The sequence below is a fragment of the Cytobacillus sp. SAFR-174 genome (assembly GCF_051964675.1).
Lineage (GTDB): Bacteria > Bacillota > Bacilli > Bacillales > Cytobacillaceae > Cytobacillus.
This window is the reverse complement of sequence record NZ_JBQCMZ010000005.1, coordinates 1-57,671: the sequence shown is the minus strand read 5'-3', so window position 1 is coordinate 57,671 and position 57,671 is coordinate 1. Positions and strand designations below refer to the sequence as shown.

55 protein-coding genes and 1 pseudogene (1 of these 56 running past the window's edge) are annotated in these 57,671 nt (G+C 41.9%); 18 read left to right on the top strand and 38 right to left on the bottom strand.

Annotated elements, in window-relative coordinates; genetic code table 11:
- The 5 genes from ACTHRG_RS06960 to ACTHRG_RS06940 form a co-directional block, all read left to right on the top strand.
- A protein-coding gene (locus tag ACTHRG_RS06960) for an ABC transporter ATP-binding protein (RefSeq protein ID WP_440230900.1) crosses the window boundary here: on the top strand, nucleotides 1-56 show its 3' end. Its footprint begins 979 nt before the window's first position; 56 of the gene's 1,035 nt are visible here — the last part of the coding sequence; its start codon lies off the left edge, out of view; the stop codon is at nucleotides 54-56.
- On the top strand, nucleotides 37-1,032 hold the full coding sequence (locus ACTHRG_RS06955) for an ABC transporter ATP-binding protein (RefSeq protein ID WP_440230899.1): 996 nt from the start codon (nucleotides 37-39) through the stop codon (nucleotides 1,030-1,032). The genes ACTHRG_RS06960 and ACTHRG_RS06955 overlap by 20 nt, the downstream gene beginning before the upstream one ends.
- Before the next feature lie 420 nt (nucleotides 1,033-1,452).
- The gene (locus tag ACTHRG_RS06950; RefSeq protein WP_440230898.1) at nucleotides 1,453-2,220 is read left to right on the top strand and encodes a sensor histidine kinase; all 768 of its coding nucleotides are present in this window, start codon (nucleotides 1,453-1,455) and stop codon (nucleotides 2,218-2,220) included.
- Nucleotides 2,217-2,909: a response regulator transcription factor gene (locus tag ACTHRG_RS06945; RefSeq protein WP_440230897.1), complete on the top strand. Its 693-nt coding sequence runs from the start codon at nucleotides 2,217-2,219 to the stop codon at nucleotides 2,907-2,909. Before ACTHRG_RS06950 ends, ACTHRG_RS06945 begins: the two co-directional genes overlap by 4 nt.
- The gene (locus tag ACTHRG_RS06940) at nucleotides 2,909-4,168 is read left to right on the top strand and encodes a hypothetical protein (protein ID WP_440230896.1); all 1,260 of its coding nucleotides are present in this window, start codon (nucleotides 2,909-2,911) and stop codon (nucleotides 4,166-4,168) included. Before ACTHRG_RS06945 ends, ACTHRG_RS06940 begins: the two co-directional genes overlap by 1 nt.
- A 13-nt stretch (nucleotides 4,169-4,181) precedes the next feature.
- On the opposite strand, the gene ACTHRG_RS06935 is transcribed toward ACTHRG_RS06940, so the two are convergent.
- A complete protein-coding gene (locus ACTHRG_RS06935) occupies nucleotides 4,182-5,162 on the bottom strand; it encodes an HD-GYP domain-containing protein (RefSeq protein WP_440230895.1) in 981 nt (326 codons plus the stop codon).
- Nucleotides 5,163-5,601: 439 nt separating this feature from the next.
- On the opposite strand from ACTHRG_RS06935, the gene ACTHRG_RS06930 reads away from it, so the two are divergent.
- The 5 genes from ACTHRG_RS06930 (at nucleotide 5,602) to ACTHRG_RS06910 (ending at nucleotide 9,803) form a co-directional block, all read left to right on the top strand.
- The gene (locus ACTHRG_RS06930) at nucleotides 5,602-5,736 is read left to right on the top strand and encodes an FbpB family small basic protein (RefSeq protein ID WP_139325604.1); all 135 of its coding nucleotides are present in this window, start codon (nucleotides 5,602-5,604) and stop codon (nucleotides 5,734-5,736) included.
- A 378-nt stretch (nucleotides 5,737-6,114) separates the two neighbouring features.
- Nucleotides 6,115-6,504, top strand: coding sequence for a sporulation protein (locus ACTHRG_RS06925; RefSeq protein ID WP_263599358.1), 390 nt, complete (start codon nucleotides 6,115-6,117; stop codon nucleotides 6,502-6,504).
- Between the two features lie 235 nt (nucleotides 6,505-6,739).
- Nucleotides 6,740-7,018, top strand: coding sequence for a YkvA family protein (locus ACTHRG_RS06920; protein ID WP_076257521.1), 279 nt, complete (start codon nucleotides 6,740-6,742; stop codon nucleotides 7,016-7,018).
- 135 nt (nucleotides 7,019-7,153) lie between these two features.
- On the top strand, nucleotides 7,154-8,128 hold the full coding sequence (locus ACTHRG_RS06915; RefSeq protein ID WP_440230894.1) for a BMP family ABC transporter substrate-binding protein: 975 nt from the start codon (nucleotides 7,154-7,156) through the stop codon (nucleotides 8,126-8,128).
- 13 nt (nucleotides 8,129-8,141) lie between these two features.
- Nucleotides 8,142-9,803, top strand: coding sequence for a methyl-accepting chemotaxis protein (locus tag ACTHRG_RS06910; RefSeq protein ID WP_440230893.1), 1,662 nt, complete (start codon nucleotides 8,142-8,144; stop codon nucleotides 9,801-9,803).
- Between the two features lie 195 nt (nucleotides 9,804-9,998).
- Here the strand turns inward: ACTHRG_RS06910 and hpf are convergent, their stop codons facing one another.
- From hpf to ACTHRG_RS06800, 22 genes and pseudogenes are all read right to left on the bottom strand, one after another.
- Complete coding sequence (gene hpf, locus ACTHRG_RS06905) at nucleotides 9,999-10,556, bottom strand: ribosome hibernation-promoting factor, HPF/YfiA family (RefSeq protein ID WP_440230892.1); 558 nt, start codon at nucleotides 10,554-10,556, stop codon at nucleotides 9,999-10,001.
- Nucleotides 10,557-10,775: 219 nt separating this feature from the next.
- Nucleotides 10,776-10,976, bottom strand: coding sequence for a YjfB family protein (locus ACTHRG_RS06900; RefSeq protein ID WP_440230890.1), 201 nt, complete (start codon nucleotides 10,974-10,976; stop codon nucleotides 10,776-10,778).
- A 28-nt stretch (nucleotides 10,977-11,004) separates the two neighbouring features.
- Nucleotides 11,005-11,388 carry a hypothetical protein gene (locus ACTHRG_RS06895; protein ID WP_440230889.1) on the bottom strand — a complete coding sequence of 128 codons (384 nt, stop codon included), beginning with the start codon at nucleotides 11,386-11,388 and terminating at the stop codon, nucleotides 11,005-11,007.
- A 13-nt stretch (nucleotides 11,389-11,401) separates the two neighbouring features.
- On the bottom strand, nucleotides 11,402-11,746 hold the full coding sequence (locus tag ACTHRG_RS06890) for a flagellar protein FliT (RefSeq protein WP_440230888.1): 345 nt from the start codon (nucleotides 11,744-11,746) through the stop codon (nucleotides 11,402-11,404).
- A complete protein-coding gene (fliS, locus tag ACTHRG_RS06885) occupies nucleotides 11,746-12,147 on the bottom strand; it encodes a flagellar export chaperone FliS (RefSeq protein ID WP_440230887.1) in 402 nt (133 codons plus the stop codon). The genes ACTHRG_RS06890 and fliS overlap by 1 nt, the downstream gene beginning before the upstream one ends.
- An 18-nt stretch (nucleotides 12,148-12,165) precedes the next feature.
- Nucleotides 12,166-14,223: a flagellar filament capping protein FliD gene (gene fliD, locus ACTHRG_RS06880; RefSeq protein WP_440230886.1), complete on the bottom strand. Its 2,058-nt coding sequence runs from the start codon at nucleotides 14,221-14,223 to the stop codon at nucleotides 12,166-12,168.
- A 15-nt stretch (nucleotides 14,224-14,238) separates the two neighbouring features.
- The gene (flaG, locus tag ACTHRG_RS06875; protein ID WP_440230884.1) at nucleotides 14,239-14,598 is read right to left on the bottom strand and encodes a flagellar protein FlaG; all 360 of its coding nucleotides are present in this window, start codon (nucleotides 14,596-14,598) and stop codon (nucleotides 14,239-14,241) included.
- 183 nt (nucleotides 14,599-14,781) lie between these two features.
- On the bottom strand, nucleotides 14,782-16,392 hold the full coding sequence (locus ACTHRG_RS06870; protein ID WP_440230882.1) for a flagellinolysin: 1,611 nt from the start codon (nucleotides 16,390-16,392) through the stop codon (nucleotides 14,782-14,784).
- A 72-nt stretch (nucleotides 16,393-16,464) separates the two neighbouring features.
- Nucleotides 16,465-17,880 carry a flagellin N-terminal helical domain-containing protein gene (locus tag ACTHRG_RS06865; protein ID WP_440230881.1) on the bottom strand — a complete coding sequence of 472 codons (1,416 nt, stop codon included), beginning with the start codon at nucleotides 17,878-17,880 and terminating at the stop codon, nucleotides 16,465-16,467.
- A gap of 145 nt (nucleotides 17,881-18,025) precedes the next feature.
- A complete protein-coding gene (gene csrA, locus ACTHRG_RS06860; protein ID WP_440230879.1) occupies nucleotides 18,026-18,256 on the bottom strand; it encodes a carbon storage regulator CsrA in 231 nt (76 codons plus the stop codon).
- Nucleotides 18,256-18,696, bottom strand: coding sequence for a flagellar assembly protein FliW (fliW, locus tag ACTHRG_RS06855; protein ID WP_440230878.1), 441 nt, complete (start codon nucleotides 18,694-18,696; stop codon nucleotides 18,256-18,258). The genes csrA and fliW overlap by 1 nt, the downstream gene beginning before the upstream one ends.
- A 16-nt stretch (nucleotides 18,697-18,712) precedes the next feature.
- Nucleotides 18,713-19,276: a DUF6470 family protein gene (locus ACTHRG_RS06850; RefSeq protein ID WP_440230877.1), complete on the bottom strand. Its 564-nt coding sequence runs from the start codon at nucleotides 19,274-19,276 to the stop codon at nucleotides 18,713-18,715.
- A 43-nt stretch (nucleotides 19,277-19,319) separates the two neighbouring features.
- Nucleotides 19,320-20,204 (bottom strand): flagellar hook-associated protein FlgL, encoded by an 885-nt coding sequence (flgL, locus tag ACTHRG_RS06845; protein WP_440230876.1) that lies wholly within the window; start codon nucleotides 20,202-20,204, stop codon nucleotides 19,320-19,322.
- A gap of 17 nt (nucleotides 20,205-20,221) precedes the next feature.
- On the bottom strand, nucleotides 20,222-22,426 hold the full coding sequence (gene flgK, locus ACTHRG_RS06840) for a flagellar hook-associated protein FlgK (protein WP_440230874.1): 2,205 nt from the start codon (nucleotides 22,424-22,426) through the stop codon (nucleotides 20,222-20,224).
- 27 nt (nucleotides 22,427-22,453) lie between these two features.
- Entirely contained in the window at nucleotides 22,454-22,939 is a 486-nt protein-coding gene (locus ACTHRG_RS06835; RefSeq protein ID WP_440230873.1) for a flagellar protein FlgN, read from the bottom strand.
- A gap of 15 nt (nucleotides 22,940-22,954) precedes the next feature.
- Nucleotides 22,955-23,221, bottom strand: a complete 267-nt coding sequence (gene flgM / locus ACTHRG_RS06830) for a flagellar biosynthesis anti-sigma factor FlgM (RefSeq protein WP_440230872.1) — start codon at nucleotides 23,219-23,221, stop codon at nucleotides 22,955-22,957.
- A 143-nt stretch (nucleotides 23,222-23,364) separates the two neighbouring features.
- Nucleotides 23,365-23,796, bottom strand: a complete 432-nt coding sequence (locus ACTHRG_RS06825; protein WP_440230871.1) for a TIGR03826 family flagellar region protein — start codon at nucleotides 23,794-23,796, stop codon at nucleotides 23,365-23,367.
- Between the two features lie 68 nt (nucleotides 23,797-23,864).
- Nucleotides 23,865-26,429, bottom strand: a complete 2,565-nt coding sequence (locus ACTHRG_RS06820; RefSeq protein ID WP_440230870.1) for an EAL domain-containing protein — start codon at nucleotides 26,427-26,429, stop codon at nucleotides 23,865-23,867.
- A gap of 151 nt (nucleotides 26,430-26,580) precedes the next feature.
- Complete coding sequence (locus ACTHRG_RS06815) at nucleotides 26,581-26,958, bottom strand: ComF family protein (protein WP_353615005.1); 378 nt, start codon at nucleotides 26,956-26,958, stop codon at nucleotides 26,581-26,583.
- A gap of 132 nt (nucleotides 26,959-27,090) precedes the next feature.
- Nucleotides 27,091-27,267 (bottom strand): annotated as a pseudogene (locus ACTHRG_RS06810) (double zinc ribbon domain-containing protein); the annotation flags it as partial.
- Nucleotides 27,268-27,274: 7 nt separating this feature from the next.
- A complete protein-coding gene (locus ACTHRG_RS06805; RefSeq protein WP_440230972.1) occupies nucleotides 27,275-28,744 on the bottom strand; it encodes a DEAD/DEAH box helicase in 1,470 nt (489 codons plus the stop codon).
- A 219-nt stretch (nucleotides 28,745-28,963) separates the two neighbouring features.
- Nucleotides 28,964-29,803 (bottom strand): DegV family protein, encoded by an 840-nt coding sequence (locus ACTHRG_RS06800; protein WP_440230869.1) that lies wholly within the window; start codon nucleotides 29,801-29,803, stop codon nucleotides 28,964-28,966.
- A gap of 195 nt (nucleotides 29,804-29,998) precedes the next feature.
- Here ACTHRG_RS06800 and ACTHRG_RS06795 point away from each other — a divergent pair, with 195 nt between their 5' ends.
- Nucleotides 29,999-30,277: a hypothetical protein gene (locus ACTHRG_RS06795; protein WP_076257542.1), complete on the top strand. Its 279-nt coding sequence runs from the start codon at nucleotides 29,999-30,001 to the stop codon at nucleotides 30,275-30,277.
- A 70-nt stretch (nucleotides 30,278-30,347) separates the two neighbouring features.
- Here ACTHRG_RS06795 and ACTHRG_RS06790 read toward each other — a convergent pair whose 3' ends face one another.
- Nucleotides 30,348-31,034 carry a response regulator gene (locus ACTHRG_RS06790; RefSeq protein WP_076257543.1) on the bottom strand — a complete coding sequence of 229 codons (687 nt, stop codon included), beginning with the start codon at nucleotides 31,032-31,034 and terminating at the stop codon, nucleotides 30,348-30,350.
- 51 nt (nucleotides 31,035-31,085) lie between these two features.
- Nucleotides 31,086-32,228 carry a sensor histidine kinase gene (locus ACTHRG_RS06785; RefSeq protein WP_076257544.1) on the bottom strand — a complete coding sequence of 381 codons (1,143 nt, stop codon included), beginning with the start codon at nucleotides 32,226-32,228 and terminating at the stop codon, nucleotides 31,086-31,088.
- A gap of 370 nt (nucleotides 32,229-32,598) precedes the next feature.
- Between ACTHRG_RS06785 and ACTHRG_RS06780 the strand changes: the two genes are divergently transcribed.
- From ACTHRG_RS06780 to ACTHRG_RS06760, 5 genes are all read left to right on the top strand, one after another.
- Entirely contained in the window at nucleotides 32,599-33,231 is a 633-nt protein-coding gene (locus ACTHRG_RS06780; RefSeq protein ID WP_076257545.1) for a YigZ family protein, read from the top strand.
- A 97-nt stretch (nucleotides 33,232-33,328) separates the two neighbouring features.
- A complete protein-coding gene (locus tag ACTHRG_RS06775; protein WP_076257546.1) occupies nucleotides 33,329-34,357 on the top strand; it encodes an LCP family protein in 1,029 nt (342 codons plus the stop codon).
- Nucleotides 34,358-34,515: 158 nt separating this feature from the next.
- Complete coding sequence (locus tag ACTHRG_RS06770) at nucleotides 34,516-36,975, top strand: SH3 domain-containing protein (protein WP_076257547.1); 2,460 nt, start codon at nucleotides 34,516-34,518, stop codon at nucleotides 36,973-36,975.
- A gap of 133 nt (nucleotides 36,976-37,108) precedes the next feature.
- A complete protein-coding gene (locus tag ACTHRG_RS06765; protein ID WP_076257548.1) occupies nucleotides 37,109-37,792 on the top strand; it encodes an SH3 domain-containing protein in 684 nt (227 codons plus the stop codon).
- 2 nt (nucleotides 37,793-37,794) lie between these two features.
- On the top strand, nucleotides 37,795-39,321 hold the full coding sequence (locus ACTHRG_RS06760; protein WP_076257549.1) for a SpoIID/LytB domain-containing protein: 1,527 nt from the start codon (nucleotides 37,795-37,797) through the stop codon (nucleotides 39,319-39,321).
- 23 nt (nucleotides 39,322-39,344) lie between these two features.
- Here the strand turns inward: ACTHRG_RS06760 and ACTHRG_RS06755 are convergent, their stop codons facing one another.
- The 13 genes from ACTHRG_RS06755 to ACTHRG_RS06695 all read right to left on the bottom strand — a co-directional run bounded on the left by ACTHRG_RS06755 (nucleotide 39,345) and on the right by ACTHRG_RS06695 (nucleotide 53,947).
- A complete protein-coding gene (locus tag ACTHRG_RS06755; RefSeq protein WP_076257550.1) occupies nucleotides 39,345-40,589 on the bottom strand; it encodes a glycosyltransferase family 4 protein in 1,245 nt (414 codons plus the stop codon).
- Between the two features lie 13 nt (nucleotides 40,590-40,602).
- On the bottom strand, nucleotides 40,603-41,466 hold the full coding sequence (gene galU / locus ACTHRG_RS06750; RefSeq protein ID WP_076257551.1) for a UTP--glucose-1-phosphate uridylyltransferase GalU: 864 nt from the start codon (nucleotides 41,464-41,466) through the stop codon (nucleotides 40,603-40,605).
- The gene (locus tag ACTHRG_RS06745) at nucleotides 41,463-42,545 is read right to left on the bottom strand and encodes a glycosyltransferase (protein ID WP_440230868.1); all 1,083 of its coding nucleotides are present in this window, start codon (nucleotides 42,543-42,545) and stop codon (nucleotides 41,463-41,465) included. Before ACTHRG_RS06745 ends, galU begins: the two co-directional genes overlap by 4 nt.
- Nucleotides 42,542-43,654 (bottom strand): glycosyltransferase, encoded by a 1,113-nt coding sequence (locus ACTHRG_RS06740; protein ID WP_076257553.1) that lies wholly within the window; start codon nucleotides 43,652-43,654, stop codon nucleotides 42,542-42,544. The genes ACTHRG_RS06745 and ACTHRG_RS06740 overlap by 4 nt, the downstream gene beginning before the upstream one ends.
- An 11-nt stretch (nucleotides 43,655-43,665) precedes the next feature.
- Nucleotides 43,666-45,045: an oligosaccharide repeat unit polymerase gene (locus tag ACTHRG_RS06735; RefSeq protein WP_076257554.1), complete on the bottom strand. Its 1,380-nt coding sequence runs from the start codon at nucleotides 45,043-45,045 to the stop codon at nucleotides 43,666-43,668.
- 12 nt (nucleotides 45,046-45,057) lie between these two features.
- Nucleotides 45,058-46,116: a non-hydrolyzing UDP-N-acetylglucosamine 2-epimerase gene (gene wecB, locus ACTHRG_RS06730; protein WP_076257555.1), complete on the bottom strand. Its 1,059-nt coding sequence runs from the start codon at nucleotides 46,114-46,116 to the stop codon at nucleotides 45,058-45,060.
- Between the two features lie 45 nt (nucleotides 46,117-46,161).
- Complete coding sequence (locus ACTHRG_RS06725) at nucleotides 46,162-47,601, bottom strand: lipopolysaccharide biosynthesis protein (RefSeq protein WP_076257556.1); 1,440 nt, start codon at nucleotides 47,599-47,601, stop codon at nucleotides 46,162-46,164.
- Nucleotides 47,602-48,333, bottom strand: a complete 732-nt coding sequence (locus ACTHRG_RS06720; RefSeq protein WP_076257557.1) for an acyltransferase — start codon at nucleotides 48,331-48,333, stop codon at nucleotides 47,602-47,604. It abuts the gene before it with no gap.
- Between the two features lie 25 nt (nucleotides 48,334-48,358).
- Nucleotides 48,359-49,672 (bottom strand): nucleotide sugar dehydrogenase, encoded by a 1,314-nt coding sequence (locus ACTHRG_RS06715; protein WP_076257558.1) that lies wholly within the window; start codon nucleotides 49,670-49,672, stop codon nucleotides 48,359-48,361.
- Nucleotides 49,673-49,685: 13 nt separating this feature from the next.
- Entirely contained in the window at nucleotides 49,686-50,699 is a 1,014-nt protein-coding gene (locus ACTHRG_RS06710; RefSeq protein WP_076257559.1) for a Gfo/Idh/MocA family protein, read from the bottom strand.
- Entirely contained in the window at nucleotides 50,692-51,429 is a 738-nt protein-coding gene (locus tag ACTHRG_RS06705) for a hypothetical protein (protein WP_076257560.1), read from the bottom strand. Before ACTHRG_RS06705 ends, ACTHRG_RS06710 begins: the two co-directional genes overlap by 8 nt.
- 65 nt (nucleotides 51,430-51,494) lie before the next feature.
- Complete coding sequence (locus tag ACTHRG_RS06700; RefSeq protein WP_076257561.1) at nucleotides 51,495-52,607, bottom strand: DegT/DnrJ/EryC1/StrS family aminotransferase; 1,113 nt, start codon at nucleotides 52,605-52,607, stop codon at nucleotides 51,495-51,497.
- Between the two features lie 269 nt (nucleotides 52,608-52,876).
- Nucleotides 52,877-53,947 (bottom strand): glycosyltransferase family 4 protein, encoded by a 1,071-nt coding sequence (locus ACTHRG_RS06695; protein ID WP_076257562.1) that lies wholly within the window; start codon nucleotides 53,945-53,947, stop codon nucleotides 52,877-52,879.
- Nucleotides 53,948-54,290: 343 nt separating this feature from the next.
- Here ACTHRG_RS06695 and secA2 point away from each other — a divergent pair, with 343 nt between their 5' ends.
- Both secA2 and ACTHRG_RS06685 read left to right on the top strand, forming a co-directional pair.
- Nucleotides 54,291-56,660, top strand: a complete 2,370-nt coding sequence (secA2, locus tag ACTHRG_RS06690; protein WP_076257563.1) for an accessory Sec system translocase SecA2 — start codon at nucleotides 54,291-54,293, stop codon at nucleotides 56,658-56,660.
- A gap of 20 nt (nucleotides 56,661-56,680) precedes the next feature.
- Nucleotides 56,681-57,571, top strand: coding sequence for an accessory Sec system S-layer assembly protein (locus tag ACTHRG_RS06685; protein WP_440230866.1), 891 nt, complete (start codon nucleotides 56,681-56,683; stop codon nucleotides 57,569-57,571).
- Nucleotides 57,572-57,671 lie beyond the last annotated feature (100 nt).

Sequence of the window (57,671 nt, the reverse complement as noted above, 5' to 3'; positions counted from 1 at the left end):
GATGGAACGGACCGGCAGTAAAGGAGGTCGCAGCAGATGTCAGCCACGCTAACTAAAGAAAAGGAAATCCTTCAAGTCAGGGACCTGCAGCAGTACTTTCCGATTAAAGGCGGTGTTTTTGGCCGCACCGTCAATCATGTTAAAGCGGTTGATGGCGTGAACTTTACGATTTATGAAGGGGAGACTGTCAGCATTGTCGGTGAATCCGGATGCGGAAAGTCGACAACAGGACGTGCGATTTTGCGCCTGGATGAGCCGACTGGCGGAGAAGTGATTTTTCAGGGAACGAATTTGCTTTCCAAATCAAAACGGGAGATGCGTTCGATCCGCAAAGACCTGCAGGTCATTTTCCAGGATCCGTTCGCATCTCTTAACCCAAGAAGGTCGGTTGGCCAGACGCTTGAGGAAGCAATGGGAATCCTGAATGTTGTTCCGAAAGCGGATAGGAGGCGCCGGGCAGTTGAACTTTTAGAACAGGTTGGATTAAAGGAAGAACATATTGACCGCTATCCGCACGAATTCAGCGGCGGCCAGCGCCAGCGAATCGGAATTGCCCGAGCATTGGCGGTAGAGCCGAAGCTGATCATCTGTGACGAGGCCGTATCTGCGCTTGATGTATCTGTTCAGGCCCAGGTGCTGAATCTATTAAAAAAATTGCAGAAGGAATATGGCTTAACCTATCTATTTATCTCCCATGACCTTGGGGTCGTTCGCCATATCTCTGACCGGATCATTGTGATGTACCTGGGAAAAGTGGTTGAAATTGCTGAGAAGAAGAGCTTATTCAGCAACCCCCGCCACCCTTATACACAGGCGCTGCTGTCAGCCATTCCTGAGCCTAACCGGAAAAAGAAAAAGGAACGAATTATTCTGAAAGGCGATGTCCCGTCCCCTATCGATCCTCCTGCCGGGTGCCGGTTCCATACAAGGTGCCCGCTTGCAACCGACTTGTGCAGACAGTCCGACCCGGAGCTTAAGAGTCTTGGAGAAGGACATCAGGCTGCCTGCCATTATGCCGAGGCAATCTCTTAATTTATTAGAGTACCAGCCTAGTGCTGATCTCAATATATTGTGTAACCCCCTTTTGGGCGGAGCTTTGCTGCTTCGCTCTTTTTTTATAGTTTGCGTTGGGCTTCATTCAGGGTTTTTTCGCTGGGTTGCTGCCTTTTTGCAGACTTCGAAGCGTCTTTTCTTCTTAAGAATAGCTTAAATTCTGGATTTACCATCTACCCACTCTTCTGGAGTTCGTTTATTTGCAGAAATCAGCTTTCTATTTGCAAGTTTACTATTCTATTAGCAAATAACCTCTTTTTATTTGCAAATTCCTAGATCTATTTGCAAAATTCCCCGTCCTATTTGCATATGCCATTTTATTACGATTCCCAAATTAACTTACTAACCAGTTATCTGACATGTTATACTATTAGAAATTCTTTTAAGGCAGTGAAGATCATGCTAATTACCTACGAGACCTTTTCATTGTTTGCGATTTTTTCGATATTCGTACCGATGGCAGGTGCCATTATTTTAATGATGGTGCTGGCGTTTGAGAAACAAATAGATACTCTTTCCTTTGAGAAACAGCAGGTCGTTCTTGAGAACACGCTGCAGGAAAGCAAATATATGCAGCTGAACCAGCAGATTCATCCCCACTTTTTATTCAATACGATTAATCTGATGCTCGGTCTTGCCCGTTTAAATCGCATAGACACACTGATCAAGGCCATGGAAACACTGTCCCTGTTTTTAAAATTCAAATACCAGATAAAAGAGCAGCTCATTCCATTAAAAAAAGAATGGGAGTATACAAAATATTATCTAAAAATCCAAGAGCTAAGGTTTCATAACCGCCTCACCATTACAGAGGATATAGACGAGGAAGCGTTGAAGCACTATGTGCCTCCTTACCTTCTTCAGACGATTGTGGAAAACTCATTCAAGCACGGACTGGAGAAAAAGCCGGGGCCGCTTTCCCTCACTATTAAAGCTGTCAGCCATGAAGACAGCATCACCTTATATGTGGAGGATAACGGCCTTGGCATCGGTGATTATTCATTTGAGGACATGATAGCTAAAGGGCAGGGTCTTTCTAACGTCAAAAAGCGGCTTGATCTTCTTTTTCAAACCTCTGATTTAGACATATACAAAAATGAACAAGACGGGGCAACTGTGAAAATAACACTTCCCAAGGTCGAATTCCAGAAGGAGGAGCAGGCATGAATGTATTATGCATAGATGATGAACCAATCGTAATTGAACAGCTTGAATATATTCTAAAGCCGGCATTTCCTTTATGGAACTTCCATTTTGCCCATGACAGCAGCCAGGCTCTTGCCCTCAGCAAGGAACATTACTTTCATCTCGCCTTCGTGGACATCGAGATGCCGGGAAAGTCGGGGCTTGAACTGGTAAAAGACTTAAAGGAGATCCAGCCCCATCTGCAGATTATCATTCTATCAGCCCACCAGGACTTTGACTTTGCCAAAAAGTCCATTCAGCTGGGGGTTTCCGAATACCTGACGAAACCAATTATTGAAGAAGAATTAAAAGAGACACTGAGAAAATTCTCCACTCCTATTTTCCAAAAGGAATATTCCAAAATGGTAAATGAGGCTTTAAATCAAATACATGAGTCGTATGAACAGCGGGTTGGCCTTCAGGATATTGCAGCCAGAGTCCATGCAAGCCCAGCCTACTTAAGCCGCAGGTTCAGCGAGGAGGTCGGCACTTCCCTTATTGACTACCTGACTGTTTACAGGCTGGAAAAAGCTAAACATCTTCTGTCCACGACCCTTTACAGCATTTCAGAGATTGCTGAAAAAACCGGTTTTAACAGCCTGCATTACTTCTCAAGCCAATTTAAGAAAAAAGAAAACATCACACCAAAGCAATACAGGGAGCAGTACTGATGAACACAAATCTATCGAAATCAGTTCAATATGGCTTCGGGCTGCTGAGCATCGCCATTATCTCAAGATGGACTTCAGGCAATGCCGTTTTTACAGCACCGGAAGCTTTTTTGCGTTACGGCTTTATCGGGACTGTCAGCTTTTCAGCAGCCGGCGCCCTTGCCTTTCTGGCCCTTATTCCAATTATCACACGGGTACGGTCTTCAGAGGATTCTTCATCCTTTCTCGCTATCATGGCAAGCCGATTGTTCGAACCTGCGTTAAAGTGGATGAAGAGGGTTCTTCTGCTGGCTATTTTTTTCGGCATGGCGGTCATGGGCTTTGCGGCGGGAATCCTTGTCTACCCTTTAGGCACACCGGTTCCTGTCGGGATGAGTTTATTCTTTTTATTCGGGTTTCTGATAGCGATTTTTTTCCGGTTAAAATGGTTTACGCGATTCAGTATGCTCAAGGTCGGCATTCTTTTTTTAATCATGATCATGATTCTTGTACACGCCTATATGCTGGAAGGAATTGAAGTCGTATATGACGGCATCCGCCTGTACCATCCGTATCTGCTTTATGTGGAATGGGATATACTTCCCTTGCTGCTGGCAGCCTTTACGATCGCCATGCTTGGTCATCTGCTGCTGGATCTGAAGATGTGGAATATGCTTCTCAAAAGCAAAAGAGAAAAACTGCGGCTGGGTCTAAGCATGACCGGATTGATCTGGAGCACGATCCCCTTTTCGTTTTCAATGATTGCTTTATCAGCTATTTACAAGGGCGGTTTTCAAAACTTTTACTCAGTCTTTGAAAAGATTTTCCTGAGATACGAGCATTTCACGATTACGATTCTGCTCATTTTTATTCTCATGGTTATCTTCTTTGAAACCTTTTTATCACAGATTCATTCGCTATATGTTCTGTATGATCGGAATGACCTCAAGCTGAATAAGCATATGTGGGGGATTCTGAGCATGTTTGTGGCGGCCATTCCAAGTTGGGCCTACCTATTCTCAATATCTTTGCTGGATTTGTTTTTCATTTCAGGAGTCTTTTTTGCAGCTGCATTGCCGGTTATATTGCAGATATTATGGAGCAGGAAGGAAAAAGGCATGCTGATGCCGGCATCAGTGCTGATTGGGACATTATCCGGGTGGACGGTTTTATTTTTCAGTGAAGGGCCGAACAGTATCCTTGTTGGATGCGCGTCCTCTCTGATTGTATTGCTGATAGGCTGGTTTGCTGTAAATAGAGAAGCAGTACATCATGACTGAGTACTGCTTCCTTTTATCCCACCAATATCCCCTTAATCACAACCGACGGGGTCACAGCCAGATCGATTTCCCGCTGATCTTCCAGCAGGCGGATGACCGGTCTGTGGAAATGCTGTTTAATCTTTGTCACAATGGCCTTCTGCTCGTTATGAAGAATGACTTTCGTTCCCGGGTAGTAGGAAGGAATGCTATTGACAAAAGCTTCAATAACCTTTCCTTTATATTCCGTTTCATATTTGGTCATAATCAATTCCAGCGCTTCATGCGGAAGCATCTTGTCGGTGGAGATCAAATTTTCGTAGAAACTGGCCACTGCACAAACCTGCGGAAGCTCAAGGATGTCATCCCCTGCCAAGCCTCTCGGATAGCCGTTTCCATTCAAAAGCTCATGGTGCTGGTATGCAATATGGGCCGACAGCAAGCTGATTTCCCGTTGTTTCTTAATGATTTCAAAACCGGCCTGCGAATGCTCTTTTTCCTCTTTAGAATCTGCTTTTCCAATATCATGCAGCAGGGAGCCGATGCCGAGGTCCCGAAGCTGTGACTGCGTATATTTCAGTTTTTTGGCCGTCTGGATGGCAAGCAGAGCCACATTGACGGAATGGGCATAGCTTTTTAACTCAGGGGGAACAGATGAGGATGGAACCAGCACGATGGTCTTTCGTTTTGTGACCTCGCCAATCATTTGAGCAACTGCTTTTTGGAGCTCTGCCACGTTTAACATCTGCTTTTTAGCTGCCAGATCAAATGCCTTCTGCACGACTGTGATAGTGTCCATCCAGGTAGGCATATCAATCATTTCGTCCATTGAAATGCCTTCCGATTCCGCATCTTTAACGATTAAAGTAGTGATGCCCATATTCTCGATTCTTTCCAGAATGGCCGGATGAATGGAACGTCCTTCTGCCAGCAAAACTCTCTTCATCCTGTCATATATAGGCCTGGCCAGTTGCATTGTCTCCGGATTGTATTGTGTAATATCGATCATTTGCATCCGTCATCTTCCTTTCTTTCAGCAGCATGTATTAATACTGTACCGATTTCCATCACCATCTGTCTATGGAAGATCAAACAGGATAAGCAGAGTTTAGCACATCTTGCATTCCATATTCGACAGAACAAGCCAAATTCCTGACTTTTAACAACCTCGCAAGAATACAGAATTTCTGCCGCCTTATACTCCTTTTAGTGCTAAAAAAACGCATAACAGGCAGGAATTTCGACATTTGAGGACAACCCCATTGGCAAAAAAGGTCTTTAGGACTATGATAAAAGAAATAGAAAATTATTTTAATTTTCAGATTTAAATTGCTGAAGGAGTCAGCGGCTCCCCCCCTCCCTGATTCCTGATCCCTTTTGGGTGTTCATATATTAACATAGATGCAGCGTTTCTGGTCCCTCTGCCAAAAAAACTGTACATGGAGGAATGGAAAATGAAAAAGAAAATCAGATACTCACTGGATGAACTAATCAAACGCAATAAAGAAGAGCTGCTGCGGGATAAATTAAAGCTGGAGAAGATTGAAGAAAGACTTGACGAACGCCATCTGAAGGCTCATCAGGCATAAAAATGATTGACAGCGGCTTAAGAATCCACTATGATGTAGCTATAAATTAAATAGTTTCTCCTAAAGGGGAGTAGCTTTTACAGCAGAGTCGTCATTACGGAGCAGATGCTCTCGGCTTTGTTGGCAATCTAAACAATTGTTAGCAAGACCTTTACCACATGTGGTAGAGGTCTTTATTTATGGGCCTTTACCACCGCGGTAAAGGCCCTTTTTATATACGAGCCCACACCGCGATACGTTTGACTTTATAAAATGGAGGAATAGGTAGAGTGAAAAACACTTGAAACTTTATCATGATCAGCACGTAAAAAAGGAAACAGCTAAAATGTGGTGTGAGCGAGCAGCTCCCCCTATATAAAATTAGAGGAGAGATCTTTGTTGATTTTACGAAAATACATGTCAATGCTTGGAATAGGCTCTGCGAAAATAGATCTGCAGCTGCCAAAGCTTCAATATACGCCAGGGGAAAATGTGAGCGGAATCTTCCTGATTGAAGGAGGAACGATTGAACAGCAGATTAAGCGTATTGAGTGTGATCTGGTCATGACATCGCCTGAGAATGAGAAGGAGGAAGTGATCGGGACAGCGACCATTCTGTCCACCAAAGTCATTGAATCAGAAGAAACCAACAAAATGGACTTTAACTTCCAGCTGCCTGAAGACATTCCCTGCTCTGCACCTGACCGGATTTTTCAGTTTAAAACAAGATTAATTTTTAACGAAGGCGTCAAAAGCGCCGATCTGGATAAAATCACGATTATTCGATAACCAGTCCTAAGGAGGAAAAAACGAGTGTAGCATATCCCCTCTTACCCTATATAAATTATAAAAAGAGGAGATTCATACCTAATTGAACACGTTGCAAAAGTGGCTAATTGTATTTACTTTTTGAAGCATACTTGAAACAAGCTATCTATCAGCTGCCACGCTTGAGGTGAAAAACCCGCCGCGTATTCAGGTGGCAGCTTCCATTCAGCGAATGAACTAGAAAAAGGTGAACCTAATGAAGTTTCTCAAACGCATCAAATTTGTATTTAAATTTTGGAAGTTCCTGCCCTTTCTGAAAGAATATTTTCTATCACCGGAAGTATCGGCTGGCAAAAAGCTGTTTCCAATTGCGGCCGGACTTCTGTACATCCTTCTGCCGCTCGACCTTGTTCCAGACTTCCTGTCGATCTTCGGCTTTACGGATGATATTGTGATAACATCATTTGTCCTTCAGCAAATGGTGAAGATGGCTCCGGAGTCATTGAAGGAGAAATATAAGGTACTGGAGGAATGATGCTTTTGAAGCCTGTGGATATGCAGGCTTTTTTATTTTGCTAACTTTTCATAGTAAGGTCTGACTTCACACTTAAGACCTCCTTCTTTCTGCCGATATTATGTAAGGCGAAATATTACAACTTGGAGGTTTACCTTGAAAAAACTATTACCCTTCCTGCTGATGTTCAGCTTACTTCTGGCAGCCTGTTCTGCCTCTGAACAAAGCACAAACCAACATAAAGAATATAAAATTGGCATTCTCTTATCGGACACTGGACTTGGAGATGAGTCTTTTAACGACTCTGCATTCCGTGGCCTGGAAAAAGCCCGTGATGAGCTGGGCATTCTGTTTGATTACAAAGAAGCGCCTGACGGCAATTTTGAAAAGCCGCTTGAAGAGCTGGTCAAAGAAGATCATGACCTGATCATCGGACTGGGTTTCACAGCACAAGAAGCACTTGAAAAAACGGCTGAGAAATATCCTGACAAGCAATTTTTGCTGATTGATGCTGTTTCCGAGCTTGATAATGTGGTCTCACTTACGTTTAAGGAGCATGAAGGCAGCTTCCTTGTTGGAATGCTCGCTGCCATGACAAGCAAAACAGGCAAGCTGGCTTTTATTGGCGGTGTTGATGTGCCTGTCATCCACCATTTTGAAAATGGATTTGTACAAGGAGCTAAGCACTTCAATCCGAAAATAGAAGTATTAAGTGAATATGCCGGAGATTTTGGAGACGCCGCTCTCGGTGAAAAAATTGCTGAAAAACAAATTGCTGCAGGTGCCGACTTTATTTACCCTGCTGCCGGATTCACCGGTTTTGGCGCACTGAAGAAAGCCGAAGAAAAAGGTGTGCTTGCCGGCGGTGTCGATTCAGACCAGTACTTTGTTGCAGAAAAAGCTGTTGCCACATCGATGGTCAAAAACATCGATATTGCTGTTTTCAACCTGTCGAAGGAATTGAAGGAAAACGGAAAAATCGAAGCTTCCTCCTATGAATGGGGATTGGCAGAAAACGGTGTCGGCCTTTCTGAGATCCGCGTAATTTCCTTAACAGAGGAACAGAAAGCTGCGTTGAAAAAAGCAACAGAAGACATAATCGATGGGAAAATCACAGTAAAAGCTGAATAAAGGAGCTTCCAAGATGACATTACGAAAACGTCTCATTATTGTCACGCTAATCCCGCTCGCACTCTCGGTCAGCATGATTGGCTTTATCATATACCAGACACTACACATTCAAAGCTCCGCCAAAGATGATGTGGACCTTCTGCTGAAAGTGAAGGACCTGGAGCAAAGCCTGGTGGTGACAAGCCAGTCGCTTGCCAATTACACCTACAATTCAAGTGATGCCAACAAGGACCAGGCACTGACCATGATGACAGAAGTTCAGGAAAACCTGACTTCCCTCTCTTCGGTTGCCACAGTTTCAGAGCACAAAAAAATCATCGGCAGCATTGAAGGAAAGTATGCAGAGCTTTCGAAAGTTTCAACGGAAGCCTTCAACAAGGGAAACAAAGCGGAAATCAAGCGTCAGAGCATACGAATTTCCGGCATTTTAAATGATATGCACCTTTTAAAGAAGCGCACAAATGAATGGTATGAAGGCATACTACAGGAAACCAGCCAGAAAATCGCCTTTATCACGAATTCCTCCCTCATAGGAAGCCTGGTGCTTATTCTTTTATCAGCTGTATTCTCATGGATGGCAGCCCGAGGAATTACAAAGCCACTGAATGCGATTGTGGAAAAAGCAGAGAAAATTTCAGAGGGCGATTTAACAGCAGACTTATCACAGCTCATCTTTAAAGAGAATAGCCGCTATGAAGTGGATAAACTAACGGAAGCCTTCTCAAAAATGGTGTTGAATCTAAAAGGAACCGTGCAATCCATTGAAGAGGTCAGCCAGAATGTAAAAGGATTTGCCGGGGATGTGGCTTCCTATATGCACAGCTTAAATGAAAGCAGCAGCCAGGTGGCCGTTTCAACGGATGAATTGGCGAGAGGCAGCCAGGCCATTTCTGAAGACGTTCAGGCAACCGCTGAATTAATGAGTGTGATGGGTGAGCAGTTTTCAGCTGTCCATCAGTCGAGTGCCGAGAGTGCTGTGCAAAGTACACAGGCATTGGAATCTGTTCACCAAGGACGGGTGTCTTTAGAAAAACAAATGAGGCTTGCTGACGAAATCTCCAGTTCGTCCAACCATATTAGAAGTTCAGTCAGTGAATTCGCCCAGTTCACCAAGGAAATTGAAGGGGCAGCTAACACGGTGAAAGAAATTGCGGATCAAACCAATCTGCTGGCATTAAACGCAGCGATTGAAGCAGCCCGTGCCGGTGAAGCCGGAAAAGGATTTGCGGTTGTGGCAGAAGAAGTACGGAAACTCGCCGATTCTTCTTCCAAAGCAACCGATCTGATCGCCTCAATGGTCAGCAATATTCAAAATGGAATCAGCCATATTTACAATGCCACCGAGCAGGGTCATGCCCTTTCAAAAGAGCAATCCCAATCGATGAATGAGACGGAACAGGTTTTTGAAACCATCTCTGAACATGTATCCGGCATACACAGCCATTTGGAAAAACTAGTTGAAGATATGAAAAGCTCCAGTGATATGAGCCAGCAGGTTATAAGTGCTGTGGAAAACATTTCGGCGGTAACCGAAGAAACGGCTGCCGGGACTGAGGAAATCTCCGCTTCTACGGAGGAGCAGCTTCGTGCGTTTGAGCAGGTTATGGTGAAGGTGGAGCAGTTGAAGGAAATGACTGGTGTGATGGAGAAGGAATTGGAGAAGTTTACGGTTTAGGTGCGGTTTTTGGCAGTGCCGGTTTAGGAGAAGATGTGGACGTTGCAAATAGATCGGGGAAACCTGCAAATTGAAAAGCGATTTTCGCAAATACAGCCTGATATCTGCAAATAGAACGACGAATTTGCAAATAGCCCAACTGCGAACCCGCACCAAACGAAAACCCCGCCTCAGCAGCGGGGTTTTCAAGTTTTATTATTGCGCTTCAATCAGACCATAGCGGCCGTCTTTACGCTTGTACACTACATTTGTTAAATTAGACTCTGCATTTGTGAACACGTAGAAGCTGTGGCCCAGCATATTCATCTGCAGGATCGCCTCTTCACTGTCCATCGGCTTCAGGTCAAAGCTCTTTTGGCGGACAACTTCAAGATCGTTATCCTCCTCATCCAGTTCAGGTGGCTCTGCATCATTTTCCAACGCTGCAAACACAGCTGTCAGATTGCCCTTCTCGCGGAATTTGCGGTTCACTTTTGTTTTATGTTTGCGGATTTGACGCTCCAATTTATCGGTAATCAGATCAATCGCTGCATACATATCATCATGATCTTCCTCTGCACGAAGAACCAGGTTCGGCATCGGAATCGTTACTTCCACTTTAGAACGGTTATTGTTATACGTTTTTAAATTTACATGTACATTTGCATCAGGAGTTTCAGTAAAATACCTTTCTAACTTCGCAATTTTCTTCTCTACGTACTCTCTAATTGCTGGAGTTACCTCAATGTTTTCACCACGAATGTTGTAATTCATACGTGAACTCCTCCTTCTCATTATACAGTGGCGACTTCCTCAGAACGCTTACAAAAACCTTAGCGTCTGTAAAAGAAAGCCTAGTCTTAAAAGTATATTAAGACTATATATTTATATTTCTATTTTACCCCTAAAAACTCCTGCTGAAACTGGTAAAAAGATTGAGAAAATTTGTCGAATTGGTGACTTATATAAAAAATGAGCAGCTGATTTCACTGCTCATCCTTTTATATCAATATGGCCGCCCAAGTGGGGCTGGGCTGCGTGCTGGAGGGCCTGTATCTGAGACCCGCTCATCATCTTATTAATGAATTCTGTATTTCCTGCTGCCTGGTCCATTGCTTTTTTCATAATTGAAATGTTTGCCTGCTGCTTGACCTGGCCTTGGGATAAGGCCATAGACATTAAGGGGATATCCAAGTGAACACCTCCGGGACTGTTACCATATTCATGATTGGATATATGGATTTAACTCCTGATGAATATTTTTATGCCACTCTACAAATGCAGGATAAAGCTTTTTCGAAATGATCTCCTGTCTAACAGGAAGATCGTCAAAGTTCTGAATAAGCAGTTCAGCCTGATCGGCGACTGTACTGATATCAGCGATAGCTTTAAGCATGGGCTGATTGTTTTGAACAAGCTGGCTAAGCTGCTCATGGGCTGAAGCAACTTGAGGAAATGCCTGAAAAATATCACCGAGAAGCCGCTCTCCCTCTGTTTTACTGAAATCGCTGAAGCTCTTTACGATATAATCAAATGCTTCATCTATGGTATATAAAAGATCGCTGTATTCCTTCAGGAAAAGGTATTGCTCTTCGGTCAGAGTCAACAATGTTAGTCACCTATTTTCTTTTATCATAAAACATGCCGTCCGTTGCCATGGATTGATAGGGATTAGCATATTTTCCGGTTGATTCCTTTTTAACGCTCAAGTCTTTGATGTCTTTTTGGATAAAAAGCTTTTCCCTTGTCATCAGCTGGGTGACCTTTGCATTGAGGCTGACCAGCCTGGCTCCCAAGTCCTTTTCGGCGTCTGAATATGGTGGTGCCATGCCAGCCATTGCCTGCTGGCGGTTTTCAAGCAGTATTTCTACTTGATCAATTTTCGCATTACGGTCAAGCTTTACATCCTCAAGAGTGTGGATTAGCTCGTGAGTTAAATCATAAAACCTTTGAACTGAACTCACTACACTGTTCCGCCCTGCGAGAACTGCTTCTGACGATTCAATTGTATAACTTCCTTCCACGTATCCCGGAACTCGGTCACCAGGCCTTCCACCTCAACAAGTATGGAAGCATCATTTTTAATATTAGCTTCCATTAATCTGCTATTCATGAAGTCATACAGAGACATCATATTCTGAGAAACTTCCATGTCCATATTTAATGTAACCATCAGCTCCTGAATAATAGTTTGAGCTTTTTGGATATTGGTGTTTTTCATTTCAATATTCTTTTCTTCAATGCCTTTCTTCGCCAGATGGATAAACTTAAGGCACCCATTATACAGCATTAGTGTCAGCTCTCCCGGAGAGGCGGTATTCACTGAGTTTTGCTGATAGGATTGGTATGGATTACTAATTGCCATTCGTAACACTCCTTTTAATTACATGCCGCCGCTAAATTGGTTCATAAGGAACATGGATTGCTCATTGGAACGCTGAATTGCTTTTTCCATGGCGGTGAATTGGCGCCAGTAGCGGTCTTCAACCTGAATCATCCGCTCTTCAAATCGATCAATTCTGCTGTCTAAGTCAGATAAAGTCCGCCCCAGTGCAAATTGCTGGTTGGTAGAAAAAGAGTTCCCGGCTTTTTCTTTAAGCTTGTCCATCGTCTCATTCACAGAATCATATAAGCGATGGATAATCCCTTTTTCGTTTTCAGCAGCAGATTCACTGCCTCCTCTGAATAAAGCTTCGACCGCATCCGGGTTATTATTAATCGCTTCTTTCAATTTGGCTTCATTAATTTCAAGCTTGCCGCCTTCCAAGTAATTTGAAGTGGTTGTAATTCCAATGGAAGCAAGCTGATTGAACAATGGATTAATGTCATTGTTTGAGACAGGCTGATACATTTTCATACGCATAGAAGACAGGGTACCCGTCAGAATGGAGTCACGGCGCAGCATTCCGCTTTTGGCCTTTTCTTCCCAAAGTTCCTGCTGTTTATCGCTAAGCTGCTCACGCTGTTCATCTGTTAACGGCGTATAGCTTCGATATTTTTCTTCAGAAACCTTGCCATTTATTTTAGAGATTAATTCATTATATTTATCAACAAATGACTTTATATTTTCAAACACCTTGCTGCCATCATTATTAATGGATAATGAAGCTGAAGTTCCGTCATCGAATTCTTTCTTTAGTGTTATATTTACACCGTTTAAATCAAATGTATTGGAATTGCGTGTTGTAGAGAGTCCATTAATGACGAATGCGGCATTTTCCCCGTGCGACTTAGCTGCTCCGGAAAACCCAAGTGATACAGATGCGAAGTCACCACTTACTGAAATATCATACTCTCTATCAGGGGTGTTTGGATCATCATGAAAATCACCCGTTTCTGTTCTCATCATCGATATTTTTCCGGTCGCTGTGTCATAGAACATGGAGACTCCAGCTTTAGACGTATTAACTTTATTAATAACGGAACTCAGAGATTCAGATGACTCTATCAGAAAGTTTTCTTTTACAGGTTCATTACCTGCCCCAGATGTATAGGCAGAGATTGAAAAATCAGCGTATTCCTGCTGATAAACTGCTTTTATCTGAGTATTGGCAGATTGTGCAGCACTAAAGGTTATTTCGCCTGTAGTTAAATTGATGCTTCCAAAGCCGCCGCTGAGCTGTCCGACATTTGTAGCAGGATCGACGGTAGTTATCGAATAATCGGTGCCTCCAACAGTTAATTTGAAACCATCCTCTATAATGTTCTTTTTATTAAGCTGGAATGACCTGGCCTTATCTGTTAATGTACCGGTTTGTACTTCATGATTAGTAATATAATTAACCTTCACTGTTGCCCCGGCTGCCACTGCATTACTGAATGTGAGGCTGCCATTTTCATCAATATGAACTTGGTTTTTGCCTGCTGTAAAGGAGGTACTTGATACGACCTCATAAGCCACTCCATTCACTTTAACAGACATCTTGGATAATTCACTGGTTTTAATGACTTCTCCATCCGCTGCTGCCAAATCCAGCTTCAAGCCGGTAGTTGATCCATTGCCTGCTAAACTGCTGCTTCCTACTGCACCTTTTTGCCATGTTAAGCCTGCGGTGAAATTATTGGTTTGGGAAGCTAAAGATTTAGATGAATCTACTGATCCAATACCTCCGGTCACCCAGTTCTCAGCACTTGCCAATTTTGTTACTTTGGAAATAGAATAAGAGGCTTGAGAAGCGGCACTTCTTGCTGTAGCCGTTATTCTCGATTCATCAGAAGAAGTGACAGTCCTTGCTCTATATTGGGTCGTCAGCTTCATTTGTGTTAATTGGGAGCGGAAATCCAGGAGAAGGGTATTCATCGATCTGTAATCATCCCGCTGCCATTCCAGGACCTGTTTCTTTTGCTTTAATTTATCCAGCGGCATCCGTTCCGCTTTCATTAAATCTTTTACAAGGGAATCAATGTCCATTCCGCTCGCCAAACCACCGATTCTTAACATTTTAAATCAACTCGCTTAAATTTTTTTATCAACCATAAGACCAAGAAATTCTGTCATCGCTGCGTAGACATCCAGGAGCTTTTTTGATGGAATCTCCCTTACCACTTCCTGGGTTACATCATCAACAAGGGTTACATAATACTCATTTAACTCTTCGTGAAGCTCAAATTTTAACGAAGTGTAGGATGCCTGCATGAACTTATTCATGCTTTCGATTACTTCAGAAACCTTTTCTTCTTTATCAGCTTTTGGATGCTGTGTTGAAACAGCAAGGCTGGCCATTTTATCTGTTTTTGTATTTTCATAGTTTTGCTCACTCATGTTAGTAACTCTGGGTGTAAGAGATGTGTGCTGCGATGATAATCGTTCTATCATAATAATCCCCTACCTATGTAAGATAAAATACTATGAGTTTTATATCGGCATTTAATGGAGAATATTAAGAGTCCATACTGGAAAAGAAGTTGTAGTATGGATAAAATAGACAAATTAGCAGATTGTATACGGGGTCCATTATTACAAAAAAGGTCATGGAGTATTCCCCATGACCTCCATATATTAACGCAGGAGCTGTAAAACACCTTGAGGATTCTGATTTGCCTGAGCCAGCATGGCTTGAGCTGCCTGAGAAAGAATCGAATTCTTTGTTTGGTTCATCATTTCTTTAGCCATATCCACATCACGAATACGGGATTCAGCAGCTGTTAAGTTTTCTTCTGAAATAGCCGAAACAGACAAAGCTCTCTCAAGACGGTTCTGATAAGCCCCAAGCCGAGAACGCTCCGACGATACAAAAGTAATAGCTCCGTCAAATATTGATATATTATCATCTGTTTTACTTAGGATGTTAATATGATTAATACCGAGCGAGCTGCTTGTAACATTGACTAAATCCATATTTATCGAAGGACCGACCCTCATCCTGGATCCCCCGGAACTGAAAGCAGGCCATTTTTCCACGAAAGCTGTTAATGGATTTAGCAAATCGGTATTCAAAGTATCTGGAACCGTTGTATCATCATCGCCGCCGCCGATTGCTCCCGCATCAGTATCACTCAAGTCAATATTTGAATTTGCAAGAGTCGCATTGGCTTTAAAATCGGCAAGAAACCCAGCTTCATTTTTTCCTATTAAATCCATTAATGCCTGATCCATTGTCTTCTCTGCTCCGCCAATTTTGATCTCATCAAACAAAGACTTAATGCCTCCAGTAATCTGGGCATCCAGATATTTAACAGCAGCATAAGCTGCTGAATAATCAGCACTTGTACTTTCCCATGAATCAATTTGACTTTTTAGGGATGCAAAGTTTGTTCCGTTGCTGGAATCAGCTTTTAATCGCTCATCCGCACCGGCAATAAACTCAGCTGTTCCTTCTATAAACCAGGTTGGGAGGTCTCTCATATTGGTGGTTCTTCCCATGATCGCATGGGTCATTTCATGAGCAATAATCCGGTCATTCGAGATCCAGGAACCGCCACCGTTTGGCATAGACACTGGAGAAAAATCACTCATATCGAGGACTAGCTTCTGATCAAAATACCTGCCATCTGTTCCTGTTGTGTAATAAGACCCCTGCACCCAGGCCACCCTGCCATCACCAGAGTTTTGTATAAATTGAATCTCAAGAGGAGCATCATCCACACCAGCTTGCAGGCCATAATGCAAAGCTACTAACCCTTCACTATTTTTCAGCCAATACTTCTGTAAAGCCTCTACAGCTTTTTGCTGATCTTGACTGTCAGACGAAGAAGTAACGTTTAACAAATTTATCGTATTAAATTCTGTATTATTAGCAATTCGGTCCACTTCTTTGACAATCTGATTGATTTCGCCTTGAATAGACTCACGATCACTATCTGTAAGTGTATCATTTTTCGACTGGACGGATAGCTCTCTTCCACGCTGCAGCAAGGAGTGGATTTCTTCCATACCTCCTTCTGCAGTCTGAAGCATAGAAATGCTGTCTTGCATATTTCTCTGCTCTTGCCCTAATCCTCTAATCTGTGCCCTCATTTTTTCAGAAATAGCAAGACCCGCAGCATCATCACCTGCTCTATTGATGCGCTGTCCTCTTGACAATTTTTCTGAAGACTTCGCGACCTGACTGGATGCTTGTGAGAACTGATGATATGTATTCAAGGCAGCAATATTATGATTTATTCGCATACTGCCAGCCTCCACATTTTTATAAAAAAAGAGACCTTAGACGACTAAGGTCCCTTTTAGGAACGACTAAAATTAACGAAGTAATTGAAGTACGCCCTGTGGCTGCTGGTTAGCTTGAGCCAGCATAGCTTGAGCTGCTTGGGAAAGAATAGAGTTTTTAGTTTGGTTCATCATCTCTTTTGCCATGTCAACGTCACGTACACGTGATTCTGCAGCTGTTAGGTTTTCAGAAGATGTATTCAAGTTGTTGATTGTGTGTTCTAAACGGTTTTGGAATGCACCAAGTTTAGAACGTTCAGCTGAAACTTTTGTAATAGCATCATTTACAGCTGTAATTGCATTTTCAGCGCCTGCTTGTGAAGTAACATCAATATCTTTGATACCAAGGCTTTGTGTATCCATCTTATTAATATCCACATTCATTGTTTGATTTTCATTAGCACCGATATGCATTGTTAGTGCATTGTTTGTAGTTGTAATTGTTGAACTCGCTGCTGCAGCCAATACAGAATCAACTGATAAATCAAACTCGAGACCGCCTGCTTCAAAACTATTGTCAGTAATTTTCAAGTTAGCTGCACTAGAATATTCAGTACCTGAAGCGGAATTAGTAATTGCAAATGCACCTGCAGCTGCGTAGTTGCCGTTTAGGTTAAAATCTAATTTCCCTTCAGTAACTCCACCTGCTGAAGGGTCAGTTATTGTTAATTTCGTTGCAGTCCCATCGGGTAGGTTTCCAACAATTGTTGCATCTCCTCCCCCAGCAGTCCAACCTGCGAGGCTTCCTACTTCAACACCATCACTATTTTTGAGAGAAATATCAAATGTATTAGCTACACCGGTTGATTTAAACTCAAGGCTATAATCACCAAGTTTTAAACCATCTAAATCTGCATCAGCAAATGAGAAATCTCCAGTTGCTAATCCAGTAGTATTTGTTTTTATATCCATTGCAACTGTACCAGCCGCTCCAGTTGTCACGGTATAAGTGTCAGCTTTTAGATTAGAATCGACTACATTTACACTACCTAAAACATGATTATTAGTTGTGATATTCGCAGAGTTTCCAACACTACCATTTAATAATTTCTTAGTGTTAAATTCAGTATCATTTGAAATACGGTTCACTTCATCTTTTAACTGAGAAATCTCTTTTTGGATTTCTTTACGATCAGCATCAGTATTAGTGTCGTTTGAAGATTGAACTGCTAATTCACGCATACGCTGAAGAATATCATGAGTTTCGTTCAATGCACCTTCAGCAGTTTGGATTAAAGAGATACCATCTTGAGCATTCTTAGATGATTGATCCAATCCGCGAATTTGTCCACGCATTTTTTCAGAGATAGCTAGACCTGCTGCATCGTCTCCTGCACGATTGATACGAAGACCTGAAGACAATTTCTCCATTGATTTTGATTGAGAGCCTGAAGCACTATTCAACTGACGATAAGTATTCAAAGCAGCAATATTATGATTAATTCTCATTGTTATTTTCCTCCTTGAGTATATGTCCCACGTCCATGTGGTTTGTTTTACTGTTCAGCAGAAAAGTCGGCCGCCTTTTGCTGTTCAGCTTTACAATGGTTATATCGACTTATTTTGACAGTGTTTAATAGTTTAATAAAAAATTTTATTTCTTTTTAAAAAAGCTATTGAGATTATTAATAGCGTCAGCCCCTGTTTGTGCTGCTTGGCTATTTTCCTGCTGGATGGATAGGTAGATTTCTTTTCTATGTATATCAATATTTTTTGGTGCGTTTATTCCTATTTTCACTTGGTCCCCTTCAATTGAGAGAACAGAGACTTCAATATCGTCACCAATCATAATGGATTCTTTCAGTTTTCTGGTAAGTACAAGCATTATTTCCCCCCCTGTTTTTGAGGTGTAATGATTTTATGCTTAGTAAGAAAGGAGGTGTTGGCTAGAATAACTTGCTTGCCTGCCCTTTTCTTTTGGTTGATAATCACCGGTGCCTGAAGATTTGCTGTGGTTTCCTCGAATGGCTCCCTTACTGTCAGTATCGTAAAAGCTGCAATATCTTTATCAGATTTTATGTCCAGTTTTTCGAGCACTTCTTCGGTTAAGTCAAATTCATATTGCGGAAGAAGAGTAAATGGATCTGCCAGAATAAAGGCAACTTCGTTTGTGTTAGTTGACTGAAGAACATAGAGTTCTGTCCCTTCTAAAGGGAGGATCAAAAACTCTTTTTCTTCCAGGAATCCCGGGATGCCTGATGGAAACGCTATAATGTCTTCTTCTTTTATTGTTATCTGACCGTGAAATTTTGTTTGAATGTTCATTTGTGTCACCACTTCGTTAGATTGTTAGATTTACAAAATCAATTTTTAAAGCTGGATATTGTTTCATGGATATATTCACTTTTCCTGGCTGATAGTCATGAATTGGCTTTTGCGGACGGGTGTTATTGATGACGGCATTTCTTTTCACTTGAATATCCACTTTCCCAGGTACAAAATTGATCTTTACGCTTCCAGCTGAGGGAATCCACCCGATATTAAATTGCAGCTCTGGCCCTTCGCTGCTGCGCTGTGCCTGGTCAGCAATTGGATTTCCTCCTTTTTCTATCATCATCAGCTCGTCACCTTCCTGTGAACGCCTGGCCATTCCTTCCAATAAATCCTGATATCCCTGCTGGGCTGCTTCTTCTATTCGTTTTGAAATATGTTTTAAATCCACATCTTCCCGTGCTTTCGTCTGGTCAATGGTCAGCTTTGAGGGTGTTCGTTCAATGGTTAATTCTGCAGGCGGCTGCTGGAGATCCAGCTGGGCTTTAGGCTGCTGAATCGATTGAATCGGCTTCTGAGTATTTATCTGGATTTGACCATATGTTGATTGGACCCTTATTTGCGGGATCTGCATGTTCACTCACCTCGAAAAAGAAAGCTATCCCTCAAGGAATAGCTTATCTTAAAAAGTCCATTAATGTTGGCTGTATGATTCGCGATCCCACGCTAAGGGCTGCGCGGTGAACGCTTTCTTGTGTTTTTAAGTCTGTAATGACTCTTTCAATATCAGCATCTTCATTGTCTGAAAGCATGCGATTTGCAATTACTTCCTGTTCATCTATTCTGGCTTCCATCATTTCAATCCGGTTAATTCGTGCTCCTAATTCGGCACGGGCTGACACAATTTTATTAGTATGAGTATCTAAATGACCCAAATAGTCTCCAATGCCATCACCAGTTTCAGATGAGAGGTCGTTTATCAGATTTTCCAGATCGGTAAATAGCCCTTCACCTGGAACAGCACTTCTCGTAAAAACGTCTGAAGGGGTAACATTTACCTTTACTTTAATCCCTTTTGACAATTCAATTTCAACCGGGCTTGAATTAGAGGAAACCGTTCCGCCGCTAACGGGTTGGGATGTCGTATCCGTACCGTTAAAAATATACTTATTGCCCACTTTTGTATTGGCAATTGATTCAAGGTGCTCTTTCAGCTGGCCAATTTCAGCTGCTATGCTTTCTCGCTGGCTCTTTTCATAGGTCCCGTTGCTTGCCTGAACAGTCAGCTCACGAATCCGCTGCAGGACACTTGTCGCTTTGTCCAGCGCAGAATCAGAGTTTTCAATCCAGTTATAGGCTTCTGAGAAATTCCTTTTAAACTGTTCTACTTCTGCAAGGTTTGTCCTGTATTGAATGCCTTTCATGGCTACAACAGGATCGTCAGAAGGCCTGTTTATTTTTTTTCCGGTAGCAAGCTGATCCTGGTATTTACCCATTTTTTCATAACTATTGCTCAGGTTTCTCAGCATACTGCTGGAAAGCATAGATTGTGTAATTCTCATCTATTATTCACCCACTTTTATCGTCCAGCAGTTCCCATGCCATTTATGATTTTATCAAGCAGTTCATCCTGCAGGCTGATCATTCTGGCAGATGCATTGTATGCATGCTGGAATTTAATCATATTTGTCATTTCTTCATCCAGGGAGACTGAGCTGACGGATTGTCTTCTTTCTTCAACAGACTGGCGAAGTACCGACCCATTATTAGCCATTCGATTGGCTTGCTGCGACTGGATCGCCATTTCTCCAATCACACCTTTAAAATAGCTTTCAAAGCTCGCTGTTTCCCCTTCACTATAATTAAGCAGAGCATTTTTGACATCCGCTAACTTAAGTGCGTTCCCCCCATTACCTGCATCCGTATTTAATGATGCAGCAATTTTATCGATATTTTCCAGGATTGGAGAAGCTACCTGCATCCTGCCCGCATACCCTTTTTTAACAATGTCAGAGCTGGCAGGAGGACTCATTACAAATGCTCCAATAGATTCACCTATTACCTGAATTTGTGTTTCCCAGTCAGCTGAGGATAAATTTACTTTCTGCCCGCCTGTTTGGCTAACAAGTTCATTCAGTTCAGCAACATCAGGGTTATCTGTAAAATATACACCATGAACCTGAATTCCCTTAGGGAGGAGCTCCTCTTTTAATAAGTCCTGGAGCTGTGCTTCATCATCAGCATCCTCATCTGTAACGAATACAATATGTTTAAATACATCGTCTGAAGAGGAAGCTCCTGCTGCTGTCTTAATAGCATCCATTAGGTTTTCATTACCTGTTATGCCAGTACTTGTATCTGCCTCTAAACCTTTTAAAGCATTACTTATCTCCGAATAATTAGTTGTAGCCGGCACCTTAATAGCGTTACCATTCTCATAACTGACCAGCCTAAAGGTTATATTCGCCGGGTCTACCCCTTGACTCGTAATACCATCAACAAACTGCGCTAACTTTTCTGCAACCTTATTTTGCTTGTCACTCATGCTCCCGCTGTTATCAACAACAAAAGTGATTTCAGCTTTCTTTTGAAAACCGGAATAATCGTTTGGCCCCACATCAGAGAAGAATGGAATTTTATCTTCTCCGTTTTTCATTTCATAGAGGCTATTACCATCCTCATGCACTTGATTGAATGCTTTTGCAAACGTATAAGCCATATTATCCAGCTCGGCAAGCATCTCAGGATACAAGCCAGCCGCACTGCTTGCAGGAATTTTGTTATCATCATATCCATAGGATTCAATTAATCCTTTAAGTACTCCAGCAGAACCGAAGTGAATCGCACTGACAGCACTTAAAGATTCAAACTGGTCGCCATTATTTTCTCCGCCTGCCGTATAGCCGCCAATCGAAATTGTGCTAACCGAGTTATCTGCACCATCTGTATTAACCTTTATGGCATTGTATTTAAAGTTTTGTCCGTCAACCAGGGACACTTTGTTTCCATTCATGTTAAAGATCGGATTTCCATTTTTGTCGACAATATCAATTGTCAGAGTTCCCTCGGCAATATCAAGGGCATTTCCTCCGCTTTTAACCTGAGTCGTTTTTATATTCACTAGTTCAGAAAGTTCATCAATTAAACGGTCTCGTTCATCGTAAAGATCATTGGGCAAATAGCCATGCGGCTCAATTTCGGAAATTTCAATGTTAATGTCGTTAATCTGATCTGCAAGAGAGTTAATTTTTTTCGCCGTAACTTCAATCTGGCTTTTCAAATCATTCCGTATCCCATTTAAGGAATCAGACAGATAATTAAATGTCTCGGCAACAGCTATTCCACGCTGGCGGACAACCGATCGTGCACCCGAATCCTCTGGATGGACAGCCAAATCCTGAAGAGATTGCCAAAACTGGTCCATTACGCTTGATAAGCCAGTCTCAGAAGGTTCATTCATGACTTCTTCCATGTTTTTCAAGGCATCTGCTCTCGCCTGCCAATATCCTACTTTGTTATTTTCTCCGCGATATTGGACATCAAGAAAGCTTTCACGAATTCTTTGAATGGAACCAGCCTGAACTCCCGTTCCCATTTGCCCTGGAATCTGCGGACGGTTCATTGAAGCAGCAGGATAAGGCTCGGTTTGTACAAAATTTATCCGCTGACGGGTGTAGCCTGGTGTGTTCGCGTTGGCAATATTATGTCCAGTTGTATATAAAGCACCTTGCTGCGTAAACATCCCGCGGCGTGCTGTTTCCAAACCCATAAAGGTTGAACGCATAATTCTCGTTCCTCCAAATTTATTTTTTTATGCCTTCGAATTGAAAATCCCTGTTGAAGTGTTCCCAGGTTTTATTTTCTTATTTGACGGAGGGCCATAATTATAGTTTTGAGGCTGCGGGGATAGCAAACTCATCGAGAAATGAACGAATTGCATGGATTGGTGAAGAAGCTGCTGATTTAATTGGTTTTTATCCTGAATATCCTTAACAGCCTTTATCAATTCATCGCTAAGCCTCGCTATTCTTTCTTTCGATTCCCCTTTAAGTTCTCCAAGGCAATCGGTAATCGTCGGATTATCATTGTATGGGACTATATTTTTAGCATACGTTACCCGATCCTTTTCCAGCTTCCCGATAGCCGCAATATGAGCCTGCTCATCCTTCAGCATCTGATTCAGGGCGTCCATGTCGCCGTTCTTAATCATATCTGTTTTTTTTACTGCAAGTTCATAAAGGCTTTTATGAAGCTTTAGCAGTTTCTCCATTGCTGCCGTAAGAGCTTCGGCTGACATGCCAATCCCTCCTCATTATTTATTCGAATAGAAATTAGCAATGCTTTTTGCGACTTCTTTCGGATTGATTTTATAGGTGCCGTTCTCAACCTGAATTTTGAGCTCTTCTACTTTAGCTTTGCGGTTTTCGCTCAGCTGTGATACCTGCTGCATTACCTTTGCAGTAGAGCTGATTTCGATTTTATCTGATGCCGTTCTGGCTGTTTTCCCTGCATTTTCAAGCTTGTTCATTTGGCGTTTGTATGGGTTCACGCCTGAAGGACCAAAGTTATTGATTTTCATGTGTACCCCTCACTTTCTTTCCGGTCGATTTAACCTAAGTTTATTATCGGCTAATGTGGCGGTATGTTTAAATGTTAATTTACGTTTGGTAAAAAATACATCAAAAAGCCTATAGAAAAAGCTATGTGAATGAGCCACATAGCTTAGAAACGTTTATTTATTTTTTCATTGACGGCAAAATAAGTTCCTTGTTTTTCTCTCTGGGCAGCTTCTTTTCTTCTTTCTTCCTCAGCGGTAAACTGCTGAAGATCTTTTCTCAGTTCTCCTGCACAGCTTTTGCAGACTTTTCCTTCCCGAATGCTGCCACCGCATTTTTCACAAGGATAGCCAAGGTTCGGGAATTGAGCCAGCTTCAATTTTCCCGTACGGATAAACTTCAAAATTAAGTCTTCCTCTACTCCGGTTGCTTCCACAACCTGAATGATGGTCGCAGTCCGATTCTCCCTCTTCCGGATGAACTGATAGACCGTCTCATAAGCCTTCTCTTCTTCCTTCCAGCAATCCTGGCAGACTTCGCGGAATTGGTTTTTGACAAAGATGGCATCACATTTTGGGCAGTTGGATAACTCAGCCATATGATTCTTCCTCTCTCAGTTTATATGAAATATTATAGCTCGAAGAATAGGATAATTATAGAAAAATATTATTCAAAATACAGCTGACTGCTGGCTGTATCGATGAATAGAGATTCGGGAACAGACGGATTTTGCTCCAGCTGTTTTTGCAGACTATCAAGCATCTCCGCCAATTTAGCTCTCGGTCCCTCTTCGATCATAAATTGAAATCCATAATTAGTTAGAGTATCCGATATTTCATCTTTCCGGACAATCGTTCCCGTAAATGCAAGGAACTCTCCTAATAACTTAGTTTCAATCAATAAAATAATATTCTTTCTCACTGGGAGTTTCATTTTGGACACAAATTTTACTCCGCCTGCACTCATATCTTCAATCAAAATTTTCGTGCTGCCCATTTTGACAGGCTTTTTATTAAGCTCTAAGATGGTCATATTTGCTTCAAGCGGGTAGGGAAACTCGACACGCGCATACTTCCGCAAACCTTTAAACACATTGTCTTCTTTGGTATTTTGCGGCTTCAAAATGCCAATTAACAATTTCTGCTCAAAGATGGAAGGCGGAATCGGCTTGCTGAAAAGGTACCCCTGTATTTGGTCACATTCATTTTTCCTTAAAGTGTAGAATTGCTCAAAGGTCTCTACACCTTCCGCTACCACCTTCATATTCAGCCCATGTGCAAGCGAGATCAGGTTGGCGGTAATGATGGCATCTTCCGCATTTTTATCCATTGCCCGGATAAACGTTTTATCAATCTTTAAAACATCGAATTTATATTTCTTTAACTGCGTGATGGAGGAGTAGCCTGTCCCAAAATCGTCCAGCGCAATTTTCACTCCCATCTCACCCAATTCCTTAAGCACCGCTATCACGTTCTCTGAGTAATTGATTAGGGAAGATTCCGTCAATTCAATCTCAAGCAGTGACGCGTCCAGATGATTCTCGTCCAATGCGGTCTTTATCGTGAAAACAAGACAGCTTTTCAAAAAGCTCAGCGGAGAGATATTCACGGATATCGGAACAATCGGCAGCCCGCTTTCCTTCCAGGAATGAATCTGCCTGCATACCTTCCTTATCACGTATTCACCAATATCTACGATTAAACCCGTTTCTTCTGCAACGGGTATAAACTCCAGCGGAGAGACCCTGCCCCATTCAGGATGATTCCATCTTAATAAAGCTTCCGCACTAACTAGTCTCCGTGTTTTCGCATCAACTCTTGGCTGGTACTCAAGAAAAAACTCGTCATCCTGAAGTGCCTTCCGCATATCCTGTTCCAGCGTAAAAAGCTTATAAGACTCAATATCCATGGAGGGATGGTACACCTGAAATCGGGTATTCCCTTTCTGCTTGGCATGGTACAGGGAAGATTCCGTATTTCTGACCAATTCATCAGCTGTGCTCCCATTATCCGGATATAAACTTATGCCTATGGAGGGAGAGATATTTAGCTCAAAGCTGTTGATATGGAACGATTCAGAGAAGATCAGATTGATAGAATCTGCTAACAGTGCAGGGTCCTCCCCCTCCTGAACAGATTCCATAATGACCGCAAACTGATCACCGGAAATTCTTGCTGAAAAATAATTTACCCTCTCTTTAATTCTTTGTGAAACAAGCCTGAGAAGTTCATCTCCAGCAGAGTGGCCGAAGGTATCATTAATCTGCTTCAGCCGCTCCAGATCAAAAAATAAAACCGCAAATCTCTTATGTGCATCAACTTCTATAAGACTCTGGAGCTTCTGATCAAAGTACCGGCGGTTTGGCAGGTCGGTTAGATGATCATAAAAAGCCATACGCCTCATTCTTTTTTCAAGCCATTTTTGTTCGGTTATATCTGTTACAAATCCATCAATCCGGATAAGCTCGCCCCTATCATTCAGGTGCGGGATGCTATGATGATTAACCCACCTTAACTCACCGGACTTATGAACAATCCGGTATTGATAGCGGATGCTATTCCCATTCAGAAGTTTCTCCCGCTCAGCCTCTACCGCCTGCACATCATCCGGATGGATTACATTGTTCCACAAATCGAAGTCGGCAATAAACTCCTCGGCCGTGTAGCCGAAAATCCCTTCCACCCCTCTCGAAAAATGAAGAACCTTTCTTTCCAGTAAATCTGCAGAATAAATGCCCACATCAAGATTTTCATATATCTGTCCAATTTTCCGCTCGTTTTCATAAAGTTTTTCTTCCATGTGCCGTTTTTCAGTTATATCCTGAATCGTGGCAATGATCTTGGGCGATCCATCTTGATCTGCAAAATAATCTGCACGATGGTGAATATATCGCTCCTCTCCATCCTGCCTGGTTATCCGGCATATCAAATCCACACTTTCTTTTTCATTCAGCAGCCTGCTAAACTGCTCTACAAATGCCGGCCGGTCATCCTGATGAAGGTAGCTCAAATACATTTGATAGTCTGGAAATAAGTCTTTTTGAGGGTTCAGGCCAAAAATCCGGAACAGCTGATCAGACCAAAAACCTTTATCAGTTTCCACATCGTACTCCAGGCTTCCGATGTTTGCGATCTTCTGTGCCTGGTTGAGGTTATTTTTTATTTTCATAAATTCCGTTTTATGGATGTTATATTCAACTATATCACTGTTATCTTCAGCCAATGACTTCACTACATCCTCTCCCAATAAAGCAACTGAACGCAGGCCCGCGGTTCCCCGACCGAAGCCTGGTATTCTTATCTATAAATTTTACTTGTTTAGAATATTTTAACATAGGATTTATTACCTATTAACACTGCGACCAAAAAATTACGCTGAAAAACTACCCTCTCGCCAGTGTAAGTGACAATACTGAAGCTGCACCGCCTGTTTTCAACACCTTTGCCGCATGGTATAAAGTGGAGCCGGTAGTATAAATATCGTCAATTAGTAGAATCACTTTATTTTCAATATTAATATTGAGCGGCTCGAAGACCTGATGATGATGAATCCGCTCAAGACGCGATTTCTTGGATTGCTTCTCAGAATGGATTCGCTGCAGCAGTTCTGCCGGTGTAAAGCCTGCCTCAAGGATGAGTGCAGCAGACTGATTAAATCCGCGCTCATACAGCCTTTCAGGACTTAAAGGAATCGGAACGAGACAGTCGAATTTCATATTTTCCAGCTTTCCCCTTATAAAAGGAGAGAAAGCTCTGGCCATAACATAATCTCCCCGGAACTTATACCGGGCGAGTGTCTCTTTCAAAAAGGCATCATAGGTGAAAATAGAATGGTTTTTATCAAGCATCCCTGACCACTCTGGATCACGATTCCACCTTACACAATCACTACAAGTATCGCCTTCCCGAAATTGGGGCTCTAAAGTGCTGAATGGCCGGCTGCATTTAGCGCAAGTCTCTCCTCTGATAAATGGGAGTTTATCTGTGCAGACTTGGCATAAATGATGATCTTGCGGCCGTGACCAGAGAGTAGACCAGCTGACAGCTGAGACAATTTCTTCATGACAAATTAAACAGTTAATAATCGATCAATCCTTTCTTTTTGGCTTCAGCGTTCATATGGAGGATTTGCTTTCGTGCTTTGACCATGCTGTCGGTTTTACCGTAATGGAAAAAAGTGATATCTCCGCCTGGAAATTGAGCACTTCTTCCGACCCGGCCGGCGATCTGGACTAAAGCGCTTTCGGTGAAGATTCGGTCTTCAGAGCCTAAAACAGCTACGTCAATATTAGGAAACGTAACTCCTCTTTCCAGGATGGTTGTGGTGAGAAGCATGGGGATTTCCTTGTTGCGCATCATTTGGACTTTGGATTTTCGCTCTGGGTCTTCTGCGTGCACTGCTTGGATTTTAGGATAGGAGTTACGGAGTATGGTGAGGGTTTTTTCCATTTTATCGATCTTGGGAAGAAAGAGCAGACATTGCTTCTGATTATCCAGCCTTTTTTTGATCCATTGGGTGACTGCAGGCGGGAGCTTATCCTTCTTAAGAGATTTCTCCCAATTGCCGCACCATTTGAAAGATGGCACAGGCAAAGGGTGGCGGTGATATCTGGCCGGGATGGTGACAAATTCCCTCTTCCCGCTCCGGCATTCATTCTGCCATTTTTGATTTGGGGTAGCTGTGAGATAAACCATCGAGGAATGTTCTTTGCGGGACTGGCGGACAGCATACTGAAGACTTTCGTCTGCCGTATAAGGAAAGGCATCCACTTCATCCAGAATGACTGTATCAAATGCCTTGTAAAAGCGGAGAAGCTGATGCGTAGTGGCGATGGTTAAGGGAGCCTGGAGATGGCGGTCTTCACTGCCGCCATAGAGGGCAGCCACCTGGATGCCGGGGAAAACTGTTTGAAGCCGCGGACCAAGCTCGAGCACAACATCTGTTCTCGGAGTGGCAATGCACACTCTTTTTCCGGAGGCGAGGGCAGCATTGATTCCTTCAAACAGAACTTCCGTTTTCCCTGCACCGCAGACTGCCCAGACGAGGAGTTCTCTATTTTCGATTATAGACTGTCTAACCTGATCGGAGGCATGCTGCTGGCCCGGTGAAAGAGTGCCAGCCCATTTTAGGGGGTGCTCGGTTAAATCACGGTCTGGCTCAGGTCCACTCCAGCCAATCAGAGGGGTGCATTCACTGACCCGCCCCATCATAATGCATTTTCTGCAGTACGTACACTCCTTCTCACCGCATCGTGCACAGGGAAAACCTGCGAACAGTGAGCTATCTTTATTGCCGCATCGGGCACAAACTGTCTTGCTTTTGGTCTTAATTATCCCTTTTCGGTAAGTAATATAGCCATTTTCATAATGATGATGGATTTCTTCGAGTGGTTGAGGTAGATTTTCGAGTAAAAGCTGTTTTCCGTGGAGGATTTGCCGGAGATCTCTGTTGATTGGGTAGTTTTCGTTGAGCGGCGGCTCCGGAATGGTGTCAATCGAGGATATCTGGAGGCTTTCTGGAGGAAAATCTTTTATATAGGGGGTCATTTCAGGAGTAAATCTCAATTAGTTCACCTCTGGACTAAATAGTTTATCTGTCTATTTGCAAGTATTACGGTTCTATTTGCAAGTTCCCGGATCTATTTGCAGATTTAGGCTCTCTATTTGCAACATCAAACTTTCTATTTGCAGGAATCTTCAATCTATTTGCAAATCCACATCACCTCTCCCAAAAAATCTGCGCCATCCCAAAGAATGGCGCAAACATTACTTCTTCACCCAGCCAAACCCCATCGCACCTTCGCCCAAATGGGTTCCAATAACCGGGCCAAAGTAGCTGATCATAAATTCCACATTCGGATATTCCGCTTCCAGTTCAGCCTTCCACTCACGCGCTTCTGCTTCGCGATTGGCGTGGATAATCACCGCCTGATACGGCTCACCGCTTTTCACATCTTCCCAGAAAAGGTCAACCATCCGCTTCATCGCTTTTTTCCGGGTGCGAATCTTTTCAAACGGAACAATTTTCTTATCCTCAAAATGAAGCAGCGGCTTCACCTGCAGCAGACTTCCAATCAAGGCCTGTGCACTGGACAAACGTCCTCCGCGCTGAAGATGCGACAGGTCATCCACCATAAAATAAGCGCGAATGCTTTTTTTCATTTCCTCAAGCCGTTCCACGATTTCCTGTGGACTCTTCCCTGCAGCAGCCAGTTCAGCAGCTTCCACCACATAAAAGCCCTGCACCATACAGCTGATTTCAGAATCAAACGGGAACACCTGAATATCCTCTACCATGCTCCCAGCAGTGACCGCCCCCTGGAACGTGCCGCTGATGCCACTCGACAGATGAATCGAGATCACCGCATCATACTCTTTCGATAATGTCTCAAACAGCTCGGCAAACTCGCCAACCGGCGGCTGTGAAGTAGTTGGGAGCTCTTTGTGCTTCACTTCTTCGTAAAAGTCTTCAGCCGTAATTTCCACTTCTTCCTGGTACGTCTCACCGCCAAAAATAACACTCAGCGGAATCATATGTATATTTAACTTTTCTCTTAAGTTCTTAGGAATGTATGCTGTACTATCCGTTACAACAGCCGTTTTCATAAATAGAAGTACCATCCTTATCTTATTTCCTACTGTATGTTCCATTTTATATGATAGCGGGTAAAAATGCATTAAGATTATTGGGTGCTCCTTTGTGCCCAAGTTGGAAAACTGGTATATTTTCACATTCATATAAAGATAGTGTATATGGTAAAATTCCTTTTGTGTCTTCATTTCGTAAAGGAGCTGTAACAATTGAAAAATAACACTTCTTTTACAGGCAAAGCCCACTCCGGTAAATATACTCTCGATACACTTCACCACTTATTGAATAGTGAATTAAGCAAATACAAAAACATTAAAGTTCCAAACATTAATCACTCCCTAAGCGGGACGGAACTTGCCTCCTGGCTGATAGACAGCGCATCCCCGCAAGAGCTTGAAGAGCTGATCTCAATGGTCAATCAGGCTAAGAAGAGGTCTTCTGATACGAAGACGATCTTCCAAATTGCAGCCGCTGCCCTGATAAAGTAAAAAGCACGCAATGGTATAAAACCATCTGCGTGCTTTTTCAACAAAATTCGGGTGGTGCCTGTCACCAATACTATCGCACTTCCACCCAGCCATTCTTAATCGCTACTACTACGGCTTGTGTACGGTCATTTACATTCATCTTCTGCAGGATGTTGCTGACGTGGTTCTTAACGGTTTTTTCACTGATGTAAAGAGCCTCTCCGATTCCACGGTTGCTTTTTCCGTCAGCAAGCAGCTGAAGGACTTCACATTCGCGGCGCGTCAGCAGGTGAAGCGGACGTCGGATTTCAATCTGTGATGAGTAGCCGCCGCTGCTTCCTGCTCCTACAGCGGATAAGCGCCGGTATTCATTGACAAGATTATGTGTAACCTTCGGATGCAGGTAAGATCCTCCATCTGCTACAACTTTTACTGCTTCAACTAAGGCATCTGCATCCATTTCTTTCAGCAGGTAGCCGCTCGCGCCTGTTTTCAGCGCATGTGTAACGTAATTTTCATCATCATGGATAGAAAGGATGATGACCTTTGAATCAGGATGCTTTTCAATTAATTGGCGAGTTGCTTCCACACCATTCACATTCGGCATGTTAATGTCCATGATGACAACATCAGGATTATACTCTTCCACCAAAGTGATCGCTTCAGCCCCGTCGTCACCTTCTGCTACTACATCAAATGATCTTTCAAAATCTAAGATGCGTTTTACCCCTTCTCTGAACAATTGATGGTCATCAATTATGACAATCTTTGTAGTCAATTGCTTCGCCTCCCAAATTCTCCGGTTAAATGGTTTCTCTATTTATAATTTCTACAAGTTCAAAGGTACCTGGATAATGACAACCGTGCCTTTTCCCGGTTTGGAATCGATGGAAAGCTGCCCCTCAAGAAGCTCGACTCTCTCTCTCATTCCAATAATCCCAAAGGACTCCGCTTTTCTTTCCCGGATATCAAATCCTCTGCCATTATCTTTAATGATAACAGCTACCCTTGCCTTATTAATCTCCAATTTCACGACAATCTCGGTGGCCTCTGAATGCTTCAGTGAATTTGTAACAGATTCCTGAATCAGCCTGAAAAGTGCGACCTCATATTGAGACGGAAGCCTTTTTTCTTCTCCAAGATTGGAAAACCTGATTTTAGTGGTACTGTGATATTCTTCGATAGTCTGCAGGTATTTTTTGAGGGTAGGCACCAGCCCCAAATCATCAAGTGCCATTGGACGCAGGTCGTAAATGATCCTCCGCACCTCATATAAGGCACTTCTGACCATTTTTTTGAGGCTTTTAATTTCTGTAATTGCCTCAGCTCCGCCCCGTTCTTTATAAATCCTTTCAATTAAATCGGATCTCATCATAACGTTAGCCATCATTTGTGCAGGACCATCATGGATTTCCCTTGATAATCTTTTCCGCTCTTCTTCTTGAGCTTCTATTATCTTTAAGCCGAATTCCTGCTTAACCTTTGCATCTTCTATGATTTCACCCATTTGCTTCAGGTCACTTGTGAGATAACTCATGACAACGGAAATTTGTGAAACAAGTGATTCTGCTCTATCAATTGTTTCACCGACACCCAGCAGCCTTCTTTCAATGTCATCCCTGCGATCACGCAGCTGTTTTTCCAGCTGCCTGTTCATGGTTAAGTCCATCTGCAGCTGATGAGCCTTCTCATAAGCATCCCGAACCTCAAATTCGGTATAGTTCTTGAAATGCATGCTGACTTCAGACAGCCGTTTACGGGCAAACTTAGTTTGAATCTCAAGCTGATCGCCTGCATCAATGGTTTTAATCACTAAGTGTTTAACATCTCTAAGCTCTTCAGTAAGGGTTTCATAATCTTTTCTGCATTGTTCGCCAATTCTGAAGATCTCATCCTTGCTCGTCCCAACAGTGTCTATTATCTTTTGCAATATAAGATCAAGGGTTTTTGAATCAAACTTCTTAATATTCATATGGAACCTCCAGAAGGAAGCAAGTCCTCTCTTAACTATTATATCTGCCATATATTGTAGCTTGTAATAGGAAAGGTTACTATATCCGTATCATGAAAACTATGCCAAAAAGGCAAAAAATCGATAAAAAGACTCAATCTTGTTTTTCTCACCCGTGTCTTATATCCTATATATATGGATGGTAAACCTTTTTACTGAATTTTATACAGCAATTATTTCATAATAGAGTTCCCAATGAGAATATTTCCTATTATACCATCTCTAAAAGTTACCTATATTAAAGTTTCATTACAATCACTTGAAATCTAAATTTATCGATTATTGTCGTTTTATAATGGAACTTGTATTTCAATTGAAAGGAGCTGCAGAAATGCTGCCCCGTTATTTAACAGTCAAAGGTACAGGTGAACATGAGATCATTATTCAAAAATCACGGTTCATTGCTCATATAGCACGAACAGAAACTGAAACTGAAGCCCAAAATTTTATTCAGGATATTAAAAAGAAGCATTGGAACGCCACACATAATTGCTCAGCCTATTTAATTGGCGAAAATGATCAGATCCAAAAAGCAAATGATGATGGAGAGCCCAGCGGTACAGCAGGAGTTCCGATACTTGAAGTTTTGAAAAAAAAACAGCTTAAAGATACAGCTGTTGTCATAACCAGATACTTCGGCGGAATAAAATTAGGTGCAGGCGGCCTGATCCGGGCTTATGGGAAAGCAACCTCCGATGGCATTAGTGCGGTTGGGGTTGTTGAAAGAAAATTGATGCGCATCATGCATGCAAAAGCAGATTATACCTGGCTCGGAAAGCTTGAGAACGAGCTGCGGTCTTCCACTTTTACACTAAAGGAAATCCTTTATTTAGATCGCGTTGAACTACTGACATATGTGGAAGAAGGCCAAACAGAAAGTTTTTCCGAATGGATCACTGAATTGACCAATGGACAGGCTGAAATTTCGCAGGGTGAACAGCTATATTTAGAAGAGGAAAAATAATTTTCAACATTTATTTACGAAGGGATTTTAATTCGGTAAAATAAACTATTGCAAGAAACTTAATTCCTTTCCAAACCATTTATAAAGTAGGGATAAAATGTCTGTTTCGAGATCGAGAAAACGAAAGATTAGAAGAAAACGCTTTTGGCGTGTCATAATACTTGCCCTCTTTCTTACGATTATTGGAGGAGGAACATTCCTGGCATACGATCTAATATATAGTGCCAATAAAGCAACAAGTGAAATATATCAGGAACTGGACAGTGATAAAATTGCGAATCACCGGTCCGAAGAAGTGGAAATTTCAAAGGATCCTTTTAACATCCTGTTAGTGGGGATTGAAGATCAGGAAGGCGGAGAGAGATCTGATGTCCTGATGCTCGTCACCGTAAATCCTCAAACAGAAGAAGTAAAAATGCTGAGCATCCCGCGGGATACACGGACATACGTGCCTGAAGTCGGATATAATACAAAGATTACCCATTCATACAGCAATGGGGGCATAGAATCAACCATTACCACAGTAAATGAGCTTCTCGATGTTCCAATTGATTATTATATTACAACAAACTTTGATGGCTTTGAGGATATTGTCGATACGTTAGGCGGAATTGATGTCGATGTTCCATTCACCTTCAAAGCACAGCTGACCGACAGTTTAAAATGGAAGACTTATTACGAAGGAAATATGGAACTTAATGGAAATGAAGCATTAGCATATGTAAGAATGAGAAAGAAAGACCCTAAAGGCGATATGGGAAGAAATGAACGGCAGCAGCAAGTCATTAAAGCAATCGTCAATAAAGGGACTTCTTTCGGCACGATTACAAAAATCGATGACATCATGGAGGATTTAGGAGCAAATGTGAAAACAAACATCCCTCCTTCTAAATTCGCAAGTTTCGTCAAACTTTATTCAAAAATCAAGAATACAAACATCGAGAATTTAACCTTAAAGGGATATGATAAATATATCGATGATGTATATTATTACATTCCTGATAAAGATTCCATTTATGAACTAAGCTATGAACTTAATGATACCTTAGGCAACAGTACGGATAGTTATACAGCTGAGGATGAAACCTGGCAAACCGATGCCGATCAGCAGGAAGATGAATATTGATAAATGGCTGAAGAGTACACCCAATGTGTACTCTTCTTTTTTTACCATTATTTTCTACAGGTATTTTAGACTATTCTTGCTTTTAACGGGTTGGAAAATTTGACAATTTTCGCTAGAATAGGTAAAGAACTCAAAAATATGTCGATGGAGGGAAAATTATGAAAAAATTTTTGGCATCTTCGGTTCTTGCTACTGCTGCTTTGTTCCCTGTCCTCGTGAATGCGGAGGAGTTAGATCTTCCTGCTAATATGCTTGTAGGCCAAAAGGTTGAGATCAGGTCAGGTGCGACCACATCTTATCCGCTGGTTACATCCCTGTCAACCGGTAAAACAGTCACCGTCATCGATGAATTTACCAATTCATCAGGAGAACTTTGGTACCGGGTAGATTTGGGCACGAATAAAGGCTGGGGATTAGCATCCAGTTTTACAGAGCAGACCACAGGCAATTCCGGGATACAGGTCGGAAAGCAGGCTATCATAACCGGAGATAATGTCAACATCCGCAAAGGAGCTACTACTTCCTATGAAGCTATCGCAAAACTATCAAAAGGAACTTCAGTTAAAGTGATTGATAGTTTTAAGAATAGCAGCGGTGAACTTTGGTACCGGATTGAATCAGGTACTATAAAAGGATGGATTATAGAAGACTATCTGAAAGCAGATGCAGAGGTCAAACCGCCTGCGCCTGCAAAAGAAACCAAAACGGTTCAGATTGACAAAGCTCCTGTCCGCAAAGGGGCAACCGACTCTTATAGCATTGTTACATATGTAACTAAGAATCAAGCTGTGACGATTATTGATACGTTTAAAAATGCGAATGGCGAGGTTTGGTATCGTGCGGACTTAGGATCTGTTCAGGGCTGGATTAAGGAAAGTGCATTTAAGGCAGGATCTTTGCCGCCTGCACCCGAAACTCCGGATCTTCCTGCCATCGGAAGCTATGTCTATAGCCAGGTAAATTCATTAGATGTCCGAAGAGGAGCCACTTCCTCTTATCAATCCGTCGGAAAATTGTCACTAAATCAAAAGGTAAAAGTGCTCGACCACTTTGTTCCGTCAAGCGGTGAAGCATGGCTGCGAGTGCAAGTAAACGCAAGCCTTGCCGGCTGGATCCCTGCTGATAGTGCGAGTGCCAATCAGACTATTAATACAAAACTATATGTAAGTGTTGATGTCGCCAACATGCGAAGCGGCCCTTCCTTAAGTCACTCTGTTATCGGCCAGGCTTCCAAAGGCGATGAGCTGACCGCCTCTGAAACCGCTAAGGATTCAACAGGAGATTTGTGGTATAAGGTGAAAACATCCTCAGGCAATATTGCCTGGATACACGAATCTGTAGTCTCAAAACAGCCTTCTGTATCCATTGGCACAACCATGCTGGTAGGCACAATGAATGCTGCTTTATACGCTGGAGCTTCATATGATTATAAAATCAGTGAGAGACTTTCCTATAACAGCAAAGTATCCGTTCTTGGCGAATTCACCAACTCTCTTGGACAGCGCTGGATTCGAATAAAAAGTGCATCCGGAAAAACGGGATGGACTCCGGAATACGAACTAGTAACATCACAGAATGTATTTAAATATGTTTTTGCTAAAAAAGGTGCAGTCATCCGCAAAGGTGCAGGAACGAACTATGGAGTCAGCGCGTATCTTGCTGAAAACGAGTCTTTGAAAATTCTGCGCAAGCTGAATGGCTGGCTGAATGTTGAAAATGCGAAAGGAACGAGGGGGTGGGTTTTAGAAACTCAGACAACGACTGTATCTGCTAAGAGACTAAGCTCCCCTGCCTATTCCACAGTCAATGGAGAGAATTATTTAACATGGATTAAACCTGGCAACTTTGCAGTCTCTTATACTACTTTGTCTGCAAACCGATTAAAGATTACAGGTGCTATGACTGATGTGGAACTGCCAAAAGGAAGCATAAAAGGCATTAAGTCCATTGAAACTTTTGCATCCGGTTCACAAAAATCTGTCGTTCTTACGTTCGAACCAGGGTATTCATTTACTTTAAGAGATTACTCAAATAAGGTTTCAGTGAAGATTGTTCCATTAGGATTATTAGGAAAGAAAATTGTGGTGGATGCAGGGCATGGCGGACATGATGCAGGAGCTGTAGGACCTACTGGATTAAGAGAGAAAGATGTTAATCTCGGTACTGCACTTTTACTAAAATCAGAGCTTGAAAAATACGGGGCTACTGTAATCCTTACTAGAAGTACTGATGTTTTTCTTGAACTTGCAGAAAGAACTGCCATTGCGAACAACTCTACTGCAGACGCGTTTATCAGCATTCACGGTGATTCGTTCTCATCTTCTTCAAAAGGAACAACAACCTATTACAATTCTACTGTTAACTTTAATGGTCCGAGAAGTGAAACAATGGGAACTGCGATTCAGAAAAATATGATCTCATCTATGAATACTTATAATAGAGGAGTAAAAGAACAGAACTTCTATGTAAATAGAATGAACCAGCTTCCAAGTGTCCTGGTTGAACTTGCATTTATCTCAAATCCAAAAGAGGAAGCTCTTCTCAAAACGACAGCTTTCCGTCAAAAAGCTGCTGTTGGCATTACAAAAGGATTAGAGGAATATTTTAACAAATTTTAAATAAATAGATTCTATTTCCTTTAATTTCACAATCTGTTAATCTACTATATGTCAGAATTGGGTATATATTTTACTATGTACCCAATTTATTTTTGCATTAAACCTTTCTATAAAATTTACAGGGGGAAAATAAATGAGCCGTACGAAGAAATTGATCGCTGCAGGTGCCTTAACACTTGGAATTGGAGCAGGAGCAGTATTATTTACTCCGAATGCAATCAATGCTTCCAGCAATGTAGTGTTAGCAAGTGTCGATTGGGTTACATCACAATTAAATCCGATGAAAAGCAAGATTACAGAACTGGAATCAAAGCTAGCTTCCCAGCAGCAGGAGATAAATAATCTGAAAAGCCAAATTGGGAATCCAACCACTCCGCCAGCTGAGGGACAGCTTCCTTCTGCCGTTTATGTGACAAAAAGCTCAGTGAATATCCATTCCGGAGCTTCAACTGATTATAAAGTCGTGGCCACTAAAGCGATGGGATCAAGCTTAAAAGTAATTGATTCTTTTAAAGCATCAACCGGACTATGGTACCGAGTGGAATTATCGTCAACTTTAAAGGGCTGGGTGTTCTCAGGCAATGTATCGATAGATAAACCATCAACTGCAGCACCTTCTCAAGTTATCACAACCGGCGATGTTCACTTGCGTAAAGGTGCCACTACTTCGTATGGCGTCATTCAAACACTGCCAAAAGGAACGGTCTTAAAGTATATTTCGACTTTCGTAAACTCTAAGGGAGAAACCTGGTATAATGCCCAAACTTCTTCTGGAGTAAAAGGCTGGGTATTCGGCGGTCTTAGTGAGGTGAGATAGTTTTGAAAAAGATCATCTCACTCTTCAGCTTCCTTGTATTGCTCATTTGCTTGCCTGCCTTCACTCAGGCAGCCGAACCTAAACAATATAGTAACGAAGTAAATGTATCTGTTTATTTAAAATCAAGTTTAACCATTTCGTTAAATGGAACATATCAGCTTGTTAATAAAGATACTGGAGCCAAAATGGTTATTCCGCAAAGCACCATCTTAAACGTAAGCAAGGATACGTCCGGAGTCTCTGTCAGCTTTACTGGCTTCAATCAGAAATCCGCCAAAGGATTTGACCTGCAGGAACTAAGCGGTACCTCTAAGCTGGCAGTCTTTACGGCAGATACTCCATTAAGAAGGGGTGCAACCTCTTCATACGAAGTCATTAAGAGGTTTAAAGCCGGGGAAAGCGCCAATTACCTTGACACTTTTACAAATGCACAAGGACATGTCTGGTATAAAGTTTCTTCTGGAAGTTTATCAGGATGGGTTTTATCGACAACAGTGAGACTCTCAGAAGTAAGCTCGCTATCCACAGCCAAGGTAAGTAATGGGACAACCTATCGGGGCAGCTTCTTTTTAAAGCCGAATGGATCGCAAGTTGAGGTCATCAACTTTCTGGATATGGAAGATTACCTAAAAGGTGTTGTTCCAAGTGAGATGCCAGCTTCCTGGCCGAAAGAAGCTTTAAAGGCTCAAGCGATTGCAGCAAGAAGCTATGCTGCCAATACGATGATGCTTACAAGCACAGCTGCAAGCCAGGTTTACAAAGGCTATTCAGGGGAAGATTCCAGGGCCAATACCGCTATTCAGGAAACAGCCGGATTAGTGGCCAAATATAATGGAAAGCCTATCCAGACCTTTTTCTTCTCAACCAGCGGCGGCAGAACAGCCAATGTAGGTGACGTATGGAACTCCAACCAGTCTTATTATCCTTATCTCGTTTCGGTTGATGATCCATATGAGTCCTCCCCATACACCAGCTGGAGTGAAACATTTTCTTCCGCACAGCTGCTGAAAAACTTTGGTTTTTCAGATACATCTGCCGTCATTTATGATTTGACTCTATCGAAAACGGGAGCTAATGGAGAGGTTCGCGGGGTAACCATTAAAACATCTGCCGGCGATAAAACTGTAACAGGCAACGAGTCTGTCATCAGAAAGCTTTTCCCGCTTCCTAATTCAAATGTCTATAACCAGCTGTATTCAAACTGGTTTGATGCGGTGCTGAATGGCTCTGCATCCGGATTAAGCGTCCAAACCTCAAGCGGTACGGCAAACATCAGTGATATGAAGGGCCAGACTGTACAGACAGCAAACGGCCAAGTAACACTCTCTGACTCAAAAGTTTCCATTCAAACTGCAAGCGGCATCGTGACCAATGAAGGTTCAGGCATCACATCTGTTACATTAAACGGAAAAGGCTGGGGACACCGAATTGGCATGAGCCAATATGGAGCAAAGGGATTTGCCGAAAAAGGATGGAAAGCGGAACAGATTATTACCCACTATTTCAAAGGAACTACAGTTTCAAAATAGAACAAGCAAAAGAGCCAATTCACCTAGGAATTGGCTCTTTTTTCGTTATTCTGCTCTCCCAAATGGAAAAGGATATCGTCAACGATGCTTTTCCAGGAGTATTGATCAATGGCCAGCTTACGGCCACTTTCTCTCATGGTTTGATAATCCGCATCACTTACACTCATTAACTCTGAAATTGCGGCAGCAATGCCTTCCGGGTTTTCAGGCGGGGCAATCTTACCGCAATTATACTCTTCCAGAATGGCGGCACTCTCTCCATCTCCACAATAAAGAACAGGCACACCTGAAGAAATGGCAGGAAATATCTTAGAAGGCCTTGCACCTTTGAAAAGTTCGATATTCCTTAAAGAAACAATGCTGTAATCTGCTGCGGCAAACATATCCGGCATCGCAGAAACCGGTACAGAACCATAGAAGGTTACATTATCAAGCTGCAGTTCTTCTTTGATGCTCAGCAGCTTTTCCCGCTCCTGTCCATCGCCAACAAACAGAAAATGGGCATCCGGCTGCTTGTCCTTTAATAGAGCAGCGGCTCTCAGAACAGAATCAAGACCCTGGGCATAACCAAGATTTCCGGCATACATAAAAACTTTTTTGCCCTCAATACCTACTTCTCTCAACAGCTCAGTGTTTTTCGGCTGGGGAGCAAATGTATCTGTGTTGACCCCGTTAGGAAGAAGAAATACATCTTCCTCTTTCTTTCCTTTGCGGACCATGTAGTCTTTAATCCCTTCCGTGGCAGTCGCAATTTTCCAGGACTTCTTATAAAGAAACATTTCAAGGCGCTCAGCCAGGCGGATAAATGATTTATTCTTCAGGATCCCAAGCTCTACAGCTGATTCCGGCCAAATATCTGCAACATTGAATACAAACTTTGCCCTTTTCATTTTCGCTCCTAAATACCCTGTAATGCCAAGGAATAGCGGAGGAGAATTACAGATAATCACATCTGTCGGCTTTGATTTAAGAATCGAGTAAAAAGCGCTGAACGTAAAAGAAAAATAGGAAGCAAGCCTTTTCCAGAAACTTCCCTTTGGAGATGGATAAATCCATGAACGATGTACAGGAATTCCATCCCAGTTTTCAAACATATAGAAGCGTCCCTTATACTCCTCTGGAATGATGCCATGAGGATGATGCGGGAAAGCTGTGATGACTTCCACCTGATGCCCTCTGCTGATAAGCTCTTTACTTACTTCGTAAACACGAATCTGAGGAGCTCCAGTTTCAGGGGGAAAATGCTGACACAAGTAAATCACTCTCATTTTCCCATCTCCATTACTTAACATTTAGTTCTTTCAGATAGGCTGACAGCTTATCTTTTAGGTCAGGGCGCTTTAAAGCAAAATCAATTGATGCCTGCAGGAATCCGAATTTGTCTCCGACATCATAACGGTTTCCCTGAATGATATAAGAGTAAATTGATTCCTCATCAAGAAGGCTGTCAATTGCATCTGTCAGCTGAATTTCACCCTTTTTATCCGGCTGGACATCCTCGAGCATATCAAAAATAGCTGGTGTAAGGATATATCTGCCTACGATTGCCTGTGTTGATGGAGCTTCTTCAACTGCAGGCTTCTCAACCAGGCTCTGAACTTTAAAAAGGTCGCCGGTGTTTTCAGAATAATTTACAATACCGTACTTATATACCTCTGAGCGCGGTACTTCATTGCATCCCAGGATGCTGGACTGTACCTTTGTGTATTGATCGATCATTTGTTTAAGCGCTGGAACTTCACTGTCAACGATATCATCGCCTAACAGAACAGCAAAGGGCTCATTACCGATGAATTTCTTTGCACAAAGAACGGCATGCCCAAGGCCAAGCGGCTCTTTCTGTCTTACATAATGGATATCAACCAGGTTTGAAATGTTCTCCACAACCTCAAGCATCTCATGTTTGCCCGTTCTCTCCAAAAGCATTTCCAATTCAACAGATTTATCAAAATGATCTTCAATCGCTCTTTTGCTTCTGCCAGTTACAATAATGATATCTTCAATGCCAGACTCAACTGCTTCTTCAATGATATATTGAATGGTCGGCTTATCGACGATTGGCAGCATTTCCTTAGGCTGTGCCTTAGTAGCAGGCAAAAATCTGGTTCCAAGCCCGGCTGCCGGTATTACTGCTTTTTTAATCATGATTTCATCCCCTTATTCAAGGTTTGCTCATATAAATCGAGCATGCCATTTGCGTTATCCGTCCAGTTGTAATTAGTTTTTACATGTTCAATGCCGGCGAGTCCCATTTCTATGCTTTTTTCTTTGTTGTCGGCTAAGTGCAGCATCGCTTTTGCAAGCTCTTCCGGGTTCTCTTTCGGCACAACAAAACCGGTCTTCCCTTCAAGCACCACTTCAGGAAGTCCGCCGACGTTCGACACAACTGCCGGCACACCGCAGGCCATTGATTCCACAGCTGCTACACCGAAACTCTCGCTGTCTTCAGTAGAAGGAACTCCAAATACGTCCATTTTATTAATGTATTCCGGGACTTTATCATTTGGCACCCGTCCGGTAAACTCGGTCACATGATCAATTCCCAGGTCTTTTGTCAGCTGCTCATACTCTGCCCGCTGCGGTCCATCCCCGACGATGAGAAGCTCAGAATTGGTCTTTTCTTTATAAATCCTGGCAAAGGCTTTAATTAAATCACCAATGCCATATTTATCTGAGAGTGCCTTAACAGTCCCAAACGTAACTTTTCCCTCAGTCTTAAATTCAGGCATTGGTCTGAACTTGTTCATATCCACGCCAAAAGGTGTAACATACACTTTTTTATCTGTATACTTGTTTGTTTCTTTAGCCATGATATGACTTGTTGAACAAATAACGTCTGCTTTAGAAAGGGTATATTCAACAATTTTCCTGTTCAAGCCGCCCTGCTGGGGAAATTGAAAAATATCTCTTCCCCAAACGGACACATAAAAAGGTTTGTAATTGGCTAATGCACCGACAAATCCATAGCTTGATACATAATGCGCATGAAGAATGTCAGGCTGAAAGCTCTTAAGTACCTTTTTCAAAGCGAAAACACTCGAAATATACGACAATTTCCCGGGTAATAGCTTAGGAAGGGTGATGGTGTCGATTTCCTTGGCATTTTCTGCTGAAAAGTGGTCAGAGAATGTAACAACCTTAACATCAATGCCCTTATTTTTATAAAATAAAGCCCATTTATGGGTGTGTATCGATCTGCTTGGAGCAAGTATTAGTACTTTCATAGTTCCTCCTTTAACAAGGCACTCTTTACCTTCTTGACTCTTGCAAGCCAGGAATGCTTATCGGCAAAAGTCTGCTTGATGTTGTGACGGTATATTTGTGTATGACCCGCCATTTCTTCAATTGCTCTAGCCATATCATCTGCCTGGTCTGCACAGATTAACCCGTAGCCATCCGTTTCAATAATATCTCTTTGTGCCTCACAATACGTGGCAATGACAGGCAGCTCATTGGATAGATACTCCACAAGCTTTACAGGCACAGAGAAATCATTATATGTGCTTCTATATCGCGGGATAAAGGCAAAATCCATTTCACGGTATAATTCGTTTAATGCTTCCCCGCTCAAATGCTTAACCGTCACATTCAGCTTTTCAAGACGGTTTCTTCTTTCAGAAGGAAGGCTGGCCAACTCCTCTTCGCGGCAGACAACAGTCAAATCACAGACTCTACGGTCTTTGTTAGCCAGCTCTAAAGCGTCCAGCAGCAAAAATAAACCATAATCTTCGTTGTTTATCCCGCCAACATATAATCCCTGAGCAGCCACACTGTCTTTTTCTTTTTTGATGATGTTCTTTGCTTTACCGCCGGGAGGCAGAGCTATTTTCCTCTTATTAATATCAACATACTCGCCCATTGCATCGCTTGGAAGGAAAATAACATCGCAATACTTCTCGTAAAAGCTTTCTTCCATCCGATAAACAGTTTTCATGATTGTCTTTTTTGGACCTCTTAAAGGATAAAGCTCATCAAATTTCCAATAAACATCCCGATAAAATACACCGACAGGCACATTTTTCTGTTTTAAAAATTTCATGACCTTCAGGTCGATAAATGGTTTTTTGGGAACATGCCCTTTATCTGTAAGCCAAAAGGGAATCGTCTGGTTCTCCATATAGCAGAACCAAATATCATCAAGCTTCCCTTCACTTTTCCAACTGTTAAAAAGCTCCTCCCTTGCGGCTGAAGAACCTGACAGCAGAAGAACTTCTGCATCATTTTCCTTCCCCCAGTTCAAGAAAGCCTGATGGATTTCTTTTGGCCTGAGTTTGGATCCGCTATTCGCATTTTCAGCTATTTCAAAAGGATAATAAAGCAATACTTTTTTCATGGAATTTCTCCTTAAACTTCATTTCCAGACCTTTTCTTCAGCCGTAAAGCAGTCAAGTAAATACGAAGTCTGATAAATATTAAGATCCCCACAAACAAACCTGTCATCAGCATCCAGATTGGATTGAATAAAAAGTCTGCAAACCCTCCAACCAGGGTTCTTGGAATATTAATGGTAAAGAAAATAAACAAACATAAAAATACCGGATTTTTAGGGAGCCTAATCAATACGATATATAAAATCTGCACTAATGCAGCTATATAAATTGTGCTGACAATGACACCCAGGTACCCAAAGTTCGCATATGCTTCAGCAATAAAAAGAGTGTTCAGCACCCCTGCTGTACCTGCTTCTACCTTTTCCGGGAACACCGTTTCCATTACAACCCTGGCGGAACGGACCTGATCCATATCAAATAAATCCGTAATGATTGGCAGGCTTTTCCCATTTAAAAACGGCAGTAAACTACCATATAAATCAAAATGCAGGAAAGTCGGCGCAATTTGAGCAAAAATCAATCTGCCAACAGGACCGGAATTATAGGACAAATAAGAACCAATATCCGTCACACCCTGAATCACGATATACATGGAAACAAGAGCAGCAGCACCCAGCATCCCCCATAAAACCAAACGTCTTACAGTAAATCGGATCACACCGATATACAGGCTCAGCAGCAGGAACATAATCAAATAGAAAAACACTGGCGATTTAGCCAAATCGTAGATATTAATTAAAATAGCACCTGCAAACAGAGACAGATACAGCAGTTTCCATTTCACCTGTCCAGTCCTGACAGCATAGACGTACGCAATCAGGGACAGAAGCGGGGTCAATGCAATCGCGAAAATGTTACGTATCAATACATTACCGCCGAATTCTCTTTGAGCCATGATCCTTAGTTCTCCAGGTGAATACTCACTGTTCCCTAAAGCAACTTCGAGAATAGGAATGACAGGGGCTTTCCAAAGCGTATATAGAATGGACAGCATTGAAATGCCAGACAGCATGAGAAAGATAAGAAAGAATTCATTCTTCTCTTTAAAAGGCAATGAAATATCCTTAGCAAGATACGAATTAAATTCCTCTTTGGCATCAAAATTGCTCAGCTTTGAGATTAACATCATGATTAACGGAAACAGAAACATCACCAGACAAATCATATAAAAACCTATTTGCCTGCTTTCTTCAAATCTTAGCCGATTAATCATATAGTAATCATCCACTCCCATTCCAATCAGCAAAGTCCCGATAAAGCTGGAAATGAGAAATGAATAATAAAATATGATTGAAATCATATTTGGCTTTAAAAGGGAGAGGCTTCCGCCAGCCTGTTTGAAAAGGTAAATGGAAGCCGTTAAAACAATACACCAAATTAAAAGATAGAGCATAGCTTAGCCGCCTTATCTGTTATCGATTAGAGATACAATTTTCTCCGCTGCTTTTCCATCCCCGAAAACTTCCTTATAAGATGGATTTACTTCTTTGTTTACAGCATCCAATAGCTGTTTTACGTCTGTACCAACAAGAATGTTTGCATCTTCTTCAAGCGTTTCAACCCACTCTGTCTGTTCGCGTACTGTTACGCAAGGAACTTTCATGAAGTACGCTTCTTTTTGGACTCCGCCAGAATCCGTAATGATTTTCTTCGCATTTGCTTCCAATGTCAGCATGTCCAAATAACCTACTGGATCAATAACTTTCAGGTTAGGAACATCGCTTAAGCTCAGGCCGTACCCTTCAAGCTTATGCTTGGTACGCGGATGAATGGGCCATACTTTTACATCTTCAATTTTTGAGAATGCTTCCAGGATATTTTTCATATTCCCGATATCGTCCGTATTTTCAGCTCTGTGGATTGTGATGAGATGGAAGCCTTTTTCAGTTAAATCATTCTCGCTCAGAATAGATGATTTCTCAGCTGCCAGCCCTTTATTGTACAGAACTGCATCATACATAACATCCCCAATATTGAAGACATTGTGTGTGATGTTTTCGTTTTTCAGATTCTCCACTGCTGTATCAGTCGGGCAGAACAGGAACTCTGAGACATGGTCAGTCATAATGCGGTTAATTTCTTCCGGCATTTTCTTATTGAAGCTTCGTAATCCCGCTTCAATATGTATGACCGGAATATGCAGCTTGGAAGCAACTAAAGACCCTGCCAATGTGGAATTCGTATCCCCATAGACCAATAGGTAATCAGGTTTTTCTTCCAGTACAATTTCCTCTATTTTCGCAAGCATCTCGCCAGTCTGCTTGCCATGGTTCCCGGATCCTACATTCAAATGATAGTCAGGCTTTGGAATGTTCAATTCTTCAAAAAAGATATCAGACATATTTGCATCATAATGCTGTCCTGTATGAACAATTAACTCCTGGTGATTTTCACGCAAAACCCGTGAAAGAGGAGCGGCTTTGATAAATTGAGGCCTGGCGCCTAATACTGTTAGAATTTTCATTATTCATCCTCCTGTGGAGTTCTCTTCTATTTAGCATTTCCAATTCTATTCATTCAATGATTTTTCAGTTTGAAATGATTTTCTTCTGAAATCTTTATCAACCCGGCTGATTCCAATGATTAGAAGCATATAAAGCCAGGCTAAAGCGATAAATAAGTAGTTAAGCTCATGTTCCTGAACATAAATAATACTGATAACAGCAGCAGTCATATTTACAAATAAAAATGCCATTTTCCCAAATGACACCGGTACATAATATGCTTGCTGGCTTTTTCTGAATATGAATACAATGGCAGTCATATAAGCAATCAAATAAGCCGCTACGGCACCCCAGATGGAGAACACCGGAATTAGCGTAATGTTTAAGACTGTATTAATCACAGCCACAATGCCAAACGTTATGGAGATAACCCCGGTTTTCTTTGTGAAAAATAAACCGGCAGAAATAATCAGGTAATAAAAATTCAGGAACGTCGCTGCCGATATCAATGCCACGTATTGATAGGCATTGTAATAGTCTTTGCCAAGAATACCAATAATGAAAGGCATGACCGTTGCAATAGCCATGATTCCAAAAATCCCCATTAGCAGAAGTCCCATATAAATTTTTGAAAAGAGCAAAGGGCTATTTTCTTTATCTTTGATGGACATGGAATAAGGACGCCAAGCCATTTGTACTCCGCTTGTCAGCAAAGTGATGACGGTAGCAAGCTTGGTGGCAGCTCCATATATCCCTACTTCTTCTGTGGAATGAAAAGCCTGCAGAAAGAAAACACTTGCATTGGCAATTACCCAAAAGGCAAGGGAAGCCGGAACAAGCGGGGCTGCATACTTAACCAATTCCTTCAGCGATGGAAAGGAAATCTTGGGTTTTAAATATTTTATGCTGGTTGAAAGCAGAAGCAGAAAGATAATGGCACTGCTCGCTATTCTTCCAAGCAGGATTCCTTCTGGTGTCTGAACAAAATATTTTAGGAAAAGGTAAGATAATATCGCAACCAGCAGCATTTTCCCTACTGTGAAAATGACGACTTTTTTGGTTTTAAAGTCAAAGCGGAGCACCATCAGCACTACAACTAGAATGGTATCCAGAAAAAGTACCCCAATACTGATATATAAGAGCCTTACATACCCTGAATCGCCAAAAAGGAGCTCAGAAATATAAGGGCCAGCTGCAAGTACAATGAGTCCCAGCAAAGCTACAATAAAGATCCTGAAATACATGACGTTACGGACATGCTCCAGCTTTTTGCCTTCATCCTTTGTTTCAAAATAGTAGAAAGACAATGCAGAATCAGTGCCGAAAATAATCAAAAACGTCAGCATGGCTGTCCATTTATCTATGATATCAAGCACTCCATATTCCGCTGGAGGTAGATAGTTTGTATAAATAGGCAGCATGATAAAAGCGATTAACTTGGTTCCGACATTCATAAATGCGTAAAGGAGCGAATCCGCTCCTAAACGCTTAAATTGGGCGAGCACCTATAACAGCTCCCGCTCGTCAACATCCTTGACGTACTTAGCGGGTACACCCTTTACTAATGTTTTCGCCCCGGTATTTTTTGTAACAAGAGCACCAGCAGCTACAAATGTTTCTTCTTCAATTGTAATGCCTGGCAGGATAATGGACGCACCGCCAACGCGGGCACCTTTTTTAACGATTGCACCCTTGATTTTATCAAAGCGCTCTTCCGTTCTGCCCATGAAGTTATCATTTGTAGTTGTTACACATGGCGCAATGAATACTTGCTCTTCCAATGTCGTATAAGCAGTAATATAAGAATTGGACTGAATCTTTGTGCGGTCGCCAATGGTCACGTAGTTTTCTACTGTAACACCGCGTCCAACAATGACATAGTTTCCGATTTCCACGTTTTCTCTTACACTCGCAAGATCAGCAATCAAAGTGGAAGAGCCGATTTTAGCACCGCGATAGATGACACAATTCGCACCAATCGTCACATCCTCTCCCACTTCAAGCGCAGGAATAGAGTCAGATAATTTAACAGTGCTCGTCTTGGCCGGTTTTGGCGGTTTCCCCACAACAGCACCATCCGCAATGGTTGTATTGTCGCCAATAACAGTGCCTTCATGAATGGTAACGCGATTTCCAATGACAACGTTTTTGCCAAGTTTTACGTCTTTTTCTATAACGGAATAGTACCCAACTTTTACAGATGAATCGGTTTGTACTGTAGGATCAATAAAATTCATAAGAATCTCCCTTTACCTTTAGAAATTATAGTTTAACGTACTTGTTTGGCTTTTCAACATCTTTCATTGCATTACGTGTATCGAAGATGACTTTGCTTTCGTCAGCAATCATCTTATAGTCAAAGTCTGAGTGGTCTGTTGTAACAAGAACAAGATCCGAATCATTAAGCAGCTGCTTTGAAAGCTCAACCGTTTCCACTTTTGCACCGCATGATTTGAATGAAGCTACATAAGGGTCAACCACCGTATAGTCAGCTCCATGCTGTTCTAACAGTTCAACAATTTTAAGGACTGGAGATTCACGGACATCATCAATGTCCTTTTTGTATGCCACACCAAGAATGGTTATTTTAGCTCCGCGAAGGGCTTTGCCGTCTTCATTCAGGATTTGCATAGCACGGTTGATTACGTACTCAGGCATACTGTTATTGATTTCTCCGGAAAGCTCAATCAGTCTTGTGTGATAATTGTACTCACGCGCTTTCCATGTTAAGTAGAATGGATCGATTGGGATACAGTGTCCGCCAAGGCCAGGTCCAGGATAGAAGGCCATGAAACCATATGGTTTTGTTTTGGCAGCATCAATTACTTCCCATACATCAATGCCCATTTTTTCACATAGGATCGCCATTTCGTTGGCAAGAGCAATATTGATATGTCTGAACGTATTTTCAAAAATCTTTTCCATTTCCGCAATAGCTGGAGAAGAAACTTCGAACACATCTCCTTCAAGTACATTGCGATAAAGTGCAGAAGCTACTTTTGTACAGTTTTCAGTAATACCGCCAACTACTTTAGGCGTATTTTTAGTTTTGAATTGCTTATTGCCCGGGTCCACACGTTCTGGAGAGTAAGCAATGAATACTGATTCTCCTACTGTAAGGCCTTTGCTTTCAAGAGCAGGCTTTACAATTTCCTCAGTTGTTCCAGGGTATGTTGTTGATTCTAATACAACCAGCATTCCTTCATGCGCATACTTGGCAATTTCGTTAGAAGAGCTTTCAACATATGAAGTATCCGGCTGCTGGTAAATATCAAGCGGTGTTGGCACACAAATCGCCACTGCATCAACTTCCTGAATTTTAGCGTAGTCTGTTGTTGCTTCCAATCTGCCGTCCTTAATCATATCGGCAAGATCCTGATCCACAACATCTCCAATATAGTTAATCCCCATATTAACTTGCTCTACACGGGCAGCCTGTACATCAAAGCCAATTACTTTATATCCCGCTTTTGCTTTTTCTACAGCAAGCGGAAGGCCCACATAGCCCAATCCTACTACACCAATAACTGCTTCTTTATTCTCGATTTTATTTATTAATGTCTGATATGCACTCATCTTGCATTCTCCTTTACTTTATAACGACTTTTTTCCCAGTTTCTGCTGATTCTAAAATTGACAGTATCAATTTTACAGGAGCTAAACCGTCTTCTCCAGTTACAATTGGGTTACGGTTTTCTTTCAATGCAAGTACCATGTCTTCAATAATGCATTGATGGCCTGGCTTGCCGAATGGATCTGCTTTAATTTCATCTTTAATTTTCTCGGCTTCTTCTTCCTCTACACCCTCGATATCCCATGTTTCAATGTAGTTTGCATTTCTGCCGGAGATTTTAACCGAAGCAGTCTCACCGAAAATCGCAAGCGATTCTTCCAGATTTTTCGGATAGATGGTAGTCGCTGCTTCAATTACGCCCAGTGCCCCGCTCTTGAACTGAACAACTGCTGCTGCAACATCCTCAGTTTCGATTTTACGGAGGCGTGTCGCTGCCATCGCCTGAACAGACTCTACAGGTCCCATCAGCCATAGCATAAGATCAAGATCATGGATAGCCTGGTTCATAAGAACGCCGCCATCAAATTCTTTCGTGCCTCTCCATGCTGCCTGATCATAATATGCCTGATTGCGATTCCAGCGCACAGTCGCATTCGCATGGCTCAGCTTTCCGAATGAACCTTTATCCATTTCAGCCTTCAGCTTTTGAATAGCCGGACGGAACCGGTTAGGATGGACAACAGCAAGCTTTACGCCATTTTCACTGGCATATTGAATCATATCTTCAGCATCCTGAAGCTTTAATGACATCGGTTTTTCAACAATAATATGTCTTTTATGATCTGCAACAATCTTCGTTAGTGCTGCATGAAGTCCGGAAGGAACACAGATATTCACTACATGGATATCCGGATTTTCTTCCAGCATTGTATTTAGATCGGTATATTTCTTTACATTAGGATTGTCAATCTCAAGTCTTGCCGGGTTGTTATCGCAGATTGCATACAGGTTTGCATTTTCCGCCTTCTCAATTGCCTCGATATGCTTATTTGCGATATGTCCCATACCTACAATAGCAAAATTAATCATTGTAGTATCTCCTGCCTTCACTTAGATATTTCAGTAATGCCAATAATGCGACGGTTAGTACAAGTCCCAGGATTAGGCCGATGGCTGCGCCTTCTTTTAGGTAGTTTTTGCTTGGGGTTACAGTTTCAGTTAAAACTCTCGGCTTCTCCTTTTGGTAAAAAAGCAAATCACTACTCATGCGGTTGAGAGTGGCGGCCGCATCAGTAAGCTCTTTCTCAGTTTCAATAATTAAAGCCGTTACATCCTCATATTGGTCGGGATCTAAACCTTTCTCAAGTTCCTGTTTATAACTTTCAATTGCTTTTTCAAGAACTGAAACTCGTTTATTTAGTGATTGGACATAAACATCTGACGTTTGAAATCTTTCATCGAAATGTTTTACCAGCATTCCCCTGTATGTCTCGGTTATTTTGTCGAGCCTGTTTGCAATATCCTTTTTATTGTCTCCTTTTAAGACGAATTTCACCTGCTTAGAAGTTACAACTATCTCTAGATTTTTTTCATCCTCAAATGTTGCTTCAATATTATTTTGGCGTGTCAAATCCGGTGAAGTAATAGAACCTGTATAAACCAGTGCCTGCCCCGTATATGGCATATCCTTCTTCAAAAAATAAACCGCTCCACCAATCAGCAGCATCGTGATAATCGGAACAATTAAAAAATAATGCTTTCGTTTCCAGAAGTACATAAGGTATTCATATAGTACAAATCGTTTCTTTTCTTCTCTCATTCCAACACCAGCCCTTTGTAAGCATGTAAAGAAACGCCCCCAGTCCGGCGGCGTTTCCTGGATTTTTATTTACCGTAAAATTCTGCAATTTTCTCTACGACATACTCCTGCTGCTCTCTTTTCAGCTCAGGGAACATTGGCAGAGAAAGGGCTTCTTTAGCCGCTTTTTCAGTTATAGGAAGATCTCCTTCTTTGTAGCCCAGCTCCTGGAATACTGGCTGAACATGCAATGGAAGCGGGTAGTAAATCATTGTTGAAACCCCTTGCTCCTGAAGGTACTTCTGAAGCTCATCACGATTTTCCACTCGCAGTGTGTACTGGTGGAAAACATGATAATTCCCTTCTTTTTCAACAGGTGTTACAACATGGTCACCCACTTTTTCCTTTAGAAGGCTAGTGTATGTGTCCGCGTTCTTTCTGCGCATTTCGCTCCATGTATCCAGGTGAGGGAATTTCACGTTTAATACAGCAGCCTGAAGCTCATCCAGGCGGCTGTTATAGCCCAATACATGGTGATAATATTTCGGCTTGCTTCCATGCACACGGATGACACGGCATTTTTCTGCTACGTCATCATTATCCGTAACAATCATGCCTCCATCTCCGTATGCTCCAAGGTTTTTCGTTGGGAAGAAGCTGTAAGTAGCAGCTGTGCCAAGCTCCCCTACACTTTTTCCGTTATGCTTTGATCCAATTGCCTGTGCAGCATCTTCAACAATCGCAAGGTTATGCTTTTCAGCAATTTTCGCAATGCTTTCCATATCAGCCATTTGGCCGTACAAATGTACAGGTATGATCGCTTTCGTTTTCTCTGTAATCGCCGCCTCGATTTTGGACGGATCAATATTAAATGTTACTGGGTCAATATCCACATAAACAGGCGTAGCACCAGCACGGGCGATTGCTCCGCCGGTAGCAAAGAATGTAAATGCAGTTGTGATTACTTCATCTCCAGGGCCGACTTCTAAAGCCTGAAGCGCAATATGTATGGCGTCGCTTCCGTTACCGCAGCCAATGCCATGATTAACATTACTATATTTCGCAACATCTGCTTCTAATTTTTTTACATTGTCCCCAAGGATAAATCTTGAAGAACTCATAACCTCATCAAGAACTTCCAATACTTCAGATTTTAATCCCTGGTACTGTTCACTGAGGTCAAGCATAGGTACTTTCATTAAGAATACCTCCAAAAATAAATAAAATTAAAATTCACAAGTTAGTTTACCACAACTTCTAATAATATAATGATCAAAATATGACAAAAAAAGTATAAGATATTACCTTTTTCGACATAAATTCCACATAAAGAAGAACAGTGATTTTTCACCTTTTAAATTCTTGCATATTTTTTTGAAAAAGGGAAATAATAAGCGATAAAATTTCTTAAAAAAACCGTTTGCACCATAAAATGCTACAAACGGTTTTAATTTTTATAAAATTATCGTTACTTACCATATGAACGGTTGCCCGTCAGCTTTTTAAACAGAGTTAGCACCGGCTTATACTGAACATGGACAATGCCAATGATTTCAGCAAATACTTCTGTAACTACAAGCAGGCCGAAGATGATAAAGACAGATCCCCATAAAGTGGACTCTGACAGGATAACAGCACTAATACTGAACATAATCCCAAAGGCATATATCGCTAATACGGTATTCCTGTGGGAAAATCCAAGCGCAAGAAGTCTATGGTGCAAATGCGATTTATCAGGTGCCGAAATCGGCTTTTTATTGACAATCCGCCTGATAATGGCAAATGTCGTATCAAAGACCGGCACACCCAATATAATAATCGGTACAAGAAAACTGAACAGGGTTACACTTTTATATAGCCCCAGCAGAGAAAGAATGGAGATTGAATACCCAAGGAACAGAGCACCTGTATCTCCCATGAATATTTTCGCCGGGTGGAAATTGTAAAATAAAAACCCGATAATACTTCCCAGCAAAATAACTGAAATCATTAAAATCAGCATTTTGCCATTTAATCCAGCCATGATGGCAATAGTTGCAATTCCAATAGCTGAAATTCCGGCTGAAAGACCATCCAGGCCATCAATCAGATTGATTGCATTGGTAATCGCCACAATCCAGAACACTGTAATAGGATAGCTCCACATTCCAAGCTCAAAGTTTCCTATATAAGGGATCGAAAGCAAATCGATTGTTAGACCGCTGGCAACAATTAAACCGGCCACAACTAATTGTCCGGCGAATTTCACCTTTGCGGATAATTCATATTTGTCATCCAGAATCCCGATTGCAACAATCAAAAGAGCACCAACGCTAATGGCTGTGACCTTCTGGTCGTATAACCCGCCCGCAAAATAACCGGCGACGACTCCGATGAAAATCGCAAGACCACCCAATCGGGGCATCACATTTTTATGAACCTTTCTGTGGTTCGGTTTATCAATCGCACCGATTTTTATGGCGAACTTTATGACAAGCGGCGTAATGACTAAGACAGTTACAAGAGATACTAGAAAAGCTATAGCAGCTTGAATATACATTCATCATCACCTTTTGCAGAGGTTAGTTTTATTGTTAGCTTAATCATGAATATCGTAACACATATCTTTAAATACGCAATGTTTTTTTAATTGGAAGGTATATTTCATACCTTTAAAGGAAAGAATATTAATTTGATTCGCATTCCCTCTATTCCCGATTTGCCAGTTATTACTCCACCTTCCTTTCCACATAATAAACAGACGTGTCTATTTACAGGAAAGTTACAAAGACTGTCCTATTATTCTACAATTATACTAGAAATTTCTTCCACTTCAACAAAAATATGCCCAATATGATATAATTCGACTAGGTCAATTTTTACTGGAAATAGAGGCGAAAAGTATGCTAACAAAGGTTAAAATGATGCTCAGTGACTCCACCCGCGAAATTAAAAGGCTGTCAAAATTATCCGATGCTGTAAACAGTAGGGAAAAAGAGATCCAAAAGCTATCCGACGGTGAACTAAGGCAAAAGACTGCCATGTTCATGGAAGATATTAAGCAGGGCAAATCACTTGAAGACATAAAGATAGAAGCATTCAGTGTTGTCAGAGAGGCAGCAATACGTGTATTGGGACTTAGGCATTATGATGTTCAGCTGATTGGCGGTTTTGTCCTTCATGAAGGAAGCATTGCCGAAATGCAGACAGGAGAAGGGAAAACACTGGTGTCCACTCTTCCAAGCTACCTTCATGCTCTGGAAGGCAAAGGAGTTCATATTATTACTGCCAATGAATACCTGGCAAAACGTGATTTTGAGCAAATGGGAAGGGTACATGAATTCCTCGGACTCAAAGTCGGTTTGAACATCTCGCAAATGTCTCCTGAAGAAAAGAAAGAAGCCTACTCTGCTCACATTACATATGGAACCGGAAATGAATTTGGCTTTGATTATCTCAGAGATAATATGGTTTATGACATCAATCAAAAAGTGCAAAGAAAGCTTCATTATGCCATCGTCGATGAAATCGACAGCATCTTAATTGATGAAGCCCGCACTCCGCTGATCATCGCCAATAAATCCAGTCTTGGAGCTGAATTATTCTATATTACTGCCGACCTGATGAAGTCATTCAAGGCCGACGCAGAATATGAATTTTACCCAGAAACCAAGCAGATTTATCTAAAAGATGAAGGCGCTTATAAGATTGAAGCAGCTTTTGGCATTGATAATTTATATGATGCCGAGCATCAGGATCTCCTTCATAATGTTATGCAGTCTTTACGGGCATATGTGGTAATGAAGAAGGATGTTGATTATATCGTAAAAGACGGAAAGATTATCCTGATAGATAAATTCACTGGAAGAATAATGGAAGGCAGAACCTTCAGTGAAGGCCTTCACCAGGCACTGGAAGCTAAGGAAGGCCTTGAGGTTACGGAAGAGAATGAAACACAGGCGACCATTACCATTCAAAATTATTTTCGGATGTACGGAAGCCTTGCCGGAATGACCGGGAGCGCAACCCCTTCCAAACAGGAATTTTTGGAAACGTATAATTTAAAAGTGGTAACCATTCCTACAAATAAACCAATACAGCGTTCAGACGAAGATGATTTAATCTTTAAAGATTACCAATCCAAGATTAATAGAATCATAAAAGAAGTTAAAACTCTTCATGAATTAGGCAGACCTATTTTAATAGGAACAACTTCGATTGAGCAGTCCGAAAAACTGTCTGATCAGCTTAAAAAACATAGCATTAAGCATCATATCCTAAATGCCAAGACTGAAGAAGATGAAGCGCGCATCATTTCACTTGCAGGTCAAAAAGGCCAGGTTATGATCGCGACCAACATGGCCGGCCGGGGCACGGATATTCTGCTTGGCGAAGGCGTCAAAGAATTGGGCGGACTTCATATTATCGGAACAGAGCGCCACGAAAGCATGAGGATCGATATGCAGCTGCGGGGACGGTCCGGAAGACAGGGTGACCCGGGCTCTTCCCAGTTCATTGTTTCATTAGAGGACGATCTTTTTATCAACTATGATCCAGATGAAATGGAAAAATATCTGAAAAAGATTAAAACGAATGAAGCGGGACTTATTCTATCTCCTGACCCAAATAAATTCGTGCGCCGCGTCCAGGAAACGGTTGAACACTCACATCATTCATCAAGAAGCCATCTGCTGAAACTGGATGATGTAATCGACCGCCAAAGCAAAGTCATCTATTCAATGAGAGACAGGCTATTAAAGGCTGAGGCAAGTGAGACATTCCCTGAAGTAACAAGCTATATCAAAAAATATCTATTGCAGATCATTGATAAATACTGTACTGAAGACATCGCGAGCGGAGAATGGAATCTAAATGGCCTTTTAGAAGAGCTTAGCTTTGTATTTATTCAGTTTAATATCAGCCTGTATGATCTTCAGGACAAAGAAAAAGAAGAGATAACTGATTTAGTCATGAAGGAATATGCAGAGCTTGAGAATCAGATTCTTTCCCTTCAGGAAGAGGAAGAGCTGGGAAATCAGCTGCAGAGATTTATGCTTCAGCTGATTGACGCGAACTGGATTCAGCACCTGGAAGTCATGACGATCATTAAAGATGGCATCCACCTGCGAGGCTATGGACAGGAAGACCCTTACCGCCTTCTTGAAAACGAGGCACTAGCCGAATTCAATCGACTGATGTTCGAAATTGAATCAGGGATCAGCCTCCGATTTATCGAATATCTAAAAAGTCAATTCCAGGCTTCAGAAGAGTAACTCGAGGGGGAACTTATAGAATGGCTTTATTTAAAAGAAAAGCAAAAAAAGAGAAAACACCTGAACAGGATCAGCAGCAAGAACTGCAGCAGAACGAAATTAATGCTGATCAGGATGATCTTGTAAAAACAACATTATCATTTCATCCTGACTGGGAGCTAACCAGCCAGGAGAAATATGTATATCAATTCAAACACCAGCAGCTTCCTCTGCTTAAGCCAAACCAAATTGCCATAAACGGCATTAAGCTCATTAATTTTGATGAAGGATTTGTGGTTGTCGCCATTCTGAGGAATACACTGCCTAAAGCTATTCGTTTCGAGGCAGTAGACCTTCTTTTATTGGACGAAAATGGCCAGGCCATTGCGAAAAAGCAATTTGAGCTTGATGGCATGGATGAGCTTCCACCTATGACATCACGCCCATGGCGCTTCCTCTTCTCATCAGAAGATAAGCTTGTTGATAAGATCCCTGAAGAAGGCTGGAAGATCGCTTTTGAATTGAAAAAATCAGCGGCTGTCCATCAGCTGGATCTTGAAGAAAGCTGGGAAAATCAGATTTCCCCTTCCCAAAAAGAACATCTGGAGAAAATGGTTTCTTCCTTGCCTGCTCTATCCCCTGGCGAAGTAAACTTCATGGGAATAGAAGCCAAGCATGGAAGCGAGGGAAACCTGGCTGTTACGGTCCTAATTCGAAATGGCAGCGAAAAAAATATCCAGCTGGAACAAATCCCTCTCATCGTAGAAGACGCTGCGGGAGATATCATCTGCCAGGGCGGCTTCAAGCTTGAGAAATTTGAAGTAAAAGCCAACACAAGCAAGCCTTGGACTTTTATCTTTCCAAAAGAGCTTGTTCAAAAACAGCAGCCGGATTTATCCAAGTGGAAAGTTTACCCGCCTCAGAAAAAATAAGAATAAAGTCCCCGTTCCGGAAGTGATATGCTCCCCTTTAGGTAGACAGATTAAAAAATAAAAATCTGGCTGCTTATGGGGGAGTATTTATTATGTCTAA

What these genes read in the sequence shown, in the direction of transcription:
- ACTHRG_RS06955 (WP_440230899.1), top strand. Translation starts at nt 37, where the DNA reads ATGTCAGCCACGCTAACTAAAGAAAAGGAAATCCTTCAAGTCAGGGAC.
- ACTHRG_RS06950 (WP_440230898.1), top strand. Translation starts at nt 1,453, where the DNA reads ATGCTAATTACCTACGAGACCTTTTCATTGTTTGCGATTTTTTCGATA.
- ACTHRG_RS06945 (WP_440230897.1), top strand. Translation starts at nt 2,217, where the DNA reads ATGAATGTATTATGCATAGATGATGAACCAATCGTAATTGAACAGCTT.
- ACTHRG_RS06940 (WP_440230896.1), top strand. Translation starts at nt 2,909, where the DNA reads ATGAACACAAATCTATCGAAATCAGTTCAATATGGCTTCGGGCTGCTG.
- ACTHRG_RS06935 (WP_440230895.1), bottom strand. Translation starts at nt 5,162, where the DNA reads ATGCAAATGATCGATATTACACAATACAATCCGGAGACAATGCAACTG.
- ACTHRG_RS06930 (WP_139325604.1), top strand. Translation starts at nt 5,602, where the DNA reads ATGAAAAAGAAAATCAGATACTCACTGGATGAACTAATCAAACGCAAT.
- ACTHRG_RS06920 (WP_076257521.1), top strand. Translation starts at nt 6,740, where the DNA reads ATGAAGTTTCTCAAACGCATCAAATTTGTATTTAAATTTTGGAAGTTC.
- ACTHRG_RS06910 (WP_440230893.1), top strand. Translation starts at nt 8,142, where the DNA reads ATGACATTACGAAAACGTCTCATTATTGTCACGCTAATCCCGCTCGCA.
- hpf (WP_440230892.1), bottom strand. Translation starts at nt 10,556, where the DNA reads ATGAATTACAACATTCGTGGTGAAAACATTGAGGTAACTCCAGCAATT.
- fliS (WP_440230887.1), bottom strand. Translation starts at nt 12,147, where the DNA reads ATGGCAATTAGTAATCCATACCAATCCTATCAGCAAAACTCAGTGAAT.
- fliD (WP_440230886.1), bottom strand. Translation starts at nt 14,223, where the DNA reads ATGTTAAGAATCGGTGGTTTGGCGAGCGGAATGGACATTGATTCCCTT.
- flaG (WP_440230884.1), bottom strand. Translation starts at nt 14,598, where the DNA reads ATGATAGAACGATTATCATCGCAGCACACATCTCTTACACCCAGAGTT.
- ACTHRG_RS06870 (WP_440230882.1), bottom strand. Translation starts at nt 16,392, where the DNA reads ATGCGAATAAATCATAATATTGCTGCCTTGAATACATATCATCAGTTC.
- ACTHRG_RS06865 (WP_440230881.1), bottom strand. Translation starts at nt 17,880, where the DNA reads ATGAGAATTAATCATAATATTGCTGCTTTGAATACTTATCGTCAGTTG.
- csrA (WP_440230879.1), bottom strand. Translation starts at nt 18,256, where the DNA reads ATGCTTGTACTTACCAGAAAACTGAAAGAATCCATTATGATTGGTGAC.
- fliW (WP_440230878.1), bottom strand. Translation starts at nt 18,696, where the DNA reads ATGAACATTCAAACAAAATTTCACGGTCAGATAACAATAAAAGAAGAA.
- ACTHRG_RS06850 (WP_440230877.1), bottom strand. Translation starts at nt 19,276, where the DNA reads ATGCAGATCCCGCAAATAAGGGTCCAATCAACATATGGTCAAATCCAG.
- flgL (WP_440230876.1), bottom strand. Translation starts at nt 20,204, where the DNA reads ATGAGAATTACACAATCTATGCTTTCCAGCAGTATGCTGAGAAACCTG.
- flgK (WP_440230874.1), bottom strand. Translation starts at nt 22,426, where the DNA reads ATGCGTTCAACCTTTATGGGTTTGGAAACAGCACGCCGCGGGATGTTT.
- ACTHRG_RS06835 (WP_440230873.1), bottom strand. Translation starts at nt 22,939, where the DNA reads ATGTCAGCCGAAGCTCTTACGGCAGCAATGGAGAAACTGCTAAAGCTT.
- flgM (WP_440230872.1), bottom strand. Translation starts at nt 23,221, where the DNA reads ATGAAAATCAATAACTTTGGTCCTTCAGGCGTGAACCCATACAAACGC.
- ACTHRG_RS06825 (WP_440230871.1), bottom strand. Translation starts at nt 23,796, where the DNA reads ATGGCTGAGTTATCCAACTGCCCAAAATGTGATGCCATCTTTGTCAAA.
- ACTHRG_RS06815 (WP_353615005.1), bottom strand. Translation starts at nt 26,958, where the DNA reads ATGGCCAGAGCTTTCTCTCCTTTTATAAGGGGAAAGCTGGAAAATATG.
- ACTHRG_RS06805 (WP_440230972.1), bottom strand. Translation starts at nt 28,744, where the DNA reads ATGACCCCCTATATAAAAGATTTTCCTCCAGAAAGCCTCCAGATATCC.
- ACTHRG_RS06800 (WP_440230869.1), bottom strand. Translation starts at nt 29,803, where the DNA reads ATGAAAACGGCTGTTGTAACGGATAGTACAGCATACATTCCTAAGAAC.
- ACTHRG_RS06785 (WP_076257544.1), bottom strand. Translation starts at nt 32,228, where the DNA reads ATGAATATTAAGAAGTTTGATTCAAAAACCCTTGATCTTATATTGCAA.
- ACTHRG_RS06780 (WP_076257545.1), top strand. Translation starts at nt 32,599, where the DNA reads ATGCTGCCCCGTTATTTAACAGTCAAAGGTACAGGTGAACATGAGATC.
- ACTHRG_RS06775 (WP_076257546.1), top strand. Translation starts at nt 33,329, where the DNA reads ATGTCTGTTTCGAGATCGAGAAAACGAAAGATTAGAAGAAAACGCTTT.
- ACTHRG_RS06770 (WP_076257547.1), top strand. Translation starts at nt 34,516, where the DNA reads ATGAAAAAATTTTTGGCATCTTCGGTTCTTGCTACTGCTGCTTTGTTC.
- ACTHRG_RS06765 (WP_076257548.1), top strand. Translation starts at nt 37,109, where the DNA reads ATGAGCCGTACGAAGAAATTGATCGCTGCAGGTGCCTTAACACTTGGA.
- ACTHRG_RS06755 (WP_076257550.1), bottom strand. Translation starts at nt 40,589, where the DNA reads ATGAGAGTGATTTACTTGTGTCAGCATTTTCCCCCTGAAACTGGAGCT.
- galU (WP_076257551.1), bottom strand. Translation starts at nt 41,466, where the DNA reads ATGATTAAAAAAGCAGTAATACCGGCAGCCGGGCTTGGAACCAGATTT.
- ACTHRG_RS06745 (WP_440230868.1), bottom strand. Translation starts at nt 42,545, where the DNA reads ATGAAAGTACTAATACTTGCTCCAAGCAGATCGATACACACCCATAAA.
- ACTHRG_RS06740 (WP_076257553.1), bottom strand. Translation starts at nt 43,654, where the DNA reads ATGAAAAAAGTATTGCTTTATTATCCTTTTGAAATAGCTGAAAATGCG.
- ACTHRG_RS06735 (WP_076257554.1), bottom strand. Translation starts at nt 45,045, where the DNA reads ATGCTCTATCTTTTAATTTGGTGTATTGTTTTAACGGCTTCCATTTAC.
- wecB (WP_076257555.1), bottom strand. Translation starts at nt 46,116, where the DNA reads ATGAAAATTCTAACAGTATTAGGCGCCAGGCCTCAATTTATCAAAGCC.
- ACTHRG_RS06720 (WP_076257557.1), bottom strand. Translation starts at nt 48,333, where the DNA reads ATGAATTTTATTGATCCTACAGTACAAACCGATTCATCTGTAAAAGTT.
- ACTHRG_RS06715 (WP_076257558.1), bottom strand. Translation starts at nt 49,672, where the DNA reads ATGAGTGCATATCAGACATTAATAAATAAAATCGAGAATAAAGAAGCA.
- ACTHRG_RS06710 (WP_076257559.1), bottom strand. Translation starts at nt 50,699, where the DNA reads ATGATTAATTTTGCTATTGTAGGTATGGGACATATCGCAAATAAGCAT.
- ACTHRG_RS06705 (WP_076257560.1), bottom strand. Translation starts at nt 51,429, where the DNA reads ATGAGAGAAGAAAAGAAACGATTTGTACTATATGAATACCTTATGTAC.
- ACTHRG_RS06700 (WP_076257561.1), bottom strand. Translation starts at nt 52,607, where the DNA reads ATGAAAGTACCTATGCTTGACCTCAGTGAACAGTACCAGGGATTAAAA.
- ACTHRG_RS06695 (WP_076257562.1), bottom strand. Translation starts at nt 53,947, where the DNA reads ATGTATATTCAAGCTGCTATAGCTTTTCTAGTATCTCTTGTAACTGTC.
- secA2 (WP_076257563.1), top strand. Translation starts at nt 54,291, where the DNA reads ATGCTAACAAAGGTTAAAATGATGCTCAGTGACTCCACCCGCGAAATT.
- ACTHRG_RS06685 (WP_440230866.1), top strand. Translation starts at nt 56,681, where the DNA reads ATGGCTTTATTTAAAAGAAAAGCAAAAAAAGAGAAAACACCTGAACAG.